The organism is Haloferax gibbonsii ATCC 33959 (assembly GCF_000336775.1).
Taxonomy (GTDB): Archaea; Halobacteriota; Halobacteria; order Halobacteriales; family Haloferacaceae; genus Haloferax; species Haloferax gibbonsii.
In genome coordinates this window covers 172,697-217,981 of the sequence record NZ_AOLJ01000005.1, presented here as the reverse complement: position 1 = coordinate 217,981, position 45,285 = coordinate 172,697, and the positions used below count along the sequence as shown (strand labels likewise).

Here is a 45,285-nt window from a genome sequence, read left to right as displayed (position 1 = left end):
TCTCGGACGGTCGAACCGGGCGACGCCATCGGCGTCAGGGACGACTCCGAGTGGGACGTTCCCGAACCCGAACTCGGGATCGTCCTCCGGCGCGGCGAAATCGTCGGGTATACTGTTGGCAACGACGTGAGCAGTCGGTCGATCGAGGGCGAAAACCCGCTGTACCTGCCGCAGGCGAAGGTCTACGACCGCTGTTGTTCGCTCGGCCCGTGCGTGGTCACGCCCGACGACATCGACGACCCTCACGAGTTGGAGATGAGCATGACTATCGAGCGTGACGGCGAGGTCATCTACGACGACGCCACGAACACCAGCGAGATGGTCCGCAGTTGCGAGGANACTTGCGGTCATCCTCACGGGTACCTCGCTCGTCCCCGAACAGCCGTTCGACCTCCAAGAAGGCGACCGCGTCGACATCACCGTCGAAGGCATTGGCACCCTCTCGAACGGCGTCACCACCGTATGAACCCCACACCCACCGACAGCCTCGAAGAGTTCACGCGCCGCGATTGGCAGGGCGAGGACGTGACGGGCACCGTCAGGCTCGCCATGATCGGTCTCGGCTGGTGGACCCGCGACGAGGCGATTCCCGCGGTCGAGGAGTCCGAGTTCTGCGAGACGACGGTCGTCGTCAGTAGCTCGAAGGAGAAAGCCGAGGGCGCGATAGAGTTGGCCGAGTCGATAACCCACGGGCTCACCTACGACGAGTTCCACGAGGGCGTCGCGGCCGACGCCTACGACGCGGTGTACGTCGTCACGCCGAACGGGCTACATCTCCCGTACGTCGAGACCGCCGCCGAGTTGGGGAAGGCGGTCCTCTGCGAGAAACCGCTCGAAGCGTCGGTCGAGCGGGCCGAGAAGCTCGTCGCCGCCTGCGACCGCGCCGACGTGCCCCTGATGGTCGCCTATCGGATGCAGACCGAACCGGCCGTCCGACGCGCCCGCGAACTCGTCGAAGCCGGCGTCATCGGCGACCCGGTGTTCGTCCACGGCCACATGTCCCAGCGCCTGCTCGACGAGGTCGTTCCCAACCCGGACCAGTGGCGGCTCGACCCCGACCTCTCCGGCGGCGCGACCGTCATGGACATCGGGCTCTACCCGCTGAACACCGCCCGGTTCGTCCTCGACGCCGACCCCGTCCGCGTCAGGGCGCGCGCCCGAGTCGACGACGAGGCGTTCGAGGCCGTCGGCGACGAACACGTCAGTTTCGGCGTCGACTTCGACGACGGCACGCTCGCGGTCTGCACCGCCAGCCAGTCGGCCTACCAGTCGAGCCACCTCCGGGTGACCGGCACCGAGGGGGAACTCGAAATCGAGCCCGCGTTCTACAACCGCCAGAAACGCGGCTTCCGGCTGTCGTGGGGGGACCAGTCCGCCGACTACGACTTCGAGCAGGTGAACCAGATGACCGAGGAGTTCGACTACTTCGCGTCCCGCCTCCTGACGGAGACCGACCCCGAGCCCGACGGCGACCACGCGCTCGTGGACATGCGCGCGATGGATGCGATTTACGCCGCGGCGGAGCGCGGCACCGACGTCCCGGTCGACACCGACGTCGACTCCGCCTCCCACGAGGCGTAAGTCCCGATTCGACGCGTTTTCGCCCGGAGTTTTATTATCGGGGTCGCCGCACCTCCCCGCATGCAGTTTGGTATCCTCGGCACCGCAGGTATCGGCATCGAATCGGTGATTCCGGCGATTCAGGCGAGCGACCACGCGGCGGCGGCCATCGCGTCCCGCGACGAGACGCGGGCGAGCGCGGTCGCCGACGAGGTCGGCATTCCCACCGCGTACGGCAGTTACGAGGCGCTGTTGGCCGACGACTCCCTCGACGCGGTCTACATCCCGCTTCCCAACAGCCTCCACGCCGACTGGGTTCGAGCGGCCGCCGACCACGGTCTGCACGTCCTCTGCGAGAAGCCGCTGACCGCCAGCGCCGACGAGACGGCCGCGGTCTTCGACTACTGCGAGGACGCGGGCGTCACGCTGATGGAGGGGTTCATGTACCGCTTCCACCCGCGGACCGAGCGGGCCGCCGAACTCGTCGCGTCGGAACTCGGCGAGGTCGTCTCGGTCACGTCGAACTTCTCGTTCCGGCTGCCCGACGGGGCGGAGAACATCCGCATCGAACCCGAACTCGCGGGCGGGAGCGTCATGGACGTCGGCTGTTACGCCATCAGCGCGGCGCGGCTCTTCCTCGGGACGCCCGACCGGGTGTACGCCACCACGACCGACACGCGCGACTGCGGCGTCGACACGCGGATGTCGGGCGTCTTGGAGTACGACTCCGGCGCGACCGCCAGCGTCGAATCGTCGTTCGACACGCCCGAGACGCAGTACTACCGCGTCCAGACCACCGACGGCTGGCTGGAGGCGAAGACCGCGTTCAACATCGAGCCGACGGCGTCCGCCGAACTCACCTACGCGACCGACGGCCGCGTCGTCACGGAGACGTTCGACCCGATAGATAACTACCGACGCGAGGTCGAGGCGTTCGCCCGCGCCGTCGAGACCGGCGAGACGCCGCGAATCGACCGCGAGGAGTCCGTCGACCTCATGCGGACCATCGACGCGGTTTACGAGAGCGCCGACACCGGGCGCGCGGTCGACCTGAACTGACCGCCCGCGGCCTCAGTCCGCTTCGGCTCAGTCAAGTCGAACGTCAGAGCGGAACTCGGGGCGACCGGACGCTTCCACGTCGAGGCGGAACAGCGCCCCGGCCGCGTCGTCTGCTCTGCCGTCCGGGTCGCCGCCGGCGGTCGTCACGTAGAGCGCATCGAGGTCGGACCCGCCGAACGCGACGCTCGTCACTTTCTCCGTCGGCACGTCGAACCGTTCGAGTTCGGTTCCGTCGCCGTCGTACTTGACCACGCAGCCCCCCTCCCAGCGGGCGGACCAGATGTTGCCCGCCGAATCGACCGTCATACCGTCCGGCAGTCCGGGCGTCTCCGGCGATTCGACGAACCGCTCGCGGTCCGAGACGGCTCCCGTCTCCTCGTCGTAGTCGTACCGATAGATGGTGTGCGCCTCGGTCTCCGTGAAGTAGAACCGCTCGCGGTCGCGGGTGAAGCCCATCCCGTTCGGGATTCCGACGCCGGTCTCGACCGTCGTCACCGTCCCGTCGGTGTCGAGGCGGAACAGCCGCCCGTCCCCGGACTCCGCGGGCATCGTCCCGCAGAACACCCGCCCCGCGGGGTCGGCGATAACGTCGTTGAACCGGGTCGGCGAGTCGACGATTTCCGTCGCCCCCGTGAGTTCGCCGTCGACGACGCGGCCGACGCGACCGCGGTCCATGAACGCCAACAGCGACCCGTCGCGCTGCATCGTCACGCCGGCGAGAACCGACGTTTCGACGGGACAGTCGTGCGCTCCCGTCTCGGGGTCGTAGCGGTGGAGCCGCCCGGCTTCGATGTCCACCCAGTACAGCCGCTTTTCGTCGGGGTGCCAGACCGGCCCCTCGCCGAGGCGGCACGACGTGTCGACCACTCGTGTGACAGTCATGGCCGTTCGTTCGCAACCGACCGCAAAATACGCTTCCCCCGAGTTCGCGGGGGTCGCCGCCACTCCCGTCGTCGCCTTCAGAAGTGCGAAATCTTGTCTCGCCGGTAGAGGTCGAGCGAGAGCACCGTGTTCGGCGACCGCTGGCGGACCGCGTAGGCGATGGCGTCGGCGACCTCTATCGCCTCCGTCACCTCGCCCTCGTCGAACGACTCCGCCTGCGTCTCGCCGCTCTCGGAGCCGAACTCGGTCCTGACCTCGGTCGGGTTGACGCAGGTCACGCCGACGTTCTCCTCGCCGATGGACCCCTGCAGGCTCGACGCGAACCCGCGGACCCACCACTTCGTCGCGGCGTACACCGGGTTGTGGGGTCGCGGGTGGTTCCCGGACATGCTCCCGAGGAAGACGATATTGCCCTCCGACTCCACGAGGTGCGGAATCGCCTCTCTCGCCGTGAAGAACATCCCGTCGACGTTGACGCCGGTCATCAGCCGGTACTCCTCGTCGGTGAGTTCCGCGACGGGCTTGTCGACGCCGAGGCCGGCGTTGCAGACGACGATGTCGAGCGAGCCGAACCGCTCGACGGTCGCGTCGACGAGCGCCCGGACCGCGTCGGGGTCGGTCACGTCGGTCGGCACGACGCTCACGGCGGCGTCAGTCGCCGCGCGAATCTCGTCCGCGAGCGACTCCAGTCGCTCGACTCTGCGGGCGGCGAGACACACGTCCGCGCCGTCTTCGGCGAGCACGCGCGCCGTCGCCGCGCCGATTCCCGAACTCGCTCCCGTGACGAGCGCCGTCCGCCCGTCGAGCGGGTCTTCCAAAGCGGTTGGTCGGTCGACCATACTCCGTGATTGTGACCCTGTCGCATACGTGTTTTCCCCGTGGCAATCCGGCGACGGGCGCTTGGAACACGTTTATTAGACTTCCGTCGATTGTCATCGTATGGCACGTATTGCGGTTACCGGAGCGGCTGGCAACGTCGGAAGAGTCACGGTCGAGACGCTGGACTCGGACCACGACGTGACGCCCATCACGCACCGAGAACGCGAGGGACTCGATAGCGTCATTCTCGACGTGCGCGACGAAGACGCGCTGACCGAGGCGTTCGAGGGCCACGACATCGTCGTTCACCTCGCGGCCAACCCGAACCCCGACGCGGCGTGGGACAGCGTCTACGAGGTCAATATCGGCGGCACGTACAACGTCTACGAGGCGGCGCTGGCGGCCGACGTTGACCGACTCGTCTTCGCCAGCACCAACCACGTCCACCAGATGTACAACATCGCCGACCCGACCCGACCGGAGACCCTGGCCGCCGACGCCGAGGCGGTCGGCGTGTCGGACCCGGCGCGTCCCGACTCGTACTACGGCGTGAGCAAGGTGTTCGGCGAGGCGCTGGGCAACTACTACGCGGACCGACACGGACTGGAAGTGCTCAACCTCCGCATCGGGTGGCTCCTGACGGCCGAGGAGGTCCGCGAGAAGATGGACGAGGAAGAAGACGTCGCGCGCTACGTCCGCGCGATGTGGCTCAGCCCCGACGACTGCGCACAGGGGATGCGCCGGGCCGTCGAGGCTCCCCTCCCGGACTCGCCGCTCGCGGTCAACCTCGTCTCCGCGAACGACGACCGGTACCTCTCGCTCACGGAGACGATGCGCGCCATCGGCTACCGCCCGCGGGACAACTCGGCGACTGTCGTGGAGTGAGCGCGGATCGAAGCGAACTGTGAGTGAGGTGTCGACCCGCCGCGAGGCGCGCCGCGGCTGACGACGCCCGTCCCCGCTCGCCGGTTGGTTCACCCGTCGAACGCGGTTCCGAACTATTATTCGAAAGGATGAGATGAGAAATATTTTCGAGACGAGCTTATTCAACCCCTCCGTTTTTATATCATCAACAGTCATTCACAACCTATATATGAGGGAAGATAACATGGGTACAACATGGCTGAGCATGGCTGTAGCGATGAAAGTGTGAACCGCCGAAAGTACCTGAAGGCCCTGTCCGTGGGTGCCGCCGCCGGCCTCGCTGGATGTACCGGGGGTGGCGGCTCCGAGACCGAGGCCACCGAGAGCGGGAGCGGTTCCGACGGCTCCGGCGGAGACACCGAGACCGGCGGGGACAACTCGGGCAGCACGTGGGACTCGGAACTCGAAGTCCTTCACGGCTGGGCCGGCGGCGACGGCGAGGCGGCGGTCACCGCGCTCATCGAGGCCTTCGAGGAAGAGCATCCCGAGATGGATACGAACTTCCAGGCGGTCGGCGCGAGCGCGAACGTGAACCTCAACGCGACGATTCTCCGACGGCTCGCGAACAACAACCCGATGAGTTCGTTCGCCAACTGGCCGGGGAAGAACCTCGAACGGTACTCGGGCGCACTGATGGACCTCGAAGCCGACGTGTGGGACGCCGAGGGGTTCAAAGACACCATGCAGTCCCGCGCGGTGGAACTGTGTAAGTTCAACGACAAGATGCCGGCGGTCCCAATCGGGTCTCACCGGATGAACAACCTGTTCTACAACACCGCCGTCTTCGAGGAGGCCGGCATCGACGCCTCGAGCCTCGACAGCGTCGACGCGCTCCTCGACGCGCTCGAAACCATCGACCAGAACACGGACGTGACGCCGATGGCGCAGGCGATGGTCGCGCCGTGGACGAACCTCCAGCTCTGGGCGCAGATTCTGACGAGCCAAAGCGGCGTCGAGGCGTACATGAACTTCATCGAGGGCAACCCCGACAGGGCGGCCGTCGTGGAGGCGCTCGAGGCGCTGAAGACCATCAACGAGAACTACATCACCGCCGACGCCTCGTCCATCAGCTTCACGACGGCGGGCCAGAAGGTCATCTCGGGGAAGGCGGCCACCATCCACCAGGGGAACTGGGTGTACGGCATGTTCCGCGCCGACGACAGCTTCAACTACAAAGAGCAGTGGGACTGGATACCGTTCCCGGGCACTGAAGGTATCTACTTCTACCACGTCGACTCCATCGTCGCGCCGAGCAACAACCCGAGCCGCGAGGAGACCGTCGCGTGGCAGAAGTTCGTCGGCTCGAAGAAGGCCCAGATCGCCTTCAACAACCCCAAGGGGTCGGTTCCGCTCCGCACCGACATCGACCCGAGCGAACTGACCGACTTCCTCGCGATGACGTACGAGGACCTCACCGATTCGGAGGCCTACCCGCCGACCATCGCCCACGGGCTCGCAGTCACGCCCAAGACGATGGGCGCGTGTAAGACCGCCTTCGGCGACAACTTCATGGGGCCGTTCAAGGTCGAAGCCACCGCCGACGCGCTCATCGAAGCGGTCTCCGAGTAGGGCTTCGGTCGAAACTACACCTTTATCACTCACAAATAAAATAATAGGTATATCCATGGCCACACACGACAACACGGAGCACGTCTCCGACGCGACCGACGAGGCGGTCGGGTGGGAGTCGAAGCTCCAGTATTTCCTCAACAGCGACTTCGTTCGCTCCGCGCCGTACTGGGGAATCCCGTTCGTCCTCATGAGCATCGCCGTCTACGGCGGCATCGGCTACAACTTCGCCATCTCGTTTACGGACTACGAGGGCCTCGGGACCCCCGATTACTCCGTTCTCGACCTGGAGATGTACGCCCAGGCGCTGTCGAGCGATGCGTTCATCGCCGCCGCACAGAACAACTTGGTCCTCCTGGTAGGCTTCACGACTATCTGTCTGGTACTTGGACTGTTCCTCGCAATCCTGTTGGACCACGGCATCCGCTTTTCGGAGAAGTTCCAGACGGTCTATCTCCTCCCGATGAGCCTCTCGTTCGTCGTCACCGCGCAACTGTGGCTATGGATGTTCAACGTCGAAAGCGGCATCCTCAACCTCGTCGTGACGACCCTCGGGTTCAATCCCGTGGACTGGCTGGGGAACCCATCAATCGCGCTCGGCGCGGTGATATTCGCCCTCATCTGGCAGTTCAGCGGGTACACGATGGTCGTCTACCTCGCGGGGCTCCAGTCGATTCCCGACGACCAGTTCGAGGCGGCCCGCGTCGACGGCGCGAGCATCACTCGGACCTACCTCCGCATCATCGTCCCGCAACTGAAGGAAGCGTCCGTCAGCGCGGCCGTCGTGCTGATGGTGTTCGCGCTGAAGGCCTTCACCTTCCTGTACGCTCTCGTCGGCCGCTACCGCCCGCCGAACGGGACGGACATCCTGGCGACGCTCATGGTGCGCCGCGCGTTCAAGTTCGGTGAGTGGGCCTACTCGGCCGCCATCGCGACCATGCTCCTCATCATGGCGCTCGGCGTCATCGGACCGTACCTCTACTACCAGTACAAACAGGGGAGTCTCTGACCATGTCACAGTCGTCATCCACAGGCAGTTTCGACGTCGCATCGCTCGTCGAGGACGTGAACCTCCGGCGCGTCGCCCAGTACGCGCTCGTCGTGTTCTTCCTCGGCTTCTTCCTCGTCCCGCTGGAGACGGGAATCATGACCGCCATCAAGACGAACGAGTCGGTCGCCCGTTCGCTCCCCTTCGCGCCGCCGGTCGGCGAGGGCTTCACCCTCGGTAACATCCAGTTCGCCCTCGAACAGCTCTCGGGGTCGTTCTTCAACTCGCTCATCATGTCGATTCCGGCGACTATCGGGAGCGTCCTGTTCGGGAGCATGGCCGCCTACGGCCTCACGATGGTCAACTGGCGGGCCCAGATGGGCGTGCTGATGCTCTTCGTCGTCGGCGTCTTCGTCCCCTACCAGGCCGTGTTGGTCCCGCTCGCGCGCTTCTGGAACAACATCTTCCCGCTCGCGCGGATGATAGAGCCGATGGTGGCGTCGATACCCTTCTTCCAGGGGTACCACGCGGAACTCGTCCCGCTCGTCATCACCCACATCGCCTACGGGATTCCCATCTGTACGATACTGTTCCGGTCGTACTACCAGAGCCTCCCGAACTCGCTCGTGGAGGCCGGTAAAATCGACGGCGCGAGCATCACGAAGATTTACCGGCGCATCATCCTGCCCATCTCGAAGCCGATGTTCGGCGTCGTGTTCATCTACCAGTTCACGCAGATTTACAACGAGTTCCTCTTCGCGTTCACGCTCGTCACCGGGTCCGACGCGCCCGCGGCACCGGTCACGCTGGTGCTGCCCGCAATCGGGGCGTCGACCTCCGGCATCGACTTCGGTATCAGGATGTCCGCGGCGTTCCTCGCCGCGGTTCCGACGCTCATCCTGTACGTCGCGTTCGCCGAGCAGTTCGCCAAGGGACTTCGCACGGAGGCCTAAGCTATGGGACAGATTCAACTCACCGACCTGACGAAGCGCTTCGGCGATACGGTCGCCGTCGACGACCTCTCGCTCGACATCGCCGACGAGGAGTTCCTCGTGCTCGTCGGCCCGTCGGGCTGTGGGAAGTCGACGACGCTCCGGATGCTCGCCGGCCTGGAGACCCCGACCAGCGGGGACATCTACATCGGCGGGGACCACATGAACTACCGCGTCCCGCAGAACCGCGACATCGCGATGGTGTTCCAGGACTACGCGCTGTACCCTCACATGACCGTCCGGCAGAACATCCGGTTCGGGCTGGAAGAAGAGGAGGGATACACGTCTGCGGAGCGCGACGAGCGCGTCGTCGAGGTCGCGGAGACGCTCGGCATCGCCGACCTGCTCGACCGCAAGCCCGACGAACTCTCGGGCGGTCAGCAACAGCGGGTCGCGCTCGGGCGCGCAATCGTGCGCGACCCCGAGGTGTTCCTGATGGACGAGCCGCTGTCCAACCTGGACGCCAAGCTCCGCGCGGAGATGCGAACCGAACTCCANTCGTGCGCGACCCCGAGGTGTTCCTGATGGACGAGCCGCTGTCCAACCTGGACGCCAAGCTCCGCGCGGAGATGCGAACCGAACTCCAGAACCTGCAGGACCAACTCGCCGTCACGACCGTCTACGTCACCCACAACCAGACGGAGGCGATGACGATGGCCGACCGTATCGCCGTCATGGACGACGGCGAACTCCAGCAGGTCGCCTCTCCCTTCGAGTGCTACCACGAGCCGAACAACCTGTTCGTCGCGGAGTTCATCGGCGAGCCGATGATAAACCTCGTCCGCGGAACGCGCTCGGAGTCGACGTTCGTCGGCGAACACTTCTCGTACCCGCTCGACGAGGACGTGATGGAGTCCGTCGGCGACCGCGACGACCTCGTCTTGGGGGTGCGCCCCGAAGACATCGAAGTCGCCGACGCGCCCCCCGACGACGCCGCGCTCGGCGATCACGAACTCCGGATGGACGTGACCGTCGTGGAACCCCACGGCGACCAGAACGTCCTCCACCTCTCGCATCCGGACCAACCTTCCGACGACGACGCGCTACAGGCGGTCACGGAGGGAATGCACCTCGTCACGCGGGGCGACCGCGTCACGGTGAGGATTCCGCCGGACACGATTCACGTGTTCGACGCGGAGACCGGAACCGCGGTGCACAACCGCCGACACGACCAGGAAGCCGACCTCACAGAACTCGAACAGTAGCCATGGCACGATTGACACTCGACGACGTAACGAAGGTTTACACCGACGACGGCGGCGGCGACATCGTCGCCGTCGAAGAGATATCGCTCGACATCGACGACGGGGAGTTCCTCGTGCTCGTCGGTCCCTCGGGGTGCGGGAAATCGACGACGCTCCGGATGATGGCGGGACTCGAAACCGTCACGGAGGGCGAACTCCGACTCGAAGACCGCGTCCTCAACGACGTGTCCGCGCAGGACCGGGACATCGCGATGGTGTTCCAGTCGTACGCCCTGTACCCGCACAAGAGCGTCCGCGGCAACATGTCGTTCGGCCTTGAAGAATCGACCGACCTCCCGGACGACGAGATACGAAAGCGGGTCGAGGAGACGACCGATATGCTCGGTATCTCCGACCTGCTCGACCGCAAGCCGAGACAGCTTTCGGGCGGCCAGCAACAGCGGGTTGCGCTCGGACGCGCCATCGTGCGCGACCCCGAGGTGTTCCTGATGGACGAGCCGCTGTCCAACCTGGACGCCAAGCTCCGCGCGGAGATGCGAACCGAACTCCANTCGTGCGCGACCCCGAGGTGTTCCTGATGGACGAGCCGCTGTCCAACCTGGACGCCAAGCTCCGCGCGGAGATGCGAACCGAACTCCAGCGCCTCCAAGAGGAACTCGGCGTCACCACCATCTACGTCACCCACGACCAGACGGAAGCGATGACGATGGGCGACCGCGTCGCCGTCCTCGACGACGGCGAACTCCAGCAGGTCGGGACGCCGCTGGACTGCTACCACCGGCCGAACAACCTGTTCGTCGCGGGCTTCATCGGCGAGCCGTCGATGAACTTCTTCGACGGGTCGCTTTCGGGTGACACCTTCCGCGGCGACGGCTTCGACTACCCGCTTTCGGACGCGACCAGAGACCAGCTCGGCGACGCGAGCGCCCTCACGCTCGGCATCCGACCCGAGGATATCGAGGTCGGCGAGCGGCGCTCCGGCGACCGAACCTTCGACGCCGAGGTGGTCGTCGTCGAGCCGCAGGGTAACGAGAACACCGTCCACCTGCGGTTCGCCGAGGGCCGCGAGGGGGCTCGGTTCACCGCGACCACCACCGGGCGGTCGAGGGTCGAATCGGGCGACCGGACGACCGTCTCGTTCCCCGAGGACGCGATTCACCTGTTCGACGGGGAGACCGGCAACGCGCTGAAGAACCGAGAGCTCCCGTCGAACCGCGCCATCAGCGCGTTCATCTCCGACTGACGACTCGGCCGACACCCCCTGTCGCCGTTCGTTCTTTCATCCCTGCGAGCCGTCCGGGCGTCCCACTTCCTCGGACTGACCATCCACACCTTCTCTCGCCTTCTGTTCGCAAGCGCTGCTCCGGTAGTCGTCAGTACTCGCCTCCCGGCAGCGCGGTAGCTACGTCCGCGAGTCGCGCCGCTCCGGTGTCGAACGACTGCGAGTAAAAGGCGGCCACGGCGGACGCGCCGCGAGCGGTGAGACGCTCACTTCTCTCGGCTGCGGTGTCGCGTCCAGTCGGTGTGTTATGTCAGGCTGATGCGGCCGCTGTGGGACAGTTTCCTCGGGTTACTCCTCGTCGAAGAGGGTCTCTCCTTCGACCATGTGTTCTCCGACGGCGTCGAGGTCGAGCGTCAGCCCGAGACCGGGCTTCTCGGGAATCTCCATGCGACCGTTCTGAATCAGGTCGTCCTCCTCGACGAGGTCCTCCCACCAGCCGAGCTGATAGGAGTGGTACTCGAGGGCAAGCGAGTTGGGGATGGCCGCGGCGACCTGCGCGGAGGCCATCGTCCCGATGGGCGACGAGACGTTGTGCATCGCCACGGGGATGTAGTACATGTCCGCGAGGTCGGCAATCTTCCGCGTCTCGCGCATGCCGCCGACGCGGGGCAGGTCGGGCGCGATGATGTCTACCGCCTGCGGTTCGAGCAGCGTCCGCTGGCCGAACTTCCGGTAGACGTTCTCGCCGACCGCGATGGGCGTCGTCGTGGACTGGGTCACGAGCTTCTGCACGTCGTGGTTCTCCGGCGGCACGGGGTCTTCGAGCCACCACACGTCGTAGTCTTCCAGCTCGGACGCGAGGCGCTTGGCGCTCCCGCCGGTAAAGGACCAGTGGCAGTCGAACGCGACGTCGGCGCGGTCGCCGACGGCCTCGGTGACGGCCTCGACGATTTCGACCTTGTGGTCGATTTCGGGGTTGCGGAGGTGGCGGTTCGCGCGGTCCTTCTCGTGGCCCGAGGGCACGTCGAGGTCGAACTTGATGGCGTCGTAGCCGAGCTCCTCGACCACGCGGACGCCCTCCTCGGCGCAGGCCTGCGGGTTGGCCTCGTCTTCGGTGTGGAGGTCGCAGTAGACGCGCACCTCGTCGCGGTACTTCCCGCCGACGAGCTGGTAGGCGGGCACGTCGAGGAGCTTCCCGGCGACGTCGTGAAGCGCGATTTCGATGCCCGAGATGGCGGAGATGACCTTGCCCGAGACCGAGCCCTCGCCGGACATCTTCTGGACGAGGTGCTCGTAGAGACGGTCGATGTCGAGGGGGTTCTCGCCGACGAGGAACGGTTTCATCCGCTCGATGATGGCGGTGTCGCCGCCGCCCCAGTAGGCCTCGCCGGTGCCGACGACGCCCGCGTCGGTGTAGACGCGGACGAGAATCCACGGGTAGTTCCCGTCGACCATCGTCGTCTGTACGTCCGTGATTTCGGCGTCGCGGACGCCGCCTCGCGGATTCGTGATATCCATCGTCTCCGCGGACAGGTCGCGCATCGTGTACTCCGCGTTCGGGTCGCTAAGCTTCGCTTGCTCAACCATTGCGCACGTATATCTCGAAAGCCACTACAAAAGTGTGTGGGTTGGTAGTTCGTCGCTCAGTTCGCGTGTACTCCCCGAGCAGTAACCGTCGCTGTCGCCCGAGCACCGGCGGTCGTTGACGGCTTACAAATGGTGACAATTTCGCAAGAATTGTATGTCGGAAGAGAGAACACACGACCGATGACGGAACCCAGTAAAAACTACGTCAACGGTGAGTGGGTCGCTTCGGAGACCGGCGAGACGGCCGAGGTGACGAACCCCGCGAACCCGAGCGAGGTAGTCGCGACGTACCAGCACTCGAACGAGAACGACGCTGCGGCGGCCGTCGACGCCGCCGTGGCGGCCGAAGACGAGTGGCGAAACACGCCCGGCCCCGAGCGCGGGCGCATCCTCCGCGAGGCGGGCACGCTCCTCGCCCAGCGGAAGGACGAACTGACGGAGATTCTCATCGCCGAGGAGGGGAAGGCGCGGCCCGAAGCGGCGGGCGAGGTACAGCGCGCAATCGACATCTTCCACTACTTCTCGACGAAGGCCGCCGACCTCGGCGGCGCGAGGAAGGGTGCGAGCGGACCGAACACGAACCTCTACACGCGGCAGGAGCCCGTCGGCGTCGCGGCGCTCATCACGCCGTGGAACTACCCCATCGCCATCCCCGCGTGGAAGCTCGCCCCGGCGCTCGCCGCCGGCAACACCGTCGTCCTGAAACCCGCCTCCATCGCGCCCGGCGTCGTCGTCGAAATCGCCCGCGCGCTCGACGAGGCCGGGCTCCCGGACGGCGTCCTCAACGTCGTCACCGGCCCCGGTAGCTCGGTCGGCAGCGAGTTCATCGGCAACGAGGGCACGGACCTCGTCTCGTTCACCGGCAGCAGTCAGGTCGGCGAGATGGTCTACGAACAGGCCACAGACGCCGGCAAGCGCGTTCAGACCGAACTCGGCGGGAAGAACCCGACGCTCGTCGCCGACTCGGCCGACCCCGCCGAGGCCGCCGACATCGTCGCTAACGGCGGGTTCGGCACCACCGGCCAGTCCTGTACGGCGTGTTCCCGCGCCATCGTCCACGAGGACGTGTACGACGACTTCGTCGCCGAACTCGTCGACCGCGCGGAGTCCCTCGACGTCGGCCCCGGAACCGACCACGAGATGGGCCCGCAGGTCAGCGAGTCCGAGCTCTCCTCGACGCTGGAATACATCGACATCGCCGAGGGCGAGGGCGCGACCCTCGTCGCCGGCGGCGGCGTCCCCGAGGGCGAGGAAGTCGAGACGGGCCACTTCGTCGAGCCGACGGTGTTCACCGACGTCGACTCCGACATGCGCATCGCACAGGAGGAGGTCTTCGGTCCGGTCGTCGCCGTCATCGAAGTGAGTGACTTCGACGAGGGACTGGCGGTCGCGAACGACGTCGACTACGGCCTGTCGGCCAGCGTCGTCACCGACGACCACACCGAGGCGAACCGCTTCGTCGACGAGGCCGAAGCCGGCGTCGTGAAGGTCAACGACAAGACGACCGGCCTCGAACTCCACGTCCCCTTCGGCGGGTTCAAGCGCTCCTCGTCCGAGACGTGGCGCGAGCAGGGCGACGCCGGTCTCGACTTCTACACCATCGAGAAGACGGTCTACGACAACTACTGAGCGGCTCCCGACGGTCGTCGACAGCGACCGTCTGCAATCGTCTCGTTCTTTTCTCTCGTCTCCTCTCGTTTCCTCTGCTGTCGTTTTCTCACCCGTCATTCGCACCCTCATCCGGCCGAGACTGTTGGCTCAGCCCGCTCCAAACACGATTCTCTATAACAGAACGGAACTCTACGGGTGACTGCAGTATGGGTTACACGACTAGCTGTGTAATTTTCACTCGTAATCACACGCCGGGTGTTGTGTTAACACGGCTCTACATCGAGAATTCGAGGGGTTCGTGGTCTGTTCCGAGATAGCGAACAGGGTGCGTCAGTAGTTGATGTTGAGCTCGACGACGTTCGCCGCGCTCAGGACGCGTTCGGGGAGCGACCCGTGGAGGTCTTCGTCGCTGACCCGGCTGGCGGGTGCCGAGACGCTGATGGCACCGAGCACCTCACCGGAGGACGATTTGATGGGTGCCGCGAGGCAGCGCAGCCCTTCGAGGCGCTCGCCGTCGTCGATGGCGTAGCCCCGCTCTCGGACCGCTTCGAGCACCTGAAACAGCTCTTGTCGCGTGCCGATGCTCTTCGGGGTCTTCTGTTCGAGACCGTGCCGCTCGATTATCTCGTCCACCCGCGACTCCGGGAGGTTCGCGAGAATCGCCTTCCCGAGGGCGGTCGTGTGCAGGTTCGTTCGGAGGCCCGCGTAGGTGTCGAGGTCGACGGCGTCGTCGCCTTTCGCCCGCATCAGGTAGACGCCCATCCCCTGTTCTTCGACGAGGAGGTTGGCGAGTTCACCCGTGTCGGCGGCGAGCGACTTGACCTCGGGTTCGGCGACCTGATACACCTCCATCGACTTCCGACTGTGACCGCCGACTTCGAGGAACTTCAGACCGACGCGGTAGTCGTCGCCGTCCTTGAGAACGTACCCGTGTTTCTGGAGGGTCGTCAAGTGGTTGTGGACCGCGCTCTTTCCCATGTCGAGGTCGCTCGCTAACTCCGTGACCCCACAGGGTCCTTTCTCCATCAACTCCTCGACGAGCGCCAGTGTCTTCTCGGTGGTTCGCACCGGATGTTTGGCGTCCATAGCTACTCGTTGTCAAGTATCTGAATAAGTGTTCTGGTCCGGAGAACGGTGACGCCGAGTCGCAGAAAGGCGTCCCGTTCGACTCGGAAAACCGCTTTCGATGGTTGATGCTGAGCGTAACGCGAGAATCGGCGGTGGGCGTTCATGAGTTGGACTTGTCACGGCGTCCACCGCCGCCTCGCGCGTACTGGTATGACTGACACGTCACACGGTCGGACCGCTCGCGCCGACCACGCGTAACCTCGTGCCGGAGCGTGATAGTTTTTCGCATGGGTGTAGAGCTTGCCCGGCGGTCGTCTCCTCGGCGCGACCGGTTTGCCGTCGCGACCGCTGGTTCCTCACCGACGCTCATCCCGAGTATCGACCGAATTTATTTATGGATATTTACATAGTTCCTATAAAATAGTCAACGTATCTCGATGATTCGATTCCGTTTGACTCATATCTGAATAGTCGTTTTGTCGCTGAAGATGGGCTCTTACAGGATGTCTGGGCCACACGTGAGTCTGCGAATAATCTCGTCTACCCCTACTGCGTAAACGTGTCAGATATCTCGGCCCAAAATATATTCAATCTGTGATTTCGTCGATGAGTCCTCGGCCGCCCCGCGGGCGTCAGTCGTCGCCGGCCACGGCCCCCCTCACACCGCTTCGAGCGAGTGAGCGCCGCCGGGCGGCCCGGTAGAACCACAGCGACGCGACGCCGCCGCCGACGACGTTCGAGGCGGCGAACGCGACCCAGATGCCGCCGGGACCGAGGGCGCTCGCCCCCAACAACGCGGCCGGAATTCGCACGACGCCGAGCGCGAGGATAACGATGAGCGACGCCGCTGTCGTCCGCCCCGCCCCGCGCAGTCCGCCGGTGAACACGCGCATCAACCCGACGAATCCGAACGAGGGGGCAATCGTTCGGAGGAAGGAGACGCCGGCGTCGACGACGGTCGCGTCGGCCGCGAACAGACCGACGAGCGGACGGGCGGCCACCCAGACGACGACGCCGCAGGCGCTCATGGCGCCGAACAGGAACGCCGCGGCGAAGCGGTTAGTCGCCGTCGCGCGGTCAGTCGCTCCCGCGCCGAGGTTCTGTCCCGTCATCGTCTCGACCGCGCTCGCGAACGCGACCGTCGGGAGGACGACGACCGAGAATACACGCGTCCCGACCCCGTAGCCCGCGACCACGCCGGTCGAAAACAGCCCGACGACGGCCAAGAGGAGATTGATTGAGACCGCTCGTCCGGTCTCTTCGAGGGCGGTCGGCAGGCCGAGTCGGAACAGCCGCCTCGCGGCCGCGGCGCTCGGGACGAACTGCCCCGGTCGGAGCCGAAGCCCGCGTCGTCCGTCGAGGAGGATACCGACGCCGACGACGGCCGCCAGCCCGCGACAGCACACCGTCGCTATCGCCGCCCCGCGGATGCCGAGTTCCGGCGCGCCCCACCAGCCGAAGATGAGAATCGGGTCGAGGACGACGTTGAGCGCGACCGACCCCGCCATGACGAGCATGGGCGTGACGGTGTCGCCGCGGCCCCGCATGAGCGAGATGAACGCGTAGAACGCGAACACGAACACCATCCCCAGCGAGACGATGCGCATGTAGGCGGTCGCCAGCGGGAGGACTGCGGGTGACGCGCCCATGAACGCGAGCACGTCGTCGACCGCGACGTAGGCGACAGCGCCGACGCCGACGGCCGCGATGGCCGTGTACGTGAGCGTCTGCGCCGCCGCCCGCTCCGCGTCGAGCGATTCGCCCGCGCCGGTGTGTTGGGCGACGAGAACGCTCCCGGCGATAGAGAGCCCCAGCCCCAGCGAGAGGAACAGGAACACCAGCGGAAACGCGAACGAGATGGCCGCCAGCGCCTCGGTACCGTAGCGCCCCAGCCAGAGCGTGTCCGCGACGTTGTACGCCGTCTGGAGCAGGTTCGTGACGACGATGGGGAGCGCGAGGTAGCAAAGCGGTCTCGCGATGCCTCCCTCGGTCAACTCGAGTTCGGACGGGCTGACGAACAGGCCGTCGAGGCGCGCTCGGAGCTTCGTCACGCGACCCATCAGTCGTATCGGTCGCGCCAGTAGCGCGCGAGTTCCGCGCAGGTCGTCACCCACGTGTCGCCGGTCGAGAGCATCCGCTGGAGCAGGGATTCGAGCGCGTCGACGCGGCTCGCTCGGCCCACAATCTGCGGGTGCATCGTCAAGACGAACAGCCGGCCGCGCTCGCGAATGCCGTCGAACTCGGCTTCCCACGTGTCGAAGACGGGATCGTGCGGCGAGATACCCGACTGAAACTCGAACGTCGGACCCATGTTGAACCCCCAGTAGACGAAGTCGTCCAACAGGTAGTCGTTGGGAATCTCCACGAGGTCGCGGTCCTCGCGGAGGTACGGCATGTCCGTGTCCTGCCACGAGGCGTCGTACAGCATCCCGGCGTCCTCGACGAGGTCGAGCGTCTGGTCGCGCATCCCGCCGACGGTCCGGTAGCCGACCGGTGGCTCGCCGGTGAGGTCTTCGAACACCTCGATGGTCCGTCGGAACTCGGTCGCCTCGCGCTCGGCGGACATCTCGCGGGGCGAGACGTGCGTGTAGCCGTGGTGGGCGATTTCGTGGCCGTGTTCGTGGAGGAGCTTCACCGCCTCGGGCCACTCCGCCGCGACCTTGCCGGGGACGAAGAACGTGCAGTTCACGTCGTACTTCTCGAACAGTTCGACGAGCCGCGGCACGCCGACTTCCGGCCCGTAGTCGCCGCGGTAGTCCAACCTGGCGAACTCCGGGTCGAGCGCGGCGGCCGCGCGCCACAGTTCGTTGGCGTCGAGGTCGAACGTGAACGTCGCCGCGGCGCGGTACTCGCCCCACGGGTCCGGCTTGTAGTTCGAATCGACGCGCGCGAACAGTTCGTCGCTCATCGGTCGCCTCTCGCGTCGCTCTCCGATCGCCGGTCTCCGTCCTCGCCTCCCGCCCGTGCCGCCGGTTCGAGGTCGAAAAGCGCGTTCGAGACGGTTCCGTGGGCCGTCACCGCCGGCGGCGCGTGGTCGTCGTCGTAGCCGTACTCCACGAGCCGATTCCGGTTCAGACAGAGCTTGTCGTACTCCGGTTTGAACAGGTCGAACAGCTCGAAGCGGTCTTCCAGTTCCGGGAACCGCTCGTGGTACCGCTCGATGCTCGCGCGGACCTGTCGCCACAGGCGCGTCTCGTCGTAGCCCTCGCGGCGCTCCAGCAGGTCGGCCACGTAGCGCAGGACGCAGACGAACAGCGTGCCGACGATGTGCTGACACATCCCGTCCGGCGACTTCCGGTGGACGATGTCGTCGTGTTCGTACAGGCCGTCGGGGAGTCTGTCGAGTTCCGGTAGTCGCGTCTCGCTGACCGCGATCTCGTCCACGTAGTCCTTCACCGCCAGCCGGGTCGGCCGGCCGTCCCGAAGGACGAGCATCGTGTTCGTCCCGTGGGGCATGAACACCATCCCGTAGCGGTAGAGGTAGTGCAACAGCGGCGGCAGCAGCACGTCGAAGCAGTCGGCTAGCCACTCGTCGATGGAACAGCCGGCCCGCTCGGCGAGCTTGGAGACGACGGGCGTGCCGTCGGCGTCCTCGTGCATGAGCGCCGAGAGCGTGAGCACCTGCTCGTCGTCGTCGACGAGGGCCTCGACGCTCTCGCGCCACACCGCCCCGAGCAGTTCGTGGTACTGGTACGGCGCGTCGTCCAGTTGCGAGAACTCGGGGTGGTCGTAGTTGAGACTCGCAATCTCGCCCGGCAGCACCAACTCGCAGTCGTCGCGGAGGAACGGGTCGTCGTCGCGAATCGACTGCACGTACTCCGTGACCCGGGGCGCGGCGCGCGCCTGCTCGCCGGGCAGTCCCCGATAGACGATGGTGTTCAGCACGCGAATCGGGACCTTGACGTGCGGCTTTTCTGGGTCCGTGAGGTTCGTGAGCGTCCGCACCGACTGCTGCGGGAGGTAACTGTCGGGACCGGTCCCCAGCGGGACGATGTCGCCGGCTGCGACGTCCTTGGCGAACAGCTGTGCGACGGTGTTTTTCCACTGCCACTCGTGGACCGGGAGGTAGTAGTAGTCGTCGGGGTCGTGACCGCCGGCCCGGAGCGTCGCGTCGAACTCCGCCGCGGCCTCGCCGAGTTGCTGGGCTATCAGCGACTCGTACCGCAGTCCCTCGACGCTCCGGAAGTCGGCGCGGTCGCGGCGCGCGGCGACCCAGACGAGGGACTGCGGCGTCTTGCGCTCGGGGGCGTACGCCCGGTAGTCGTCGTAGCCGAAGCCGATGCGGCCCTTGTTGATGGTGAACCACGGGTGGCCCTCCATCTCGCCTTCGACCGCGGCGTACGGCATGTCCAGCAGGCTCTCGTCCGTCTCGGCCTTGCGGGCGTCGATGTGGGCGTCGGCGACCAGCGTGTTGTTGTACTCCCGGACGAGGTGACTCGCCGTCTCGGGGGCCACGCCGAGCGACTCCCGCGCGTCGAGGAGGAACTGGACGGGGTCGGTCGCGGGCCGCCAGCCCTCCCCGTCTCCGGTTTCGGTCGGGTTCTCGTCGGCGTCTCCGCTCTCCGTCTCGCCGCCGGCGTCTCCGTCCCGCCGCTCGATGCTGTCGGGGTCGACCCGGTAACTGTCGAACGGCCGCGATTGGGCCGCGAACCGGTATGCCGCGCCGTCGTAGTCCAGCCGGTACCGGGTCCACTCGCCGTCGGTGCCGCGTGCTTCGGGGTCGAGCAACTCCTCGTACAGGAACTCCTCGAACAGCTTCGTGAGCAGGTCGCGGCTCACGTCCGCCCACCGGTCCGCGTCGAGCGCGGTCCGGAGCGTCTCCAGTCCGTCTATCTGTCCTGTGCGTCCCGTCCGTCCGTTCGTCCGCAGTTCCGGTCCGTTCATTCGTCTTCCTCCGCCGTCGATACCGCCGCAGTCGCGCCGCCGGTCGTTTCGAGGAACCGCTCGACGGCGAAGTCCTGAAACACGGTGTCCTCGTCTTCGGGGTAGACCGTCCGGTCGCAGAGTCGGTTCACGATGTGCGCGTTGCGATAACAGCCGAGGCCGAGGTCGGGCGCGCCGACGCCGTGGGTGTGGCGTTCCGCGTTCTGGACGAAGATGCGCCCCGTCACGTCGTCGTCGAGGCGCAGTCGGTAGTCGTCGGTGACGCGGTAGCGACCCTCGTCGTCCCACTCGATGCGCGATTCGAGCGACGAGAGGAAACTCGGCGTCGGCCGGTGGTAGCCAGTCCCGAGGACGACGACCTCGCTCTCGTGGGCGAACGGCGTCTCGGACTGCCACTGCTCGCAGTCGAGGCGGTAGCGCGGTCCGTCGGAACCGGACACCCGCTCGATGCCCTCCACCGAGGTCATGGCGAACAGCCCCACGTCGGGGTCGCGGTCGCCGATGGAGCGACGGTAGAGCGCGTCGTATATCTCGGCGCTGGTGTTCACGTCGATGCCCTTGTACAGCAGGTCCTGTTCGGGGTACACCTCGTCGCGGGTCTCCTGCGGGAGGTCGTTGAAGTACGACGTGTACTCCGGCGTGAAGTGCTGGAGTCCGAGCTTCGAGTACTCCATCGGGAAGAACCCCTCCGAGCGCGTGAGCCAGTCGAGTCGGTAGTCCGCGTCGGCCTGCGCCTCCAAGAGGTCCAAGAACACCTCCGCGGCGCTCTGGCCCGACCCGACGACGGTTATCGAGTCGGCGTCGAGACACCGCTCTTTTCGGCTCCGGTACGCCGCGGTGTGGAACACGTCGCGCTCGGGCTGTCCCCCCAGATTCTCGGGGACGTGCGGCCGGCTTCCGACACCGAACACCACGTCCTCGGCCCGGTAGCGGTGCTCCTCACCGCTTTCGGGGTGGCGGGCGGTCACCTCGAAGTAGCCGTCTTCGACCCACTCGACGTCCGTCACGCGGCGTTCGAACCGGCAGGCGTCGAGTCGCCGGCTGACCCAGCGCAGGTAGTCGTCGTACTCCCGCCGGGGAATCTGGAACGTCTCGTAGAAGTAGAACTCGTAGATGCGGCCCGTCTCCCGCAGGTAGTTGAGGTAGCTGTGGGGGTTCGTCGGGTCGGCCAGCGTCACGAGGTCCGCGAGGAACGGCACTTCGAGGGTCGTCCCCTCGATGAGCATCCCCTCGTGCCACGCGAACTCGGCGTCCTGTTCGAGGAATACCGCGTCCACGTCGTCGGGCGCGCCGTCGAGCATGGCGGCCAGCCCGAGGTTGAACGGCCCGAGGCCGACGCCGACCACGTCGTGGACGGGTGTCTCGCTCATCGCCCCACCTCCGACTCCGCGTCGGCCGCGGTGTCGGCGTCGGAACCGCCGTTCACGTCCACGTCCACGTCCGCGGGTTCCCCAACCGCGTCGAAGAACCGCTCGCGCTCGCAGTGCATCAACAGCGCCTCCTTGTCGGGGAGGTCGATGCGCCCCTGCGGCTCGTAGCCGCACCGCTCGAAGACGCGGATGGCGATTTCGTTGCGAACGTCCGGTTCGCTGACGACGCGACCCGCGTCGGTCGCGCGGAACTGAAACGCGGTAATCGCCCGCAGGAGGGGAACTGCGTAGCCGTGTCCGAGGTACTCCGGCGGCCCGATGAGCAGGTGGACGCCGCGGTCTTCGGGCTCCGCGTCGTAGCGCTCGCCGACCGCGTCGTCGGCCGCGCGGTACGTCTCCCAGTAGCTCATCGGCGTGTGGTCCAACAGGCCGACGTAGGGCGTGAGGTGGTCGTCGCCGAGCTTCGAATCGAGCTTCGCCCGAAACGCCGCCTCCGGCAGGTCGAGTTGCCAGTACGGCTTGACGTGGTCGGAGCCGAACCACGCGCGAAGCCGGTCGAAATCGAGGGTCGGGTCGACCTCGGCGAACGCGACGGTCCGGTCGATGCGCTCGTTTCGAGCCCGATACGCGTACTCGCGCCCTCCGTTCGTTCGCGTCGCCGCGGCCGCAGCACCCGCGTTCGACCCGGTCATGGCGTCGGCACCTCCAGTTCCGTGACCAGCGGGTTGTCGATGTCGGCGTACACCGACTGATTCGCCAGCGAGCCCTCCAGTTCGTCCATGTCGTGGAACCGCGTGAGCAGGTTCGCCTTGCAGGGAATCGTCTCCCTGGTGAGGAGGTCGTCGAGCAGCGACGACGACGGCCGGTCGTACCGGCGGAGCGATTCGAGTTCCTCGCGGAGGACCTCCAAGAGGCGCCGTTCGTCGACCAGTCCGGCCGTGCCGAAGGCGTTGACGAGGCCGAGGGCGTTGTTGATGATGACGTAGTAGCGGATGCGCTCGTCGGCGACGGCGTCCGGGCAGACGGTGTCGGCGCGCTCGCCGATGCCGGGCAGGAGCGCGTCCACCTCCTCGTACATAGATTCGGGGAGATAGTAGCCCTGATTGTCGCGGTAGCGGAACGTCTCGGGATAGCCGCCGTCGAGCGTCAGGACGCTGTTCTGCTGGTGGGCTTCGACGCCCAGTCCGCGTTCGAGATAGAGCCACAACACCGGCCGAACCGACAGTTCGAGGTACTGGCGGAACCAGTCTTCAGCCACCGCACCGGTCGGTCTGCCCTCGTGCTCGGCGATTCCCTCGACGAGCGTCGCCAGCCGCGACGACCCGTCGCCGAGGTGGTCCTGACAGAGGCCGACCACGGGCGTCGCGTTCGCCGCCGCGTTGCCGCGGAAGGGGTTCTCGCGGAGGACGGTCTCGAAGCCGGACTCGCCGTCGCCGAGGTCGACCGTCAGGTACGCCGGGTCGCGGACGACGTCGAACGCCGGGAACCGCTCTTCGAGGTCGTCGCCGAGTTCGGTGTCCAGCAGTTCGGTGACGGCGACGCCGCGCTCCAGTTCGGGGAGTTTGTTCGTCCGCTCGGAGTTGGTGATTTTGACGTTCAGCGAGCCTTTGACCATGAACGGCGCGTCCGGCGAGTACAGCGTCCGAACCGAGGAGGTCGGATAGAACTCCCTGCCGACTTGGCCGACGTATTCGAGGCCGTCGCCGAGGTGCGCCTGCACTTCGGGTTGCGCGCGGAGGTAGTCGGCCTGCCACGGGTGGACGGGAACCAGCACCTCGTCGGCGTCGACGCGTTCGGCGACGAACGACTCGGGGACCGACTCGTCCGCTCGGAGCGCCGACGCGACCCACTCGGCCGCCGAGTCGTCGCGCGCGGAGTCCTGCGAGACGAGCGAGGGGTCGGCGCTGAAGTACGCCAGCGGGAACGACCCGCGGAGTTCGGGCGCGTAGGTCCGCGACTCGTGGTCGGGGATGCCCTGTCTGCTCTTCGGCGTCGGGTGTAGCGGGTGGCCGAAGACGAGCGACTGCTCGGCGTCGCGGAAGGTGGTGTCGAAGCCGTAGAGTCGCTCCTCGTCGCCTTCGCGGGCCTCGACGAACTGTTCGATATTCTGACAGCTCTTGACGACTCGCAGGAGGAGTTCGTCGGCCGCGCCGGTGTCGTCGCGGTCGAGTCTGAGTTCGGTCGTGACGAGCGTCACGAGCATCGTGTACTCGAGCGGGAGCGTTTCGCCCCGCGGAAGCCGGTAGACGCCGGGGAGGTCGAACAGGTGGCGGTCCGTCGGCGACCGGTACGAAAGCGGGACGTAGAGGTCGACGCCCTGGTGGAACAGCGGCGCGTGGACGACTTCGTCGGCGTCCGTCTCGACCGGTGCGTCCCCGGCGGGGACGACGGTGTAGTCCCCCGTCTCCCGGAGGTAGCAGTTCAGGAAGCTGTGCATCGTCGCTGACTCGGCCGTGTCGTTCGGATTCATGCGTGTCGGTCGTCGGTCGTCGTTTCGAGTGCGGTGCCGCGGGTCGAAACCTCGCGCAGGAGTTCTCGGAGGTCCTCGCGCGTCGTTCGGGGGTTCAGGAGCGTCAGCTTCAGGCACGTCTCGCCGTCGACGGTGGTCCGAGCCACCACGGCCTCGCCGTCGTCGAGGAGGGAGTCGCGGATAGCTTCGTTCACCTCGTCGGCGCCGCGTCTGTCGGGGTCACCGTTCCGTCCGTCGCCGGGGACGTACCGGAAGACGACGACGTTCAGCTCGGAGTCGTGGACGAGGCGGAGGTCGGGGTCGGCCTCGACGAGCCTCGCGGCGTCGTCGGCGAGGTCGATGGTGTACTCGACCATCGACGCCAGTCCCTCGCGGCCGAGCGCCTGCATCGTGACGAAGGGTTTGAGCGCGTCGAACCGCCGGGTCGTCTGGACGGACTTCGAGACGAGATTCGGCACGCCCGCTTCGTCGTCGCGCTCCGGGTTCAGGTAGGCCGCGTTGCGGTCGATGAGGTCGTACGCCGACTCGTCGCGCACGAGGACCGCGCCGCAGCTAATCGGCTGGTAGAACAGCTTGTGGAAGTCGACCGCGACGGAGTCGGCGGCCTCGACGCCCGCGAGTTTGTCGGCGTGGTCGTCGCTCAGCGCGAGCGCGCCGCCCCACGCGGCGTCGACGTGGTACCAGCAGTCGAGTTCGGCCGCGCGGTCGGCCAGCGGCCCCAGCGGGTCGATGCTGCCGAAGTCCGTCGTCCCGGCGGTCGCGACGATTGCGAACGGGCGCTTTCCGCGCTCGCGGAGGTCCGCGACCGCGTCGTCGAACGCCTCCATCGACAGGCGGCGGTCGTCGTCGGTCGGGACGGTGACGACGGCGTTCTCGCCGAGGCCGAGGTGCGAGGCGGCCTGCGTGGCGGTGAAGTGGGCGTCGGCCGAACAGAGGATTCGCAGGTCCCGCGCCTCCGGCGGCAGCCCCTCGCGCTGGACATCGACGCCGAACTCCTCCAGTACGACCCTGTTGCGCGCGAGGAGCAGGCCGACGAAGTTCGACTGCGTGCCACCGCTTGTGAACACGCCGTCGCCGTTTTCGTAGCCGAACAGCTCGCACAGCTCGTCGACGAACCGCCGTTCGAGCTGCGTCGCGGCGGGGCTCTGGTCCCACGAGTCCATCGACTGGTTCGTCGCGGTCAGGAGCACCTCGGCCGCGAGCGCCGGAATCGTCGGCGGACACTGGAGGTGCGCGACGCAGGCCGGGTCTGAGACGCCGACGGAGTTTCGCAGAACCGGCTCGGTACGGTCGAGCGCCGCGGCCACGCCGTCGCCCTCGTGGGGCAACATCTCGAACCGGGCGAGCGCGTCGTCGAGCTCCTCGGGCGTCGCCCCCGAGTACGGCGTCGCCTCGTCGGCGAACTCGTCGAGGACGAGGTCGCACGCCCGGCCAATCGCGTCTCGGTAGCGCGCTCGGTCGTCGTCGCCGCCGCTCAGGAACCACTTCGCGGCGTCCGGCCGCGGGTCGCGCCGCTCGCCGACGCCGTCGACGCCGCCGACGTCGTTCATGCGGCGACCTCCCGGCGGCCGTCGGCGTCGACCGCCTCGATTGCGGCCTCGACGGCGTCCGCGAAGATGCTCCCGATGGCGTCCACGTCGTTCGGGGTGACGACGAGCGGCGGGAGGAACCGGACGACGCTCCCGTGGCGGCCGCCGAGTTCGACGATGAGTCCGCGGTCGAAACACGCCGCGCGGACGGCGTCGGCGAGGTCCGGATGCGCCGGGAAGCGCCCGCAGGCGTCGGGCGCTCCCGCGGGGTCGACGAGTTCCACGCCGAGCATCAGTCCGCGACCGCGCACGTCGCCGACGGCGTCGTGGGCGCGCTTCGTCGCGTCGAGGTGGCCGCGGAGTCGGTCGCCCATGCGCGCGGCGTGGTCGTCGAGGTCGTGTTCGAGCACGTGTTCGATGGTGGCGATGCCGGCGGCCATCGCGAGTTGGTTCCCCCGGAAGGTCCCGGCGTGCGCGCCCGGTTCCCAGACGTCGAGCGACTCGTCGTAGACGACGACCGAAAGCGGGAGCGACCCGCCGATCGCCTTCGAGAGCGTGACCGCGTCGGGGACGATGTCGGCGTGCTCGAAGGCGTACAGCTCGCCGGTCCGGCCGAGGCCGGTCTGAATCTCGTCCACGACGAGCGGGATGTCGCGCTCGCGGGTCATCCGCCGCATCTCTCGGGTCCAGTCGTCGGGCGCGGGAATCGCGCCGCCCTCGCCCTGCACGAGTTCGACCACCATCCCGGCGGGGTCAGTGATGCCGCTTTCGGGGTCGTCGAGGGTGCGTTCGACGTACCGGGCGGCGAGTTCGTGACACTCCTCGCCGCCGACGCCGAACGGACACCGATACTCGTACGGATACGGCAGGTGGTGTACGTCGGGCATCAGTCCCGGCACGTCCTCCTTCGGGTCCGTGTCGCCCATCAGGCTCAGCGCGCCGTTGGTCATGCCGTGGTAGCCGCCCTGAAACCCGAGGACGCTCCGGTTGCCCGTCGCGGTCTTGACGAGTTTGAGCGCGGCCTCGACGGCGTCGGTCCCGGCGGGGCTACAGAACTGCACCCGCGCGTTGTCGGCGAACTCGTCGGGGAGGCTGTCGAACAGCGTGTCGACGAACCGCTCCTTGACGGGCGTCGTGATGTCGAGGGTGTGGAGCGGGCGGTCCTCCGCGAGGACGCGCTCCATCGACTCGACCACCCTCGGGTGGTTGTGCCCGAGGGCGAGCGTGCCGGCCCCCGCGAGGCAGTCGTAGTACTCCTCGCCGTCCATGTCGGTGACGGTGACGCCCGAGGCCTCCCGTATCGCGTGCGGGAGGTGCCGGGGGTAGGTCCGCGCGCTCGACTCGCGGGCGGCCTGCTGTTCGAGTAACGCCTCGTTGCCGGCCGTCGGGTCGGTCATCGCCCTTTCCTCCGTCGGTTCGTCGTCGGTCTGTCGCTGTCGAGCATACAGCTTTAGGCTAACCTAAAAATACAAAAAGTTTACTGCAGGCATATTGAATTTGAATAATATCGGGACAGCGCGGCCGCTACTCGATCGCCGCGGAGCGTCCGCGACGACCCGCCGCCCGCCGCGTTCGACGGTTTTCTCTGTCCGCACGCCGGCCGCGCCGGGTCGAGTCGGCCGCTCGCGTCGCCGCCGCGTTAGCTCACCGCACCCCGTCGAACGCCGTCACCAGCGGGTTGTCGACCTCGACGAAAAGCGGCGCGTCGTCGAGCGAGTCGTCCAGTTCGTCGATGTCGTGGAACCGCGTCAGGAGGTTCGACTGGCGGGTCAGCGTCGGCTCGGCGAGCAACCGGTCGAGGAGCGACGACCCCGGCGCGTCGACCCCGCGGAGCGATTCGAGTTCCTCGCGGAGCGCCGCGAGCAGTCGCCGCTCCTCGACCAGCCCGCTCCGCCCGAGCGCGCTGACGACGCCGAGCGCGTTGTTGAGAACCGTCCAGTATATCATGCGCTGGTCCGCGATGTCGTCGCCGCAGACGGTGTCCGTGCGCTCGCCGACGCCGGGGAGGAAGTCGTCGAGTCGGTCGTACCGCGACTCGGGGAAGTAGTAGCCCTGATTGTCGCGGTAGCGGAACGCGGTCGGATAGCCGTCTTCCAACAGGACGACGCTGTTCTGCTGGTGGGCCTCGACGCCGAAGCCGTACCGGAGGTAGAGCCACAGCACCGGCCGGAGCCCGACCGAGAGGTACCGCCGAAACCACGACTCGGCGACCGCGCCAGATGGGCGGCCCTCGCGTTCCGCGAGCGTCCCGACGATGGTCCCGAGCCGGGAGCGATGCTCGCCGATGGGATTCTGACAGAGCGCGACCACGGGCGTCGCGTTCGTCGCCGCGTCGCCGCGGAAGGGGTTCTCGCGGAGGACGGTCTCGAAGCCGGACTCGCCGTCGCCGAGGTCGACGGTGACGTAGGCCGGGTCGTCGACGAGACCGAACTCGGGGAACTCGGCGTCGATAACGTCGCGGAGGCCGGCGTCGAGCAGCTCGCTGACGGCGACGCCGCGGACCAGTTCGTGCCGCTTGTTGACCCGCGCGGAGTTGGTGATTTTGACGTTCAGCGAGCCTTTGACCATGAACGGCGCGTCCGGCGAGTACAGCGTCCGAACCGAGGTGGTCGGGTAGAACTCTCTGCCGACCTCGCCGAGCGACTCGATGCCGTCGCCGAGGCGCGCTCGAACCGCCGGCTGTGCGAGGAGGTAGTCGGCCTGCCACGGGTGGACCGGGACGAGTCCGTCGTCGGTGTCGCCGTCGAGGTGTTCGGCGGCGAACGACTCGGGCACCGCCTCGTCCGCTCGGAGCGCGTCGGCTATCCACGCCGGGGCGCTCCGGTCGAGCGTCGAGTCGTGGTCGAGGAGGTCGGACGCGACCCGGAAGTAGTGGAGCCGGAACGACCCGCGTAGCTCCGGCGCGAACCGCGGTTCGTCGTGCGGCGCGATGCCCTGCCTGCTCTTGGGCGTCGGGTGTCGGTGGTGGCCGAAGACGAGCGACTGCTCGGCGTCGCGGAACGTCGTCTCGAAGCCGTAGAGTCGCGCTTCGTCGCCGCGGCGGGCCTCGACCGCCCGGGCGGTGTTCCGACAGCTCTCGACGACCCGGAGGAGCAGTTCGTCCACCGCACCCGGCGCGTCGCGGGCGAGCGACAGCTCTTCGAGGAGCAATCGCGCAAGCCGGAGGTAGTCGAGGTCGATGACCCGGCCGTCCGGGAGGACGGAGACGCCGGGCCCGCCGAACAGGTGTCGGCCCCCGTCGGAATAGTACGAAAGCGGCACGAAAACCTCGATTTTCTGCTCCGGAAGCGGGAGTCGAACTCCACGTTTACAGTCGGCCTCGAGCGGCGCTTCGGCCGCGTCGACGACCTCGTGACCGCCGATTTCGTGGAGGTAGCAGTTGAGGAAACTGTGCAATGTCGCTGACGCGGCGCGGTCGTCCGGGGCCGCGTCGGCCGCCGGTGTCCGCCCGATATCTCGGCTGGTCGCCATGTGTTTTAGGCTGGCCTAAAAACATATAAGAATTCTGGCGGAACGCGCCGCTCGACGGCGGAGCGAAACGGGAAAAGCGGGGCCGCGAAGCGGGACCGACTACAGGTCGCCGTTGACGATGTCGCTGACGCGCTGGGCGTCGAACAGGCGCTCGTCGGCGTCGTACAGCGTCTGCGCGAGGCGGTCCGTGACGACGAGGTTCGTGATGGGGCCCTGGTAGAGTCCGCCGGCGCGGTAGACGTCGTCGTTCTTGACGGCGGTGAGCTCGCTCGCGACCTCGTGGTTCTCCATGAACGAGATGACCGTGTTCTGGAACTCCTCGCGGTCCTTGGCCTCCTGTCCGCGCAGGAGGATTACCTCGGGGTCGACGTCCAAGAGCGTCTCGAAGTCGACCGCGCCGCGGTTGCTGAAGAAGTCCTTCACGTCGGTCGCCGCGAGCGCGTCGTTGACTTTCAGGTCGTTGAGGTGCTTGAAGCTCGTTCCCTCGTCGATGATGTAGGGGTAGAACTCCTCGGGTTCGTCGCCGCCGCCCCAGACGACGGCGGCCGAGGGCCGCTCCCCCTGCCCGGGGACGACCGACGCGAGGTTCGCCTGGAACTCGTCGTGGACCTGTTCGAACGCCTCGAAGCGGTCCTCGCGCTGGAACACCTGCGAGAGCTTCTCGAACGCCTCGTAGAGGTCGTAGTAACGGTAGTCATCGTGCCACGCGTAGCCGCGCGAGAAGATGCTGTTGCCGAAGAACGGACCGACCTGCGTGCTGATCTCCTCGACGTCGGCGTCGCTCCACTGACCGCGGTTCTTGAGGAAGTTCGGGTCGGCGATGTGCACGTCCGCGTCCATGTCGTAGAACTGCTCTTTGCCGACGCCGCTGTCGCCCCAGAGCTGTCGAATCGACGATTTGTCCACGCTCACGCCCGGAATCTCGTCGTAGTACTGCGTGTGGTACCGGCCGGTGAGCCAGACCCCCATCGGCGCGTCGAGGCCGAGCGCGACGCCCATGTCGGCCCAACTGCCGTTGTTCGCGACCCACGTCTCCGGGACCGAGTCGAACGTGACCTCCCCCATCGGCTCTATCGATACCGAGTAGGACTCGGATGTCTCGGTCGTCGTCTCAGTCTCGGCCTCGGTTGTCGATTCGGTCGTCGCCGCCGTGGTCGTCTCGGTTTCGGATTCGGTCGTCTCCGACCCGCCGCCACCGGTACAGCCGGCGAGCAGACCACCCGCAACGACCGCCCCGCCGTACTGCAGATACTCGCGCCGCGTCGATTCTCGACCGCTGTGTCCGTCGTTTGCCATGTGTTTTAGGCTTCCCTAAATGGTTAAAACGTCTTCGAAATTTAGGCGAGCCTAACTACCGCCGTGTGGGGCGGCTCAGTCTGTCGCGTCGACGGGCGCTCTGACGGCGAGGACCGAGAGATCCGAGTACGGCGTCGAGTCGGGACCGCTCCCGCCGGCCGACTCGCGGAGGTCGCCGAGCGTGGTTCGGGTGATTCGCTCGTCGTCGTGGGTCAGCCGTTCGAGCACGAGCGCGTCCAGCGATTCGTCCGCGCCCGAATCGACGAGGAACTCCGCGATGTCGCCCGGCATCCAGTCGAACGGCCGCGGCAGGACGAGCAGGTGGCGCTCGCCGACCGCCCCGGCCAGTCGGTCGAGGTCGGCGTCGAGCGACCCGCTCTTGTGGAGCGTGACGAACCGCGTGTCCTCCATCGGCGTCCGGGCGCGACTCGCGGCTATCTGGAGCGACGAGATACCCGGAATCACCCGCACCGGTCGCTCGACGGCCCGCTGGACTTTCCCGAGGAACTGGTAGCCCGAGTGGTTCGGGTCGCCCATGAGGACCGCCGTCCCGCGCTCGCCGGCCGCGACGCGCCTCCCGAACTCGGACAGCGCCTCTGCTTCGTCGGCGTAGCCGCAGGTGAGCAGGTCGGCGTCGGTCTCGTCGGCAACGAAGTCGACGACCGTCTCGAAACCGACGACCACGTCTGCCTCCCGAATCGCTCGCCGCCCGCGAGGCGTCAGATACTCCGGGTTGCCGGGGCCGACGCCGACCGCGTAGACCGGCGCGTCGGCGACCGCGGAGCCCTCGGCGTCCTCGCCGCTCCCGTCGATTCCGTCGATGCTCGGTTCGGGCGCGGCCGCGGCGAACGTCGCCGGGTCCACCCCGGAATCGAGGTCGTACGGGTCGTCCTCACGCATGGTCCTCGAGGTCGACGTCGCCGTTGCGAACGTCGCTCGCGACGTGAATCAGCTCGTTCGTGAGCGCGGCCGCGAGGCCGCTTCCGCCGCGTTTCCCGACGTTCGTCACCGCGGGCACGTCGTACTCGTCGGCGATTTCGCGGACGCGTTTTCGGCTCTCTTCGGCCTTCACGAACCCGACGGGCGTCGCGACGACGGCCGCCGGTCGGGTCCCGTTTTCGATGCAGTCGCACAGCGCCAACGCGGCGGTCGGCGCGTTGCCGACGACCGCGATTGCGCCGTCGTAGACGCCCTCCTTGTCGAGTTCGAGCACCGCGGCCGCGGTCCGGGTCATGCCCGTCTCGGCGGCGAGTTCGGCTCCGTTTCCGATTGCCTTCCGCACCGGGCAGTCGTGACCGCGGCCGGTGATACCGGCTTTCGCCATCGTGATGTCGGTCACGATGGGTCGCTCGTCGAGGACGGCTCTCGCGCCCGCGACGACCGGGTCGTTCTGGCACCGGATGAGGTGCTGGAACTCGATGTCGCCGGTCGAGTGGACCGCCTTCTGTCGCAGTCGGTCGGTCAGCGTCTCGTCGGGGACGAACGTCCGGACGATGTCCATGCTCGTCTCCGCGATGTCCATCGCTTCTTGCGTCGTCGCGCCGAGGTCGGCGTAGGCGTCTCGTTCAGTCATCGGATTGGGTCTGCGTCATGGCGTTCGTCGTGTTCGCTTCGAGGTCGCCCTCCACGGAGAGGTTGATGTCCTGCAACCGCTCTCTCACGTCGTCGTCGGCGTCCCACAGGTCGCGGTCGATGGCTTCGAGGAACGTCGCGGTGATGCTTTCGAGCGCCCACGGGTTCACGTCGCGCAGCCACTCCTGTCGGTCCTCGTCGAAGGCGTAGGCGTCGGCGAGGCTCTCCCAGAGCGTGTCGCTGACGACGCCCGTGGTCGCGTCCCAGCCGAGCGCGACGTCGACCGTGGTCGAGAGGTCGCCCGCGCCCTTGTAGCCGTGTTCCTCCATGCTGTCGAGCCAGTCGGGGTTGAGGACGCGCGCCCGCATCGCCTTGCGGACCTTCTCCTCGTTCGTGTAGACGCTGACGTTGTCGGGGTCGCTGGAGTCGCCGACGTACGAGGCCGGGTCGCTCCCGGAAATCTCGCCGACGGCGGAGACGAACCCGCCGTGGAAGGCGTACCAGTCGGAGGAGTCGAACTCGTCCTGTTCGGCGGTGTCCTCGATTTTCACCGTGGCTTCGACCCCGCTCAAGCGGCGCTCGAAGGCGTCGTGGGCCTCGGTCACGCTGCCGCGACTCCCGAGGGCGTAGCCGCCCCACTGGACGAACACGTCCGCGAGGTCGCTCCGGTCGTCCCACTCGCCCTCGTCGACGGCCTTGTTCGTCCCCGCGCCGTAGCCGCCGGGCGTCGTCGTGAACACGCGGTGTTTGGCCAGTGTCTCGGCCTCGTCGGCGTCGACGCCCTCCGATTCGAACTCGGCGGCGTCCTCCTCGACGTGCTTTTTCACGTAGTTCATCTCGTGGGGCTCGTCGAGTTCGACCACCGCGTCGACGGCGTCGTTGACGACGCTCGCGGCCTGCGGGAACGCGTCGCGGAACAGCCCCGAGACGCGGGTGGTCACGTCGATTCGCGGGCGGTCGAGTTCGTCCAGCGGAATCGGCTCCACGTCGTCGACGCGGCCCGCGTCGGTCCACACCGGTTCGACGCCCATGAACGCGAGCACCTGCGCGATGGTCTCGCCCCGGGTCCGGACCGTCGGCGTCCCCCACGCGACGACCCCGAACTCCTCGGGGTACTCACCGTGGTCGTCGTAGTGGCGGTCCAGAACGCCCTCGGCGACGCGCTCGCCGACGCTCCACGCCGGCTTGGCCGGGACTTTCCGCGGGTCGAGCGTGTAGAAGTTCCGCCCGGTCGGAAGCAGGTCCACCCCGCCGCGGGTCGGCGCGCCGGAGCCGCCGGGGCGGACGTACTCGCCGTCGAGGGCGTCCGCAGTCTGCGGAATCTCGTCTTCAGCGGCCGCGATTCGCGGGGCCGCCTCGTCGCAGACGAACGCCAGCACCTCGCGGAGGTCGTCGTGCGCGCCGCGTTTCGCCCGCGCGTCGCCGAGTTGGTCGATATCGACGACGAGCAGGTTCATGTTCACCTCGTCGTCGGGGTCGGCGTCGGCCTCCGACTCGGGCACGTCGAAGTCGCGTTCGGCAAGGGCCGACACCAGTTCGACGCACTGGTCGTAGACGCGGTCTGCGGCCTCCGAGAGGTACATCCCGAGGTCGTCGTCGTACGTCCCCGGCTCGTCTCGCATCCGGTCGTAGTCGACGCCCATGACGCCCGCGACGCTCTCGCGGAGGCTCGGCGTGTCGGCGTTCGGGAGGCGGGTGAGCGCGACGAGGTACTCCACGAGTCGGTCGCGCTCGGGCGGTTCGCCCATCGTGTGGAGACCCATCCGAATCTGCGTCGTCTTCACGTCGGTCAGGTACTCGTGGACGCGCTCGACCAGTTCGTCGAAGTCCACCTGCTCGGAACTGACTTCGGCATCCGCGTCGCCGATTGCGTCACCGACCGCGTCGGCGTCTTCGAACCCGAGTTCGACCGCGAGGTCGAGGTCGTCGACCGCGTCGAGGAGGAGTTCGCGGAGTTGGTCGCCGCGCTCCGGTCGGGCTTCATCCATGCCGGCCTCGCGGTACTCGCGGGCGAGTTCTTCGAGGCCCGCGAGGTCGTCGTAGGTCCCCGCGGTGCGCATGACCGGCGTGAGGTAGTCCACGATGGCCGCGTAGGACCGGCGCTTGGCCTGCGTCCCCTCCCCGGGGTTGTTGATGATGTACGGGTAGACGTTCGGGAGGGCCGAGACCAGTTGGTCCGGTGCGCTCTCGCCGTTCAGGCCGACGGTCTTGCCGGGGAGCCATTCGAGGCTGCCGTGGGTGCCGAGGTGGACCACGGCGTCGGCCTCGAACGCCTCGCGGAGCCACGCGTAGAACGCCACGTAGTCGTGCGGGGGCTGGAGGTCCGAGTCGTGGTACACTTTCGAGGGGTCCATCCCGAAGCCGCGCGGGGGCTGGACGGTCACGAGGACGTTCTCGAACTCGACGCCCGGAATCGCAAAGGGTCGCTCGGGCGGGTCGCCCCACTCGTCGACGACGTTGTCTCGGAATCGCTCGTCGGCGTCGGCGAACCAGTCGGCGTACTGGTCGGGTGAGACCACGTCGACGCTCAGGTCACGCACGTCCTCGGGCGCGACCCAGCGGTCGTCGAGAGTCAACTGCGAGGTGAGGTCGTCGATGAGCGCCTGCCCGTCCGCGGGGAGGTCGCCGACGGCGTAGCCCCGACCCCGGAGTTCGGACAGGAGGTTGACCGTGCTCGCGGGACTGTCCATCCCGAAGGCCGTCCCGATGCCGTCGTCGCTCGGCGGGTAGTTGTGGAGGACGACCGCGACGCGCTTCTCGTCGTTCGGCAGGTGGCGGAGCCGCGCCCAGTTGACCGCGAGTCGGGCGACGTGGTCGACCCGGTCCTCGATGGGGAAGTGCTGTTTCGGCGCGCTCCCGACGCCCGCCTCGTCTTCCATCCGCTCTTTCCCGCTTATCGGGTGGGTGATGACGTTGCCGTCGAACTCGGGGAGCGCGACCGACAGCGCGAGTTCGAAGCCCATCACGCCCGTGTCGCTCGACTCGTACCGGCTTCGGGAGCGCATGGTCGTGACGGCCTGTAAGACGGGAACGCCGAGTTCGGTGAGGAACACGTCCTCGGCGTCCGCGCCCTCGTCGTCGGCGTCGCGGCCGCGCTCGCTCATCGACAGCGAGAACATGAAGGAGCTGACGACCGCGTCCACGACGGGGCCGTCGTCGTCCGAAAACCAGTTTCGCGCGACCCACTCGGCGTTCTCCTGTCCCTCCTCGTCGGTCGCGGGGTTGCAGAACGCGGGCAGGACGTTCGCGCCGAGCGACTCGAGTCGCTCCACGAGCGCGTCCACGTACCGGGTGTTCGCGTGCGTCCAGTGGGACTCGTAGAACCAGACGCCGATGGTCGGCTTGTCGGGATCGTGAGTGTCGAGCAGTTCGTCGTACTCGACGCCGGGGTAGTCCGGGTGGTAGACGCCCTCTGTCGGGAGTTCGACCGGGTCGTCGACTTCGGTCTCGACGCCGGCGTACTCGGCGGCGAGGAACCGACAGAGGTTCTCGACGTTCACCGCGCCGCCGCGGTCGAGGTAGTCGCAGACGCGCCGGCGGTCCGCGTCGGCGACGGTCGTGTCCCGCCGCGCGAAGGCGTCGCCGGTGGCCTTGACGACGAGCGGCACGCCGGCCGCTTCGAGCCGTTCGACCGCGTGGTCGTAGCCGGGCATGCTGTCTTCGGCCCCGTGGAGCCAGAAGACGGCCGCCGTCGCCGACTCCAACTCGTCGACGAAGGCGTCCGCGTCGGTCACGTCGTCCAAATCGCTCGCGGAGCGGACGACGAGGTCGATTCCGTCGAGTCGGCGCGCGGCCCGCTGGACCGCGCCCAACTCGTTTTCCGTCGCTGTGTACAGTCCGATTGTCGGTGTCATTGATAAAGTGTTATTGTCTTACTGCAAGTACGATTTCGCATTCGATGACGACTCAGACGCTGCCGTTCTCGGCTATCGTCGGGCAAGACGAACTGAAACGAGCGTTGCTGGCCGTCGGAGCCAACGACGACCTCGACGGACTCCTCGTTCGCGGCGAGAAGGGAACCGCGAAGTCGACCGCGGTCCGCGCGCTTTCCGACCTCCTGTCCGAACAGGAAGTCGTCGCTGGCTGTCCGTACGGCTGTCCGCCGGACCCGGACGACCCGGCCCGCCAGTGCGACTCGTGTCGCGCCCGCGACGACCCCGCGGTCGAGCGCCGGTCGGTCCCGCTCGTGACGCTCCCGCTCGGCGCGACCCGCGACCGGGTCGCGGGCACGCTCTCGGTCGCCGACGCGCTCGACGGCGAGGCGTCGTTCGACCCCGGGCTCTTGGCCCGCGCGAACCGCGGCATCCTCTACGTGGACGAGGTGAACCTCCTCGACGACCACCTCGTCGACCTGCTTTTGGACGCGGCCGCGAGCGGCGTCAACCGCGTCGAGCGCGACGGCGTGAGCGTCGAACACCCCGCCGAGTTCACCCTCGTCGGGACGATGAACCCCGAGGAGGGCGACCTCCGCCCCCAGCTCCGGGACCGCTTCGCCCTCCAGGCGACCGTCGTCGGCAGCCGCGACATCGACGACCGCGTGGAGATTATCGACCGGGCGCTGGCGGACGGCGACGACCCGGAGACGGTCGCCGACGCCCACCGCGAGGGGACGGCGGCGCTCGAAACCGCGCTCCGCGAGGCGACGGACCGCCTCGACTCGGTCGCGCTCCCGGCCGAGTTCAAGCGCGACATCGCCGAACTCTGCGTCGACGCCGGCGTCGAGGGCCACCGCGCCGACATCGCCATCGCCCGCGCGGCCCGCACCCTCGCGGCGCTCGACGGCCGGACGAAAGTCCTCGAAAGCGACGTGCGCGAGGCGGCCGCGCTCGCGCTCCCCCACCGACTGCAGAGCCGTCCGTTCGACGACGACCCGAACGTCGACGACGTGCTCGACGACCACTTCGACGGGGAAGACGACCGGGACGACGGTGACGGCGAGGAGGATGGTAGCGGTGACGGGAGCGAAGGTGCCGGTGGCGACGGCGATAGTGACGGGGGAGACGACGGCGATGGTGGCGATAGAGACGACGACGGTGGAGGCGACGGCCGCAACGACGACGGTGGCGAGGAAGCCGGTTCCGACGCCGCGGGAGATTCTTCTGATTCCGATGCCGGGGACGACGATGACGGGGACGATGCCGGCTGCGACGACCGAGGTGGAGCGGTCGGCGGGGCCGACGAGAGCGGACCCGAAGACGGCGATTCGGCAGACGGAAGTTCCGGAGACGGCGATACCGACGACTCCGGAGATGACGGCCCCGAAGACGACGACCCCGACGAAGCAACGCCGCTTCTCCCCGGGCAGAGCCGGGCCGCCATCGGCGACTCCGAGCGCCCGCCGGTCGAAGAGGCGACCCTCGACGCGGAGACGCCCGGTGACGGGAGCCGCGCCGCAGTTCGGGAGTCGCGGCAGGGCCGAGGCTCGCGGGTGCGGACCGAACCGGCGACCGAGACCGACGACATCGACGTTCCCGCCTCGGTCCGGGCCGCGGCCTCGGCCGGGCGCTCCCGCGTCACCCGGTCGGACCTCAGAACCGCGGTCGCCCGCGGGTCGGCCGAGACGCTCGTCGTGTTCGTCGTGGACGCGAGCGCGTCGATGCGCGCCGCCATGCGGCGGGTGAAAGGCACCGTGCTGTCGCTCCTCGAAGACGCCTACGAACAGCGCGACGAGGTCGCGTTCGTCGCCGTCGCCGGCGACGACGCCGAGGTGTTGCTCCCGCCGACCGACAGCGTGACGCTGGCGGCGCGGCACCTGAAGGAGCTCCCGACGGGCGACAGGACGCCGCTTCCGTCCGGGCTGGACGCCGCGCGCCGGGTCATCGACCGCTCGGACGCCGACGCCGCGCTCGTCGTCGTCGTCACCGACGGCCGGGCCAACGTCGCGGACGGCAGTCCCACCGGACAGACCCGGTCGGCGGCGCGGCACCTCGCCACCGCCGACGCCTCGGTCGTCGTCGTCGACGCCGGCGACGACGGTATCGGCGTGACCGACATCCTCGTCTCCGAGACGGGCGCGCGGCGCATTCCCCTGTCCGACCTGTCGGCCGAGCGGGTCGCCGAGGCCGCGCGCTCGGCGGACGGTCAGTAGCCGGGACTCGGTCGTCTCTTTTGGCATGGTGTGCTCCTATCGAATCGGTCGCGTGCGGAGTCGGTACGCCCCGCGAGTGACGCCCTCGTCGTGGTACTCGACCGGCTCCTCGACTACCGCGAGGACGCCCCCGCCCGCGGCGACGGCGGTCGGAATACCGGGGAGTCCCTCCGTTTCGACGTGCCCCGCGTCGGGGGCGAAAACGTGGACGCCGTGGCGCTCGGCCTCTCGCTCCCGGAAGTGCTGGGCGGACGGCACGAACGCCCGCGAGCCGGTGGCGACGGCCGCCCGTGCGAACCCGCCGGTGTCGCGGGTCCACAGGCGCTCGCCCTCGTCGACCGAGACGCCGACCGCGGTGTGTTCGTCGGGGTGTCGCGCGTCCGGGTCGCGGGTCGACCCGGCGAACGTGTTCCCCGTGACGAAGACGGCGGTTCCGTCGGCGACGCAGACGTGGTTCGGGTAGGCGTAGACGGTCTCGTCGCCGACGCGGCGCTCGGTCGCGAGGTCGAGTCGCCACCGCGTCTCCCCGTCGAAATCGATGAGGTAGCCGCGTTTGTCGCCGTGGCTGGCGACGGCGACGGCGTCGCCCGCGAAGGCCACGTCGCCGACGCGTCGGTCCCCGTCGGTGTCGGGGTCCCACGACGCGACCCGCGCCCCGGAGTGTGCGTCGAGCAGAACGAGACCGTCCTGTTCGGGGTTCGGACAGCGGTTGTACGCGACGGCGACGCGGTCCCCCTCGGCGGCGACCGCGATGGGCGACGCGTGGACGTGTCTGCGCCACGCGAGCCGTCCGTCTCGGTCGAACCCGAGGACGACGCTCCGCCAGGCCCTGTCCTCGCCGTCCCGCTCGTAGCGCCGGGCGGCGACGACGACTCTGTCGCCCGTCACCGCGAGGTCCACGACGTACGGTCGGAAGAACAGCGAGTCCTTCGTCGCCGTGCCCACGTCGTCGGCCGTCGCGTACGTCCAGCGGGCGACGCCCGTTTCGGCGTCGAGGACGCGAACCAGCCCGTCGCCGCCGCGCTCGCCGACGACGAGGGCGTCGTCTGTCGCGGCCATCGACACGACGGAGTGCTCACCGCGCGCCCGCCAGCGCTCGCCGGCGTCGGGCGCGGCGTCGGAGGCACTGGTCGCGTCGGTAGCAGTCTCCAGCGCGACGACGCGGCCGTCCGCGGTCCCGACGAAGACGGCGTCGGCGGTCGCTTCGACCGCGGAGCGCGCCCAGTTGTGGCGACTGCTCGCGGGCTCGACTTCCCCGAGGTCGCGGCGGGCCGTGAGTGGGGACGGTGCCATCGGGACTCAGTCCTCGACGGGGAAGGCGTCGTGGAGCGTGTGGTGCGCCTCTCCGAGGTCGTCGAGGAACGCATCGGCTCCCTCGCGGATGCGGCGAAGCGACCGCTCGGCGTCGCGGACGGCGACGAGCCGTCCCCGAAGGTAGCCCGATTGCGGGTCGTCCTCGTCGATTCGCGTCGCCTCCTCTTCGAGGTCGACGAGCGCGGCGTCGAGATGCCGCTGGGCCTCGTCGAGGGTGGTCGCGTTCGCGAGCGCCTGAATCGGGCCGGGGTCGTCGAGGTAGTCTTCGAGTTCGGCTTCGGCGTGTCGCTTCGCGTGTTCGTCGGTCGTTCCGGTGATGTTCAACAGCGCGAGTCGGAGCGCTTCGAGTTCTGCGCAGGCCATGGTTAGAGTGATTGGTGGACGAGGTTCGAGACGATGCGGTCCCGTTCGAGGTGGGACGAGACGATGCGGTCGGTGTCGTCGGGCGTCACGCCGCCGTACCAGACGCTGTCGGGGTAGACGGCGACGATCGGGCCGTCGCCGCACTGGCCGAGACACGAACTCCGCGAGACGTGCACGTCGCAGTCATCGGCGTCGCGCACGCCCTGTCTGAGCTCTTCGAGGACGGTCGCCGCGCCGCTGGCGGCGCAGGTCTGGTTCGTGCAGACCGCGACGTGTTTCTCGGGGGCGTCGTGGACGTGCGGGTCGTCGTCCACGTCGGTTCGGTCGGCGTGTTCGGCCTGATGGACGAGCGAGCGGAGCATCGCGCGCGCGCCGCCCTCGTCGTCCTCGTAGCCGGCGAGTTCGACCTTGTACTTGCAGGTGTCGCAGGACATCTCGACGCTCCCGGAGCGGGCCTCTCGATACCGGTCGGCGAGCGTCTCGACCACCCGGTCGTCCGCGCCGAGCGGTCCCGACGCGCCGGCGTCGACGTAGGGGTACTCCTCGTCGAACGTCTCGGCCGTGTCCACGATTCGCCCCGTCAGCACGCCGTCGCCGAGCATGTACGGGAGGACGACGACCGCGTCCGGGCGGTCCTTGGCGACGGTGTGAAGCGTCTCCTCCAACCGGGGCGTGGTGACGCCGATGAACGCCGATTCGACGCGGGTGAACCCGCGGCCCTCGTACAGCAGGCGCGCCAGTTTGTGCACGTCGCCGTTCGAGTCGGGGTCGCTCGACCCGCGGGCGCAGAGCACGACCGCCACGTCGTCGTCCTCGCGGTCGACGCCGAGGTCGGACTCGACCGCCCGCGCCCGCTCGTCCAGCAGGTCCACGAGCGAGGGGTGGATGCCGAGGTGCGACCCGAACCGGAACTCGGTGTCGTCGTGGGTCGCGCGGGCCCGCTGGACCGCCAGCGGCACGTCGTTTTTCACGTGGCTCGCGGCGAAAAGCGAGAGGGGGACGACGGTCATCGTCCGGCAGGTCGGTGCCAGCGACTCGATTGCGTCGTCTATCGACGGCTCGGCGAGTTCGATGTACGCCGCGTCGACCGGAACCGACAGCCGCGACTCCAACTTCGCCGCGAGCGTCCGCACCTGCTCGTTGGACGCCTCGCGGCGCGAGCCGTGGCCGACGAGGAGCACCGCGTCGTCGTCGAGCGCCGGGTCGGGCCGTTCGAGGCTCATGCGTTCTCGGCCTCTTCGAGACTGCGGACGAGCTTTCGCCGCCGCGTCGGCGCGAACAGGCTCGTCCCGTCGCTGCCCTCGTAGACCCACTCGCCGAAGCCGGCGGCCGCGTCGTCGTCGATACCGAACCAGTGGCCGCCCGACGAGGTCTCCTGAATCGGGCCGGTCGGCGCGTCAGCGGGGCAGGCGTCGAGCAGTCGGTCCGCGGTTTCGAGGAGCGCCCGGTCGTCGTGGACGAACGAGATGCCGACCGTCCCCGCCGAGGACTTGAAACAGACCGTCCCGCAGGATTCGAGGAGCCCCCGAAGGAGCTGTTTTCGCCGGTCTTCGAACGCGTCGAAGCGGTAGCCGCCGGCGTCGTCGCCGACGGGGAGGCCGAACGCGGCGCTCGCGCTTCTGACCACGTCGCCTTCGACCATGACGTGGTACTCGTCTTTGACGCGGGTGACGGCGGTGTTGTGCGCGTATTCTCGTTCCGTCTCCCGGCGGTCGATGTCGCCGCCGCCGGCGATGGCCGCGAGGCGGTTCGCGCAGGTCTCGTCGTTCGTCAGCGCCGTGAACTGCCCCGGCTCGACGCGGCCGCCGCCGGCGACGTGGCCCCACAGGTAGGCCGTCTCGGGCGCGCTCTCCAGGAGGTCGTCCGCGGGGTCGACGCCGACGTCGCTCACGCGTCCACCTCCCGGACCGAAATCGCGCCGGGCGGACAGGCTCGGGCCGCGAGCGCCGCGTCTTCGTCCGCCTCGGCGTCTCCTTCGAGGAGAGCGACGACGCGTTCGTCGGTGCGCTTGACGCGCACGACGCCCGCCGCGTCGGGGTCGATCGTGGCGAGGCCGTCGTCGTCCTCGACGAACCGCCCGTCGCGGGCGAGACAGGCGAAGATGCCGTCGCAGGCGTCTCGGTCGATTGCGATTTCGAACATCTCAGTACTCGTACTTCTGCTCGTAGCCTCGCGGCGTCACCATCCGGTCGTCCCAGACGTAGGTCTCCTCGTTGCCGACAAGCAGCGTCGTCGTCATGTCCACGAGGTCGGTCTCGCCGAGGTCGGGCAGTTCGCGGAGTTCGACGATTTCGACTTCCTCGTCGTCGCGGCCCGCGCCGTGGACGATGCCGACCGGCGTGTTGGGCGCGCGGTGTTCGAGGAGAATCTCGCAGCACTTCTCGTAGTTCGACCGGCGCTTGCGGCTCCACGGGTTGTAGATGGCGATGGTGAAGCCCTCCTTGGCGGCCGTGTGGAGTCGCGACTCGATGGTCGGCATCGAGGTCAGGTGGTCCGAGAGGCTGATGGTCACGGTGTCGTTGACGAGCGGCGCGCCCAGCCGGGCCGCGCAGGACTGCGCCGCCGGGACGCCCGCGACCACGTCGAAGTCGACCACGCTCGCGGTCGCGCCCTTCGATTCGAGGATTTCGAGCGCGAGGCCGGCCAGCGCGTACACGTTGGGGTCGCCGCTTCCGACGATTGCCACGTCGTTGCCGGCGAGCGTTCGGTCGACCGCCTCCTCGGTCCGGGAGACCTCGCCGCACATCGGCGTCGAGTAGATGTCCTCGGCGTCCTCGACGATGTCGTCGGGGAGGAGTTCGATGTAGGTCGTGTAGCCGACGATGTGGTCGGCCTCGCGGAGGGTGTCTTTCGCCAGCGTGGTCATCTCGCTCGCGCGACCGGGTCCGAGGCCGACGGCGACGAGTTGGCCCGGTTCGCCGTCGAAGTCCTCGATGGTTGCTTCGACCTTCTCCGCGGTCTGTTCCCTCTTCGACCCGCCCGACCCGCCGCCGCACTTCGAGGATGACTCGCCGTCGGCCTTCGAGGACGACGCGCCGCACTTCGAGGGCGTGTCCTCGGCCTCCGTGTCCGCTTTTGTCGTCGTCTCGGTCTCGGTCTTCGCTCCGCCGCACTTCGATTCGGATTCCGTGTCTGATTTGCTCATGCGTTAGAAGTCGTCGACGTCGCGCCCGCCGCGGGGCGTGACGAGGTACGTTTCGTAGTCGTTGCTCCAGGGTTCGGTCTCGTGAGTGCCGATGAGAATCGAGGTTCCCATCCCGCCCACGTCGTCGTCGTGGGCTTTCGCGTCGCCGAGGGTCGTCACCGAGAACGTCTCGTCGTCCAGATTGCGGCCGGCCTCGCCCCGGCCGGCGTCGTTGAAGATACCGACCGGCACGTCGTCGGCGCGCTCCTCGCGGACCACGTCGATGGCGCGTTCGTAGTTCCGCCAGCAGTTGTACAGGACGATGACGAAGCCGCTGATGGCGGCCGCGCGCAGTTTCTCCTCGATCTCGTCCCAGCCGCGCCACTTGTCGGACAGCGAGACCGTACAGAAGTCGTTCGACAGCGGCGCGCCCATCATGGCCGCGCCGCCGAGCGCCGCGGTGACGCCGGGGACGATTTCGATCGGCACGTCGGTCGCCTCGTCCGTCTTCGCCATCGTGAACACGAGGTCGGACTTCCCGTAGACGTTCGGGTCGCCGCCGGAGACGTGGACCACGTCCTCGCCGTTTCGGACGCGCTCGAACGCCTCGCGGGTCAGTTCGACCTGCTTTCCCATCGACGAGCGGACGACCTCCGGCCCCTCATCGCTTTCTTCCGGCGGGAGCGTTCCGTCGTCGCGGAGGAACTCCTGATAGAGGTTCGACGCGACGACGCAGTCCGACGTCGAGACGAGTTCCTTCGCCCGCTTCGTCATGTGGTCCGGGAGACCGGGGCCGATGCCGACGACGTAGAGCGTCCCGTAGTCGTCGGGTACTTCGTTGCGGTCGCTGGAGCCGGACGCCGGTCCGCCGCCGTCGCTCATCGTCCCACCGCCACGGTCACGGCGTCGTCGTAGCGCCGCTTTTCGACGACCAGTTCGTGGTCGCGGCCGCCGGCGATGGCGCTCGCCTCGGCGATGCCGGGCCAGCCGATGAGTTCCTTCGACCGCGAGGGCGTCGGTCCCTCGAACTCGGTGAGGGTCTCCTTTTCGAAGTAGACGACGCCCACGCCGATTTCCTCGGCGGCGTCGAGCATGCCGGGTTCGTCCGCCTTTCGCGTGCCGGTGGCGACGAACTCCACGTCGTCGAAGTCGCGGTCGGCGTCGTCGAGCGCCCGTTCCCACGCCGTCAGGAACTGCGCTTTCTTCGCGCCGGAGACGCTCCCGGTCCCGAGGACGACGCCGTCGTCGCCGTTTCGTTTCAGGACCGTCACGTCGTCGCCGACGAGGACCGCCTTCGGACCGTCGAGTCGGGCGACGGGGCCGAGTTCGTCGTTGAGGACGGCGAGGTTCGTCGCCACGGTCGAATCGCCGTTGACGACGTGGGAGTCGAGCGCCTTCGCCTTGCTCTCGACGCCCTGTTTGCCCGCGGCCTCCGAGGCCGTCGTCATCGCCGGGACGGCCCCGAGTTTCGAGAGGTCGTGGGCGACCTGATTCGCGCCGTGGTGGCCGCCGGTGAGCGGAATCGCCCACGTCAGTTCCTCGTCGACGACGACGACCGCCGGGTCCTCCCACTTGTCGTCGAGGAGGCCGGCGGTCTTCCGCATGGCGATGCCGCTGGCCATGAGGCCGACGAAGCAGTCGTACTCGCCCCAGTGGTCGGCGAACACGTCGCCGTGGTAGGTGAGAACGTCTATCCGGTCGTAGTCGTCCGCGAGGTCCCGCTTGATTTCCTCCGCCGTGTCGAGCTTTCGCTCGAAGCTGACGATGGCGATTTCGTCCGCGACCTCGCCGTCGCTGTCGGGGGTACTACAGTGGCCGCTTCCGGAATCAGAGTCGGCGTCGGAGTTGGAGTTGGTGTTGGAGTCTGCGTCGCTCATTGCGCATCACGCTCCTGCGCTTCGGAGTCGGAATCGGAATCTGGTTCGTCGTTCGGCGCGTCGCCGCCGCGGGCCCAGTCGCCGTAGAGGAACGACCGCTCGTAGTCCGAGCCGGTCACCGCCTCGCCGATGATGACGAGCGCGGAGGCGCGGTAGCCCGCGTCTTCGACCCGCTGGCCGATGGTCTCGATGGTTCCCTCGATAACGTCTTCGTCAGGCCACGAGGCGTGGTAGACGACCGCGACGGGCGTGTCGGGGTCGTGACCCTCGTCCAGCAGTCGGTCCATCGTCTCGGCGACGGCGTGGGTCCCGAGGTAGATGCAGACCGTGGTGTCGCCGAAGCCCACGAAGTCGCCGATGTGGTCCTCCTCGGGCGAGAGCGTCCGACCCTGCGGTCGAGTGAAGACGACGTGGTTCGAGACCTCGTTCAGCGTCAACTGG

Annotated in this window: 34 protein-coding genes and 3 pseudogenes (1 of these 37 running past the window's edge); 11 read left to right on the top strand and 26 right to left on the bottom strand. The window is 67.8% G+C overall.

Features of this window, described 5'->3' with window-relative positions; genetic code table 11:
• The 3 genes and pseudogenes from C454_RS19700 to C454_RS02210 form a co-directional block, all read left to right on the top strand.
• Positions 1-466: pseudogene (locus C454_RS19700) on the top strand (fumarylacetoacetate hydrolase family protein); the annotation flags it as partial.
• A complete protein-coding gene (gfo6, locus tag C454_RS02215; RefSeq protein ID WP_004972195.1) occupies positions 463-1,581 on the top strand; it encodes a D-xylose 1-dehydrogenase Gfo6 in 1,119 nt (372 codons plus the stop codon). The pseudogene C454_RS19700 and the gene gfo6, both read left to right, overlap by 4 nt.
• A gap of 60 nt (positions 1,582-1,641) precedes the next feature.
• Positions 1,642-2,619: a D-xylose 1-dehydrogenase gene (locus tag C454_RS02210; RefSeq protein WP_004972193.1), complete on the top strand. Its 978-nt coding sequence runs from the start codon at positions 1,642-1,644 to the stop codon at positions 2,617-2,619.
• A gap of 27 nt (positions 2,620-2,646) precedes the next feature.
• On the opposite strand, the gene xacC is transcribed toward C454_RS02210, so the two are convergent.
• Both xacC and C454_RS02200 read right to left on the bottom strand, forming a co-directional pair.
• Positions 2,647-3,501, bottom strand: coding sequence for a pentonolactonase XacC (xacC, locus tag C454_RS02205; protein WP_049904914.1), 855 nt, complete (start codon positions 3,499-3,501; stop codon positions 2,647-2,649).
• 77 nt (positions 3,502-3,578) lie between these two features.
• A complete protein-coding gene (locus C454_RS02200) occupies positions 3,579-4,340 on the bottom strand; it encodes an SDR family oxidoreductase (RefSeq protein WP_169330630.1) in 762 nt (253 codons plus the stop codon).
• 100 nt (positions 4,341-4,440) lie between these two features.
• Between C454_RS02200 and C454_RS02195 the strand changes: the two genes are divergently transcribed.
• The 6 genes and pseudogenes from C454_RS02195 (at position 4,441) to C454_RS20235 (ending at position 11,241) form a co-directional block, all read left to right on the top strand.
• Positions 4,441-5,205 (top strand): NAD-dependent epimerase/dehydratase family protein, encoded by a 765-nt coding sequence (locus C454_RS02195; RefSeq protein ID WP_004972189.1) that lies wholly within the window; start codon positions 4,441-4,443, stop codon positions 5,203-5,205.
• A 297-nt stretch (positions 5,206-5,502) separates the two neighbouring features.
• Positions 5,503-6,813, top strand: a complete 1,311-nt coding sequence (locus tag C454_RS02190) for an extracellular solute-binding protein (RefSeq protein WP_193363449.1) — start codon at positions 5,503-5,505, stop codon at positions 6,811-6,813.
• Positions 6,814-6,868: 55 nt separating this feature from the next.
• Entirely contained in the window at positions 6,869-7,822 is a 954-nt protein-coding gene (xacH, locus tag C454_RS02185) for a xylose/arabinose ABC transporter permease XacH (protein ID WP_004972184.1), read from the top strand.
• A gap of 2 nt (positions 7,823-7,824) precedes the next feature.
• Complete coding sequence (gene xacI / locus C454_RS02180; RefSeq protein WP_004972182.1) at positions 7,825-8,754, top strand: xylose/arabinose ABC transporter permease XacI; 930 nt, start codon at positions 7,825-7,827, stop codon at positions 8,752-8,754.
• Between the two features lie 3 nt (positions 8,755-8,757).
• Positions 8,758-9,998: pseudogene (locus tag C454_RS02175) on the top strand (ABC transporter ATP-binding protein).
• Positions 9,999-10,000: 2 nt separating this feature from the next.
• Positions 10,001-11,241: pseudogene (locus tag C454_RS20235) on the top strand (ABC transporter ATP-binding protein).
• 327 nt (positions 11,242-11,568) lie between these two features.
• On the opposite strand, the gene C454_RS02165 reads toward C454_RS20235, so the two are convergent.
• On the bottom strand, positions 11,569-12,807 hold the full coding sequence (locus C454_RS02165) for a xylonate dehydratase (RefSeq protein WP_004972176.1): 1,239 nt from the start codon (positions 12,805-12,807) through the stop codon (positions 11,569-11,571).
• A gap of 180 nt (positions 12,808-12,987) precedes the next feature.
• On the opposite strand from C454_RS02165, the gene xacF reads away from it, so the two are divergent.
• Positions 12,988-14,436 carry a 2,5-dioxovalerate dehydrogenase gene (xacF, locus tag C454_RS02160; RefSeq protein WP_004972174.1) on the top strand — a complete coding sequence of 483 codons (1,449 nt, stop codon included), beginning with the start codon at positions 12,988-12,990 and terminating at the stop codon, positions 14,434-14,436.
• Between the two features lie 312 nt (positions 14,437-14,748).
• On the opposite strand, the gene xacR is transcribed toward xacF, so the two are convergent.
• The 14 genes from xacR to cobN all read right to left on the bottom strand — a co-directional run bounded on the left by xacR (position 14,749) and on the right by cobN (position 35,932).
• On the bottom strand, positions 14,749-15,504 hold the full coding sequence (xacR, locus tag C454_RS02155) for an HTH-type transcriptional regulator XacR (RefSeq protein ID WP_004972172.1): 756 nt from the start codon (positions 15,502-15,504) through the stop codon (positions 14,749-14,751).
• Positions 15,505-16,118: 614 nt separating this feature from the next.
• Complete coding sequence (locus C454_RS02150; RefSeq protein WP_004972170.1) at positions 16,119-17,546, bottom strand: MATE family efflux transporter; 1,428 nt, start codon at positions 17,544-17,546, stop codon at positions 16,119-16,121.
• Positions 17,546-18,394, bottom strand: coding sequence for a polysaccharide deacetylase family protein (locus C454_RS02145; RefSeq protein WP_004972168.1), 849 nt, complete (start codon positions 18,392-18,394; stop codon positions 17,546-17,548). The genes C454_RS02150 and C454_RS02145 overlap by 1 nt, the downstream gene beginning before the upstream one ends.
• Positions 18,391-20,370, bottom strand: a complete 1,980-nt coding sequence (locus C454_RS02140; protein ID WP_004972167.1) for an IucA/IucC family protein — start codon at positions 20,368-20,370, stop codon at positions 18,391-18,393. Before C454_RS02140 ends, C454_RS02145 begins: the two co-directional genes overlap by 4 nt.
• The gene (locus tag C454_RS02135; RefSeq protein ID WP_004972165.1) at positions 20,367-21,740 is read right to left on the bottom strand and encodes a lysine N(6)-hydroxylase/L-ornithine N(5)-oxygenase family protein; all 1,374 of its coding nucleotides are present in this window, start codon (positions 21,738-21,740) and stop codon (positions 20,367-20,369) included. Before C454_RS02135 ends, C454_RS02140 begins: the two co-directional genes overlap by 4 nt.
• Positions 21,737-22,432, bottom strand: a complete 696-nt coding sequence (locus C454_RS02130) for a GNAT family N-acetyltransferase (protein WP_004972163.1) — start codon at positions 22,430-22,432, stop codon at positions 21,737-21,739. Before C454_RS02130 ends, C454_RS02135 begins: the two co-directional genes overlap by 4 nt.
• A complete protein-coding gene (locus tag C454_RS02125; protein ID WP_004972161.1) occupies positions 22,429-24,210 on the bottom strand; it encodes an IucA/IucC family protein in 1,782 nt (593 codons plus the stop codon). Before C454_RS02125 ends, C454_RS02130 begins: the two co-directional genes overlap by 4 nt.
• The gene (locus tag C454_RS02120; protein WP_004972159.1) at positions 24,207-25,760 is read right to left on the bottom strand and encodes a pyridoxal phosphate-dependent decarboxylase family protein; all 1,554 of its coding nucleotides are present in this window, start codon (positions 25,758-25,760) and stop codon (positions 24,207-24,209) included. Before C454_RS02120 ends, C454_RS02125 begins: the two co-directional genes overlap by 4 nt.
• Positions 25,757-27,187, bottom strand: coding sequence for a diaminobutyrate--2-oxoglutarate transaminase (locus C454_RS02115; protein WP_275039247.1), 1,431 nt, complete (start codon positions 27,185-27,187; stop codon positions 25,757-25,759). Before C454_RS02115 ends, C454_RS02120 begins: the two co-directional genes overlap by 4 nt.
• A gap of 196 nt (positions 27,188-27,383) precedes the next feature.
• A complete protein-coding gene (locus C454_RS02110) occupies positions 27,384-29,210 on the bottom strand; it encodes an IucA/IucC family protein (protein WP_049904913.1) in 1,827 nt (608 codons plus the stop codon).
• Positions 29,211-29,309: 99 nt separating this feature from the next.
• Positions 29,310-30,506, bottom strand: coding sequence for an ABC transporter substrate-binding protein (locus C454_RS02105; RefSeq protein ID WP_004972152.1), 1,197 nt, complete (start codon positions 30,504-30,506; stop codon positions 29,310-29,312).
• Between the two features lie 75 nt (positions 30,507-30,581).
• Positions 30,582-31,406 carry a cobalt-precorrin-7 (C(5))-methyltransferase gene (locus tag C454_RS02100; RefSeq protein ID WP_004972151.1) on the bottom strand — a complete coding sequence of 275 codons (825 nt, stop codon included), beginning with the start codon at positions 31,404-31,406 and terminating at the stop codon, positions 30,582-30,584.
• Positions 31,399-32,079: a precorrin-8X methylmutase gene (locus tag C454_RS02095; RefSeq protein ID WP_004972149.1), complete on the bottom strand. Its 681-nt coding sequence runs from the start codon at positions 32,077-32,079 to the stop codon at positions 31,399-31,401. The genes C454_RS02100 and C454_RS02095 overlap by 8 nt, the downstream gene beginning before the upstream one ends.
• Positions 32,072-35,932, bottom strand: coding sequence for a cobaltochelatase subunit CobN (gene cobN, locus C454_RS02090; RefSeq protein WP_004972148.1), 3,861 nt, complete (start codon positions 35,930-35,932; stop codon positions 32,072-32,074). Before cobN ends, C454_RS02095 begins: the two co-directional genes overlap by 8 nt.
• Before the next feature lie 44 nt (positions 35,933-35,976).
• On the opposite strand from cobN, the gene C454_RS02085 reads away from it, so the two are divergent.
• A complete protein-coding gene (locus C454_RS02085; protein WP_004972145.1) occupies positions 35,977-38,166 on the top strand; it encodes a VWA domain-containing protein in 2,190 nt (729 codons plus the stop codon).
• 36 nt (positions 38,167-38,202) lie between these two features.
• Here C454_RS02085 and C454_RS02080 read toward each other — a convergent pair whose 3' ends face one another.
• The 9 genes in view from C454_RS02080 to cobM are tightly spaced (at most 6 nt apart) and all read right to left on the bottom strand, a layout consistent with a single transcriptional unit that may run on beyond the window.
• Positions 38,203-39,459, bottom strand: a complete 1,257-nt coding sequence (locus C454_RS02080; protein WP_004972143.1) for an outer membrane protein assembly factor BamB family protein — start codon at positions 39,457-39,459, stop codon at positions 38,203-38,205.
• Between the two features lie 6 nt (positions 39,460-39,465).
• Positions 39,466-39,843 carry a DUF3209 family protein gene (locus C454_RS02075; protein WP_004972141.1) on the bottom strand — a complete coding sequence of 126 codons (378 nt, stop codon included), beginning with the start codon at positions 39,841-39,843 and terminating at the stop codon, positions 39,466-39,468.
• Between the two features lie 2 nt (positions 39,844-39,845).
• A complete protein-coding gene (locus C454_RS02070; protein ID WP_004972139.1) occupies positions 39,846-41,066 on the bottom strand; it encodes a CbiX/SirB N-terminal domain-containing protein in 1,221 nt (406 codons plus the stop codon).
• Complete coding sequence (locus C454_RS02065) at positions 41,063-41,734, bottom strand: hypothetical protein (protein ID WP_004972136.1); 672 nt, start codon at positions 41,732-41,734, stop codon at positions 41,063-41,065. Before C454_RS02065 ends, C454_RS02070 begins: the two co-directional genes overlap by 4 nt.
• Positions 41,731-41,985, bottom strand: a complete 255-nt coding sequence (locus C454_RS02060; RefSeq protein WP_004972134.1) for a ferredoxin — start codon at positions 41,983-41,985, stop codon at positions 41,731-41,733. The genes C454_RS02065 and C454_RS02060 overlap by 4 nt, the downstream gene beginning before the upstream one ends.
• Before the next feature lies 1 nt (position 41,986).
• Entirely contained in the window at positions 41,987-42,988 is a 1,002-nt protein-coding gene (gene cobJ / locus C454_RS02055) for a precorrin-3B C(17)-methyltransferase (RefSeq protein WP_004972132.1), read from the bottom strand.
• Between the two features lie 3 nt (positions 42,989-42,991).
• Entirely contained in the window at positions 42,992-43,849 is an 858-nt protein-coding gene (locus C454_RS02050) for a precorrin-3B C(17)-methyltransferase (protein ID WP_004972129.1), read from the bottom strand.
• Complete coding sequence (gene cbiG, locus C454_RS02045) at positions 43,846-44,844, bottom strand: cobalt-precorrin 5A hydrolase (RefSeq protein ID WP_004972127.1); 999 nt, start codon at positions 44,842-44,844, stop codon at positions 43,846-43,848. The genes C454_RS02050 and cbiG overlap by 4 nt, the downstream gene beginning before the upstream one ends.
• Positions 44,841-45,285, bottom strand: the 3' portion of a protein-coding gene (gene cobM / locus C454_RS02040) for a precorrin-4 C(11)-methyltransferase (protein ID WP_004972125.1). 407 nt of this gene lie beyond the right edge of the window; 445 of the gene's 852 nt are visible here — the last part of the coding sequence; the start codon falls outside the window, past its right edge; it ends in the stop codon at positions 44,841-44,843. The genes cbiG and cobM overlap by 4 nt, the downstream gene beginning before the upstream one ends.

Excerpts from the sequence above, each read along its gene's own strand:
- xacI (WP_004972182.1), top strand. The coding sequence starts at position 7,825 with ATGTCACAGTCGTCATCCACAGGCAGTTTCGACGTCGCATCGCTCGTC.
- C454_RS02060 (WP_004972134.1), bottom strand. The coding sequence starts at position 41,985 with ATGTTCGAAATCGCAATCGACCGAGACGCCTGCGACGGCATCTTCGCC.
- C454_RS02105 (WP_004972152.1), bottom strand. The coding sequence starts at position 30,506 with ATGGCAAACGACGGACACAGCGGTCGAGAATCGACGCGGCGCGAGTAT.
- cobJ (WP_004972132.1), bottom strand. The coding sequence starts at position 42,988 with ATGAGCAAATCAGACACGGAATCCGAATCGAAGTGCGGCGGAGCGAAG.
- C454_RS02210 (WP_004972193.1), top strand. The coding sequence starts at position 1,642 with ATGCAGTTTGGTATCCTCGGCACCGCAGGTATCGGCATCGAATCGGTG.
- cobN (WP_004972148.1), bottom strand. The coding sequence starts at position 35,932 with ATGACACCGACAATCGGACTGTACACAGCGACGGAAAACGAGTTGGGC.
- C454_RS02110 (WP_049904913.1), bottom strand. The coding sequence starts at position 29,210 with ATGGCGACCAGCCGAGATATCGGGCGGACACCGGCGGCCGACGCGGCC.
- C454_RS02100 (WP_004972151.1), bottom strand. The coding sequence starts at position 31,406 with ATGCGTGAGGACGACCCGTACGACCTCGATTCCGGGGTGGACCCGGCG.
- C454_RS02145 (WP_004972168.1), bottom strand. The coding sequence starts at position 18,394 with ATGAGCGACGAACTGTTCGCGCGCGTCGATTCGAACTACAAGCCGGAC.
- C454_RS02125 (WP_004972161.1), bottom strand. The coding sequence starts at position 24,210 with ATGAATCCGAACGACACGGCCGAGTCAGCGACGATGCACAGCTTCCTG.
- xacR (WP_004972172.1), bottom strand. The coding sequence starts at position 15,504 with ATGGACGCCAAACATCCGGTGCGAACCACCGAGAAGACACTGGCGCTC.
- xacC (WP_049904914.1), bottom strand. The coding sequence starts at position 3,501 with ATGACTGTCACACGAGTGGTCGACACGTCGTGCCGCCTCGGCGAGGGG.
- C454_RS02075 (WP_004972141.1), bottom strand. The coding sequence starts at position 39,843 with ATGGCCTGCGCAGAACTCGAAGCGCTCCGACTCGCGCTGTTGAACATC.
- xacH (WP_004972184.1), top strand. The coding sequence starts at position 6,869 with ATGGCCACACACGACAACACGGAGCACGTCTCCGACGCGACCGACGAG.
- C454_RS02140 (WP_004972167.1), bottom strand. The coding sequence starts at position 20,370 with ATGAACGGACCGGAACTGCGGACGAACGGACGGACGGGACGCACAGGA.
- C454_RS02200 (WP_169330630.1), bottom strand. The coding sequence starts at position 4,340 with ATGGTCGACCGACCAACCGCTTTGGAAGACCCGCTCGACGGGCGGACG.
- C454_RS02050 (WP_004972129.1), bottom strand. The coding sequence starts at position 43,849 with ATGAGCGACGGCGGCGGACCGGCGTCCGGCTCCAGCGACCGCAACGAA.
- xacF (WP_004972174.1), top strand. The coding sequence starts at position 12,988 with ATGACGGAACCCAGTAAAAACTACGTCAACGGTGAGTGGGTCGCTTCG.
- C454_RS02070 (WP_004972139.1), bottom strand. The coding sequence starts at position 41,066 with ATGAGCCTCGAACGGCCCGACCCGGCGCTCGACGACGACGCGGTGCTC.
- C454_RS02150 (WP_004972170.1), bottom strand. The coding sequence starts at position 17,546 with ATGGGTCGCGTGACGAAGCTCCGAGCGCGCCTCGACGGCCTGTTCGTC.
- C454_RS02195 (WP_004972189.1), top strand. The coding sequence starts at position 4,441 with ATGGCACGTATTGCGGTTACCGGAGCGGCTGGCAACGTCGGAAGAGTC.
- C454_RS02080 (WP_004972143.1), bottom strand. The coding sequence starts at position 39,459 with ATGGCACCGTCCCCACTCACGGCCCGCCGCGACCTCGGGGAAGTCGAG.
- C454_RS02165 (WP_004972176.1), bottom strand. The coding sequence starts at position 12,807 with ATGGTTGAGCAAGCGAAGCTTAGCGACCCGAACGCGGAGTACACGATG.
- C454_RS02085 (WP_004972145.1), top strand. The coding sequence starts at position 35,977 with ATGACGACTCAGACGCTGCCGTTCTCGGCTATCGTCGGGCAAGACGAA.
- C454_RS02120 (WP_004972159.1), bottom strand. The coding sequence starts at position 25,760 with ATGAACGACGTCGGCGGCGTCGACGGCGTCGGCGAGCGGCGCGACCCG.
- C454_RS02130 (WP_004972163.1), bottom strand. The coding sequence starts at position 22,432 with ATGACCGGGTCGAACGCGGGTGCTGCGGCCGCGGCGACGCGAACGAAC.
- C454_RS02095 (WP_004972149.1), bottom strand. The coding sequence starts at position 32,079 with ATGACTGAACGAGACGCCTACGCCGACCTCGGCGCGACGACGCAAGAA.
- cbiG (WP_004972127.1), bottom strand. The coding sequence starts at position 44,844 with ATGAGCGACGCAGACTCCAACACCAACTCCAACTCCGACGCCGACTCT.
- C454_RS02135 (WP_004972165.1), bottom strand. The coding sequence starts at position 21,740 with ATGAGCGAGACACCCGTCCACGACGTGGTCGGCGTCGGCCTCGGGCCG.
- gfo6 (WP_004972195.1), top strand. The coding sequence starts at position 463 with ATGAACCCCACACCCACCGACAGCCTCGAAGAGTTCACGCGCCGCGAT.